The organism is Collimonas sp. OK607, from assembly GCF_900111995.1.
Taxonomy (GTDB): domain Bacteria; phylum Pseudomonadota; class Gammaproteobacteria; order Burkholderiales; family Burkholderiaceae_D; genus Collimonas.
In genome coordinates this window covers 1-57,671 of sequence record NZ_FOKF01000008.1, presented here as the reverse complement: position 1 = coordinate 57,671, position 57,671 = coordinate 1, and the positions used below count along the sequence as shown (strand labels likewise).

The following is a 57,671-nucleotide window of genomic DNA, read 5'->3' as shown; positions in this document are numbered from 1 at the left end:
CGGTTTGCGCCAGCACATCGATTGCGGCCCGCATCGAATCCGGATTGGCGTTGTAGGTATCGTCGATCACCAGTGCGCCGACGCAACCGGCAGCTTGCGCCAATTTGCGCTGCAGACGGCCGCTGACCGGTGCGAACGATTCCAGGCCGCGCTTGATCGCGGCGATGTCGACACCGATCGCCAGGGCGCAAGCGATGGCCGCGAGCGCGTTGCGCACGTTGTGTTCGCCGGCGGCGGACAGTTGCACTGCAAATTTTTGCGGGCTCCCTGCGGTCTTGGCGGACACCGTCAAATCGCTGCCGAAACCATTCGCCGCCTTGGTGTAACTGGCGCTGACATCAGCATCAGCCGTGAGGCCGAAGCTGATGCTGCCAGCCTTGTCGGCGGCATAACCACGCCATAACTCTGTATACGGATCATCGGCCGGGAACACGGCAATTCCGTTGGCCGGCAAGCCGCGGATCACACTGCCGTTTTCTTCGGCAACCGCCGCTACGCTCGCCATGAATTCCTGATGCTCGCGCTGCGCATTGTTAACCAGCGCCACGGTCGGTTCGGCAAGCGCCGTCAGCAACGCAATTTCACCGGGATGGTTCATGCCCAGCTCAATTACGGCGGCCTGATGGCTAGCCTCAAGCCGCAACAATGTCAGTGGAACGCCAATCTCGTTATTGAAATTGCCGCGCGTCGCCAGCGATTTATCAATACCAAAAGCCGCGACCAGGATCGCGGCAATCATTTCTTTTACTGTGGTCTTGCCATTGCTGCCGGTGACGGCAATCAACGGCAGCGTAAATTGCTGCCGCCAGCGTTGCCCTATCGTGCCAAGTGCAATCCGGGTGTCGTCCACCAGCAATGCCGGTACAGTCAGCGTCGCTGGTGCGCGTTCCACCACCACTGCCGCCGCGCCTTGGGCAACTACCTGATCGAGGAAATCGTGAGCGTCGAAACGCTCGCCACGCAATGCGACAAACAACGAACCTGGCGTCACCGCACGGCTATCCGTGGACAAGCCATTCACCACGACCGGGCCGCCGCCGGTCACAGGCAATCCCAGCCATGATTGCAATTGCTGCAATGAGGTGTTCATGCGTGACCGCCTTTCATCGTGGCCCGTGCTGCGAGCGCCAGCGCGGTATGGTCGGCATCTAAAAACGGCAATTTCTTTCCCTTTATTTCTTGATATGTTTCATGGCCTTTACCTGCCAGCAAGACCACATCGGCCTTGCCCGCATGCCGCACGGCCCACAAAATGGCGGCTGCGCGATCTTCCAGCGCCTGCGCCGACTGCGGTGCTTTCATCCCGGCCAGGATCTGGCTGATGATGACGCCCGGTTCCTCGTTGCGGGGATTGTCGCTGGTAACGATGACGTGGTCTGCAAGTTCTGCAATGGCGCCCATCTGCGGCCGCTTGCCAGGATCGCGATCGCCGCCGCAACCGAATACGCACCACAATTCGCCGTTGCGTTGCTGCGTAACTTGCCGCAGGGTATTCAAGGTTTTTTCCAGCGCATCAGGGGTGTGTGCATAATCGATAACTATCAGCGGCGCATCATGGCCGCCGAACTGCTGCATTCGACCCGGCACGGCAACCAACAGTTCAATCGCATGCAACGCGGCATCCCAGACAATACCTTTCGCCAGCAACACACCCAGAATGCCTAGCGCATTGCTGACATTGAATTGCCCGACCAGTTGCGTCTTGACGTGCGCCGAGCCGAACGGTGAATCTAGGTGGAATGCGGTGCCATTGGCGTTGGTGCGAATCGCCGAGGCGCGCAGCACCGCAACACCGGCCGGAGCTTCCAGCGTGTCGCAGGTATAGCCAATCACCGGAACGGCTGGTTGTTTTTGCGCCAAATGACTCACCAGACGCAAGCCCATCGCATCGTCGAGATTGATCACGGCTTGCTGCAATCCCGGCCAATCAAACAATATGCGTTTTGCTGCTTCGTAATGCTGTTCGTCACCGTGGTAATCCAGATGATCGCGGGTGAAATTGGTGAACAGGGCGATGTCGACATGCATGCCGCTCATGCGCCCTTGTTCCAGTCCGATCGAAGATGCTTCAATCGCCAGTGCTGCTACGCCTTGTTGGCGCATCTCGCTCAGCGCATGCTGTAACAACAGTGCATCTGGCGTGGTATTGCCGGTTTCTTCGAACTCACCGCGCTGGCCGTGGTTATATATTCCTGTGCCCAAGGTCCCGATAACACCGGTAGTCTGGCCCAGGTGCGACAGCGCATGACCAAGCCATTGGGTGCACGATGTCTTGCCATTGGTGCCGGTGACGGCAACAACCAGCATGTCCTTGTCGGCTTGCCCGTAATAATTACGGGCGATCTGGCCGCTCAGCTGCTTGAGGCCGCTCACCGCGCGATGGGCGATACTCCCGTCCCATGCGGCATTCCAGGTATATTTTTCACTCTCGTACAACACAGCGGATGCACCGTTTTTCAGTGCCTGTGCAATGTAGGCGCGGCCGTCCGCAGCATCGCCGGGATAGGCAAAAAATACGTCGCCCGACTTTACCTTGCGCGAGTCCGACACCAGTTCAGCGCCAGCCGGGGCAGCGCCGCTCAGCCAATGCTGGATGTCTTGCAATTGCTTTGCCGTGGATTTCATCACAAACCCTCCTGCGGACCGTCGGTCGGGATGATGATGTCGGTGACGCTGGAATCCGGCGGCACGTTCAGGGCCCGCAAGGCGTTCGCTGCAACTGTCGCAAATACCGGTGCGGCGACGTCGCCGCCGTAGTGCGAACCGACAGATGGTTCGTCAACCATGACTGCGATAATCAGGCGCGGATCGGAAGCCGGTGCGAAGCCGACGAAATCGGCAATGTATTTTTTAACATACTTACCGCCTTCAATCTTATAGGCGGTACCGGTTTTTCCGCCCACCCGATAGCCAGGGACTTGAGCTTTCGGCGCCGTGCCGCCGGGCGCAGTGACGCGCTCCAGCATGGCGCGCATGGTCAGCGCTGTCTTTTCCGAAACCACGCGCTGGCCGACCGGTGGTTCGGTGACCTTCTGGAACGACAGCGGGATCAGGTCGCCGTTGCGCGCAAAAATTGTGTAGGCATGCGCCATCTGGATCAGAGATACCGAGATACCATGGCCGTAGCTCATGGTCGCCTGCTCGATCGGCCGCCATGACTTGAAAGGACGCACGCGACCGGCAACCGCGCCAGGGAAGCCGAATTTCGGCTGTTGCCCAAGGCCGACAGTAGTAAACATCTCCCACATTTCTTCAGCCGGCATCTGCAACGCTATCTTGGCGGTGCCGATATTCGACGATTTCTGGATAATCTGAGCGACACTCATGGTCCACACCGGATGCGGATGGGAATCGCCCACCGTCGCAGTGCCGATGGTCATCTTGTCCGGCACCTGGAAAGTCGTAGTCGCCTGGACCCGATTAGTGTCGAGCGCGAGCGCAACGGTGAACGGTTTCAAGGTCGAGCCAGGCTCGAAGGTATCGGTCATCACCCGATTACGCAGCTGGGCGCCGGTCAGCACCGAGCGGTCGTTCGGGTTATAGCTGGGCAGATTTGCCAAAGCCAGTACTTCACCGGTCCGCGCATCAACCACGACAATACCGCCGGCCTTGGCCTTGGTCCGTTCCACCGCTTCCTTCAACTGGGTGAAAGCGATGTACTGGATCTTGCTGTCGATCGACAACACCAGATCCTTGCCGTCATGCGGCTCCTTGACCGCCTCGATATCCTCGACAATGCGCCCGAGCCGATCCTTGATTACGCGGCGGCTGCCAGTGGTACCTGCCAGGGTTTTCTGCTGCGACAGTTCCATGCCGTCCTGGCCGGCATCTTCCACATTGGTGAACCCGACCACGTGTGCCGCCACCTCGCCTTCCGGGTAGAAACGCTTGTACTCCTTGCGAGTTTGGATACCGTCGATGTCGAGCTTGAGGATCTTGTCGGAAATGTCTTGTTCGACCTGGCGCTTGAGATAGACGAAATTGCGGTCGGAGTCGAGCTTCTTGCTCAATTCGGCGTAGCTCATGTCGAGCAGTTTTGCCAAGGCTTGCAGCTTCTCTGGCGGCGCAGCCTGCACGTCGTCAGGAATCGCCCAGATTGCCTTGACCGGCACCGACGACGCTAGCACCTGGCCGTTGCGATCGGTAATCTTGCCGCGTGTGGCCGGCAACTCCAGGGTACGCGCATAGCGCGAAGCGCCCTGTTTTTGCAGAAAATCGGTGGAAATCCCTTGCAGCCACAGCGCCCGCACGATCAGCGCCAGGAAGGCCGCGAACATGGCGAACAGCACCACCCGCGAGCGCCATACCGGCAGCTTGACTTTCAGCATCGGACTGGCGGAAAACGGCACTCCTTTGCCGGCGGCAATCCGTCCTGTGTGTGAGCTGCGCGGGGGATTACGCGTCATTTTTCCCCCACCGTCAGATATTGGGTGCGGGCGGCGGTCAGCGGCACCATGTTCAAGTCACGCGTAGCGCTGGCTTCAATCCGGGCGTTTTTGCCCAGGGTCGATTGATCGAGCTGTAATTGCGCCCATTCGATATCCAGCTGGCGTGACTGGCTGGCGGTCCGTTCCAGTTCGATGAATAACTGACGCGCCTGATATTGTGAATTGACCAGCGCCAGTGCGCATAGCACCAAGGCCACAGCCAGGACGAAATTGAGGCGCCCGCTCATGCCTGGCCTCCGGCGGTAGCAGAGGTTCCGGCAGCGGCCAGACGCTCGCCGACCCGCATGATGGCAGAACGTGCGCGTGGATTTTCAGCGACTTCAGCGTCCGATGGCTTGACCCGCGCCACCAGTTTCAATTCCGGTTGCGGCAGATCGACGGCACGGATCGGCAGGCGACGGTCGGGCTGCGGCAGCCTGGCTTTGGAAGCCATGAACTGCTTGACGATTCGGTCTTCCAGCGAATGAAAGCTGATCACGACTAATCTCCCTTGCTGGGCCATCTGCCGAAATGCCTGATCCAGTACTATCTCGAGTTCTTCAAGCTCTTGATTGATGAAAATCCGAATAGCCTGAAAGGTACGGGTGGCCGGGTCTTTACCTTTCTCACGGGTCTTGACGGCGTTTGCCACGATCTTGGCAAGCTGTCGTGTGCCAGTGATGGGCTCGATTGTCCGGCTAGCAACAATCGCCTTTGCAATCTGAACAGCAAACCGTTCTTCCCCATAATCACGTACCACCTTTCCGATTGTTTGTTCATCTGCTATTGCCAACCATGCTGCTGCCGACATACCACGCGTCGTGTCCATGCGCATGTCGAGCGGGCCGTCAGCACGAAAACTGAAACCCCGGCTGGCATCATCCACCTGCGGTGACGAAATGCCCAGATCGAGCAGCACGCCGTCAACTTGTTGAATTCCTCTTTCCTGCAACGCCTGCGCCATCGTCGCGAAGCTGTCGTGCACAATCTCGAAACGCGGATCGGCGATCGTGCTTGCGGTAGCGATGGCTTGCGGATCCTTGTCGAAGGCGATCAAGCGACCGCGCGGGCCAAGACTCTGCAAAATCTTGCGGCTATGGCCGCCACGACCGAAAGTACCGTCGACGTAAATCCCGTCCGCGCGCGTACCGAGAATCGCCAACGCATCGACCGCCTCATCCAATAACACGGTGCGGTGCTGGAACTCGGGCACCACTGGTTCACTCATGGCCGGCCCGTCAGAACGAAAAATTACTTAACACTTCGGGCATGCCAGCCGCAACTGCTTGCGACTCGCTCTCAGCCAGCTTGGCTGCATCCCAAATCTCGAAATGGCTTCCCATGCCCAGCAACATGACCTCGCGCGTCAAGCCGACCGCCGAGCGCAGCTCCGGCGCTACCAGGATCCGGCCAGCGGAATCGAGTTCGACATCGGAGGCGTTGCCAAGGAAAATGCGCTGCCAGGCGCGCGCCGACATCGGCCATGCCGCGATTTGTTCGCGATGGCTCTCCCAGGTCGGACGTGGAAATAACAGCAGGCAGCCATGCGGGTGCTTGGTGAGCGTCAACCGCCCCTCGCACTGAACGGTAAGCGCGTCACGATGCTTGGACGGCACTGCCATCCGTCCTTTTGCATCGAGATTTAATGCTGACGCACCTTGAAACACCGCACACGCTCCTTAATTTGACCTTGGAAAATTGTCTTTGCAAGCCATCAAAATGCCCCACAAAAAAACACTTTTCCACACTTCCACCCACTTTAGAGGATGCACTATTCTAGGTCAAGCCATTTAGCAACAGGCAATTGCAAAATATCCGAGTAAAGTCAATGACTTAGCGCCGGTATCTAAAGATGTGCGGAGAATGTTCTTACATTGAATTACTAAATAAATGAAGGACTTAGCAGCAGTTGTAAATGTCAGCTCTTAGATATACACATGTGTTTGTCACGACTTTATTGAAACAAAGATTCACAATTGGAAAAGTCTTCGGATCGACAAAATGAGACAAATCACAGATAAAGCAGGGAGTAGGCGGCTTGATAGTGAGGAATAACCTGCTGCAGATGACTAAATAATATTAATTCTTACTGTAACAATAGAACACCATCCTGAATAATGCACCGAAATCGGGAGCAGTAGTGGCATCGAATCAGCCTGTACGTCAATATCTATCCTATCAGCCGGCCGCCACGTACCCGCAAACCCTTCTTGGCCAAATCCGGCGCCAGCGCACTCAGATGTGCCAGCGTGTCGCCGCTGTGCGCATGGCAAATCGCTACCGCCAACGCATCGGCCGCGTCGGTGCCCGGCAGCCCGGGTAACTGCAGCAACCGCTGCACCATATCCTGCACCTGCTGCTTTTGCGCCTTGCCATGGCCGGCGACCGCTTGCTTGATCTGCAAAGCGGTATATTCGGCGACTGGCAAATCCGCGCTCACTAACGCACAAATCGCCGCGCCACGGGCTTGCCCGAGCAACAGCGTCGATTGCGGATTAACGTTGACGAAGACTTTTTCGATCGCCGAGCAATCTGGCGTATAAGTGCGGATGACTTCGGAGACGCTGGCCAGAATCACCTTCAGGCGTTGCGGCAAATCCGCGTCCGGCGTCTTGATGGTGCCCGAGGCGACATAGCTGAGCTTGTTGCCCTGCTTGTCGATGATGCCAAAACCGGTGGTCCGCAGACCGGGGTCGATACCGAGGATTTTCATATAAAACTACGCAAGACCCCGTAGGGTGGGCACGCCTTTGTGCCCACGCGTTAATGTGATGAACGGAGTATATGCCTCCCCCGGTCGCGCCAACACGGCATGCAAATGAAGTGAGGTCACGCGTGGGCACAAAGGCGTGCCCACCCTACATTAATGACGGAAGTGACGAGTACCGGTCAGCAGCATGACTACGCCATGCTCATCGGCTGCATCGATTACTTCCTGGTCGCGCATCGAGCCGCCCGGTTGCACAACGCAAGTAGCGCCGGCATTGACCACCACATCCAGACCGTCGCGGAACGGGAAAAATGCATCCGAAGCGACTGCAGAACCGACCAGCGACAAACCGGCGTTTTGCGCCTTGATCGAGGCGATGCGGGCAGAATCCACCCGGCTCATCTGGCCGGCGCCAACACCCAGCGTCATGCCATTGCCGCAAAACACGATAGCGTTCGACTTGACGAACTTGGCGACGCGCCAGGCAAACATCAGATCCTGCAATTGCTGTTGGGTCGGCTGCTTCTTGCTGACCACTTTCAGCTCGCTCAGGGCGACATTGCGCGCATCCGGCGATTGCACCAGCAAACCACCGCCGACACGCTTGAAATCATACAGATTGATCGCATGGGCTAACGGGATTTCCAGCAAGCGCACATTCTGCTTGGCGGCAAAAACCTGCTTGGCTTGTTCAGTGAAAGATGGCGCAATGATCACTTCGACGAATTGCTTGGCAACCGCTTCGGCGGCGTTGCCGTCGAGCTCCTGGTTGAAGGCGATGATGCCGCCAAAAGCCGAGGTCGGATCGGTTTGCAAGGCTTTGCTATACGCTTCCAGCGGATTGTTGCCGATGGCGACGCCGCAAGGATTGGCGTGCTTGATGATGACACAAGCGGTTTCGTTGAAAGTCTTGACGCATTCCCACGCTGCATCAGCATCGGCAATATTGTTGTACGACAGTTCCTTACCTTGCAACTGCTTGTAATTGGCCAGCGAGCCTTCGACATGCCGGGTATCGCGGTAAAACGCGGCCGACTGGTGCGGATTCTCACCGTAACGCATTTCCTGCACTTTTTCGAAATGCAGGTTCAATGTCGCCGGATAGGCGCTGCGGGTTTCGTGTTGCTTGTCTTCACCCAGCGAAGTGAAGTAATTGGTAATCGCGCCATCATATTGGGCGGTATGCGCAAACACCTTCTTGGCCAGCGCAAATTTGGCGCCGTAACCGACTTCACCCTGATTCGCCTTCAGTTCAGCCAGCACACCGGCGTAATCGCTAGGATCGCACAGCACGATTACATCTTTATGATTCTTGGCTGACGAGCGCAGCATGGCCGGACCGCCGATATCGATATTCTCGATCGCGTCCTCCAGCGAGCACTTCTCCTTGGCGATGGTTTGCTGGAACGGGTAAAGATTGACGACCACCATGTCGATCATAGGGATCTGATGTTGCTCCAACGCCGCCATATGCTCGGGGAAGTCACGGCGCGCCAGGATGCCGCCATGTACTTTCGGATGCAAGGTCTTGACACGGCCGTCGAGCATTTCCGGGAAACCGGTGTAATCCGCCACTTCGGTCACCTTGATGCCGTTGTCAGCCAGCAGTTTGGCGGTGCCGCCCGTCGATAGGATATTCACGCCCAGCGCCGACAATTCTTTTGCGAAATCAAGTATCCCGGTTTTATCGGATACGGAAATGAGGGCTTGTTTAATCATGATGAAAACTCTGGAAGTGAATGACGGGAAGGGAAACGGATAAAGGAAAACGCATAAATACAGCACGGTGAGGAAAGTGCTGCATCCCTGGATGGGAACTGCAGCCTGCCGCCAGCTGGTTGACTCTGCTGCCTGCTGACGCGGCATCGCTCGGGATAATCGTTGTAGCTTGTCTTTGGCTGCCTTTGGCGTTCCTGCTGTTGTACTCTATATTGCAAATTTTACAAAAGACCATGCTGCTGCAATTTCTTGCGCAGGGTATTGCGATTGATGCCCAACATTTCAGCCGCATGCGACTGATTGCCATCGGCGCGCGCGATCACAGCTTCCAAAACCGGTTTTTCAACCGTGGAAATCACCATGTCGTAGACGTTCGACGGCGGTTGTTCGCCAAGATCCTTGAAATATTTTTCCAGGCTTTGCTTGACGACGTCTTGGATACTTTCTTTGCTCATTCGTTTTACTGTTCTTTTTTTTAGGACCTGCGTAATTCCGTCAGCGGCATTTCACCAGCTAGCTGAAGCAATCGTGGCAAGCCCTGTTTCTTGTTAATCTGATTCAGGCCGCCAGCATCTGCTCGGCCACCCGTATTGTAACCGCTCCCCAAACGCAAACTGCGATTCGAAGAAGCTATTTACTGCGGCCAGTTGCTGGCCGCAATCTTCCAGCAGGTTCATGCGTTGCCGAAATGCCTCTCCACCAGGCAAATCGCGCACATACCAGCCGATATGCTTGCGGGCGGTACGCACCCCCAAGTAATCCCCATAAAAACCATAGTGCGCACGCAGATGCTCATCCATCAGGTGTTGCACTTCCGTCACCAGCGGTGCCGGCAAATATTCGCCGGTCCGCAAATAATGCTCGATCTCGCGGAAAATCCATGGCCGGCCTTGCGCTGCCCGGCCCACCATGATGGCGTCGGCTTTGGTAAACGCCAGTACTTGCCGCGCTTTTTCCGGCGTCGCGATATCGCCGTTGGCGACCACCGGGATCGACACCGCGGCCTTGACTGCGGCAATGGTCTGATATTCAGCATCGCCGCTATAACCGTCGGCGCGGGTACGTCCATGCAGAGTCAGCATGGCAATGCCGCTGGCTTCTGCCAACCGTGCGATATTCAAAGCGTTTTTATTCAGGCGATCCCAACCGGTGCGAAATTTCAGCGTGACCGGTACATCGACAGCGCTAACCACCGTTTCCAGAATTTTTGCCACCAGTTGCTCATCCTGCAACAAAGCAGAGCCACACCAGCTGTTGCAGACTTTCTTGACCGGACACCCCATGTTGATATCGATGATTTGGGCACCGTGATCGACATTGTATTTTGCACATTCAGCCAGCATCTGCGGATCGGCGCCGGCGATCTGCACCGCGCGCGGCTCCATCTCGCCATCGTGATTGATGCGGCGTGATGTTTTCTCGGTCTGCCACAGACGTGGATTGGAGGCAGCCATTTCCGACACCGCATAGCCGGCGCCCAGCTCTTTGCAAAGCTGCCGGAACGGTCTGTCCGTGACGCCTGCCATAGGTGCCACAAAGACATTGTTACGAAGGAAATAAGGGCCAATATTCACGGCGTCGTCGCTAACTCAGGATGAAATCACAAGGGGAAAGGCGTCATTTTATCCCGATTGCCACCACACGCGGGTTTTTGCACATATCAAAGCTCGTCTTCGGACAAGGTATTGGAGCTGCGCAGATGCTGGGTGGCGTAATGAATCAACTCGTCCAGTCCGCGGCCGTCAGCGCCATAAGTAGCAACCCCTATCGATAAAGCGAGCCGGATCGACCAGTTCTCAATATTCACCGGATGATTCTTGAAATGGGCGAGAAACGTCTCCGCCAGATTGTCGGCATCTACCGTATCGGTGGCCGGCAACACGTACAGGAATTCGGTGGCGTTCCAGCGCCCGCCGCTATCCGACTTGCGTAGCTGTGCGCCGGTATCCTTGGCAAACGCCGCCAGGATATTGTCGGCTACCGCCCAGCCATACAGATCGTTGATCTTGTGAAAATCGTCCAGTTGGCAATACAGGATCGACAACGGTGAAGCCTCGTCGGCGGCGGCCGTGGCGGTAGCGGCTACCGCTTCTTCGTAGACATGCACGATACGGCGCCGTGTCAGCAAGCCGGTCAGCGAATCGAGCTGCGCCTGGCGGGTAAGCAAATGCGACAAATTGGATTGTTTCCAGATCACTTCGCAAACATGGCCAAAAGCCTGAAACGAAGCAAACCCGGTTTCTGAAAAATAATCCTGGCTATCCGCATAAAACACCATCATGCCGTGCATGCGCGCCTTTTCCGAGCGCAGCGGTATGGCTAGCGCGGCCTTGACAGAACAGCGCTCCGGGTGCGATTGCCATGGTGCAAACAGCGCGTTGAAATCGCTGTCGTGGCCGGCATCCCAATCCGCAACCTGGGTAAACGGCGCCGCGTAATCAAAACAATCCTTAGATAACTGCCATTGGTCAGATTCAGCCAACGCCTTGCCGACAATCGCTGCCGGCCTGATCGTCGCATCCGAGTCGTCCTGGCAAAATCCCACCCATACCAGCCGGATATGCGGGCTGGCAGGCAATATCATTTGGCACAGGCGCTTTACGCTTTCGCGGCCGCTATAGGCTTGAGGCAAGGTTTGCAACAGCTGATGCAACACGCCAACCAGCGCCAGCTGCTCGTCATTCAGTGTCGGGCCAGCCAAGGGCATGGTCGTAGCCGATTTCCCCGTGGTCCCTTCGACCAATGGCTCAGGGTCAGCGGCACGCTGAGCCCAGGAGGGAAAGAGATTGAGTTTCATGCTTGCAGTCCCGCTGTTGTTTTAATTCTTATTAGCAAGATTAGCACACGCACACTGCTTTTATCGCAACAGTTTTTACAGATGCTTAGATAGATTAATAGCGATTATTTGATCTTGCAGTTGAGCATCAACATAAGCATGAGCACAATTATTTCCACTTGGCAACAAACTTTTTGTTGATCGGCTTATTACCCGATTTATTAACCGATTTATTGCTTAGCTTATTGCGCGTTCATTGATCAATTTCATCCAGCGACAAAGTCTCCAGATGCGCCACATCTGCCCACCCATCCACCCGCAGCGGCTGCGGCCACTCAGTGTTCCAGCTCAGGCGATTGATGCTGGCATTGAAAATATCGCAACTGCGCGGCTGGTCCAGCGGCAGTTTGTGTGCAAAACGGTAAATGCAATCGAGTACGCCGCCATGCGTCACTATTGCAATTCGCCGCAGATCGCCAGATGCCGGCGAATCGGACATAGCCGTCAAAGTTGTGAAAGCGGTGATGACGCGCGCGGAGAATTCGCGCATGGTTTCCGCCACATGTTTGCCAGCGGGATAACGTACATCGATATCGCGCCCCATCAACGCCGCGTGGGCTTCAGGGAAACGTTCGGCGGCTTCCGGATAACGCAAACCTTCCAGCGCGCCGTAACAACGTTCGCGTAATCCGGTAGCGAGTTGCAATGGCATACCACGCGCCGCAGCCAATGGCGCGGCGGTTTGCTGCGCGCGCTGCAGGTCGCTACTGAAAATCGCATCCAGCGCGACGCCATCCAGACTGGCAGCGAGTGCCTGCGCTTGGCGCTGGCCAACAGGATTGAGCTGGATGTCCAGATGGCCTTGCAAACGGCGCTCCAGATTCCAGTCGGTTTCGCCGTGGCGTATCAGTAATATTTCAGTAGTCGACATAAGTTTTCTGCGGAGCCCGCCAATACTTACAAAGCGGGATTCAAAGTGTAAATGGTGACGATAGATTCTTCCGCCAGAATGTGGCCGCGCATAGCTGCCAGCACTTGCGGTCCGGTGAATTTGCCATCGACCGGCAAACGCGTAATATCCAATGCGTACAAAGTAAAAATATAACGATGCACAACCTCGTCGTTCCACGGCGGGCAAGGACCGTCATAGCCGAAATAGTCGCCGCTCATCGCTGCATCGCCGGCAAACCAGCCGGTGTAGTCATTCAAGCCATGACGCGCGCCTGCAATCGGGCTGCCATAGATGTCGGAGCCGGGCTTGCCGTGGGAGGTGACGCCGTCGCTGAAACTCCCGGCTTCGATCGAAGCGGCATGCGGTGGCAGGTCGACCAGCACCCAATGAAAGAAATCGACACGCGGCAGGTCGGCCGGCACGGTCTTGCCTTCCTGGTTGACATCGTCGCCGCGCGAGGGCACATCGGGATCGTGGCAAATCAGTACCAGCGATTTTGTGCCGGCCGGCGGTTCGCCCCAGCCCAGATGCGGATTGCGGTTGGCTGACAAGGTGATGCGGGTCTCGGGATGCACCACCGCAAAAGCGAATTCGCCGGGGATATAGGCACCGTCGTTGAAGGAATGGCTCCAGAGTTTCATGCTCAGCTCCCGTCGGTAAAGTTATCAGGCTACAGCAAAACAGACTTATGTTTTAGGCGCCGGCGGTTTCACCTGCAACCAGAAAGTCACCGGACCGTCATTGGTCAGGGACACTTTCATATCGGCGCCAAAGCGGCCGGTAGCCACCTGGGTGTGCCGGCTGGCAGCCTGCCCCGCAAAATAATCGAACAGACGGCGGCCGTCTTCCGGTGTCGCCGCCGGTGTGAACGAGGGGCGCGTGCCTGATTGCGTATCCGCCGCCAGCGTAAATTGCGGCACCAGCAGCAAGCCGCCGCCAATGTCGCTCAGGTTGCGGTTCATCTTGCCGGCGTCGTCGGCAAACACCCGATACGCCAGCAATTTGGTCAGCAGCGCATCCGCTTCTTTTTCGCGGTCTCCGCGTTCAGCGCACAGCAGTACCAGCAAGCCGCCATCGATGGCGCCGACCGTTGCGCCATCCACCACTACTCTGGCATGGCTGACTCGCTGCAACAGCCCGATCATGCGCTCAGGGTGACCCGGGCAAACTTGCGCTTGCCGACTTGTATCACGAAGGTAGCCGCTTCAACTTTCAAGCCTTTGTCGCTGACGACGGCGCCGTCGATCCGCACACCGCCCTGCTCCACCATGCGCAGTGCTTCCGAAGTGGACGGGCACAGGTTGGCTTGCTTCAGCAACTGGCCGATGCCCAGCGGTGCGCCGCTCAGGCTCAATTCCGGAATGTCGTCCGGAATGCCACCCTTGGCGCGATTGTTAAAATCGCTCAAGGCATCTTCCGCCGCTTGCTGGTTGTGGAAGCGCGCCACGATTTCTTGCGCCAGCGCAACCTTGATGTCGCGCGGATTCTGGCCACCTTCGACTTGCGCCTTGTAGCCGGCGATCTGCGCCAGCGACTTGAACGACAACAACTCGTAATAACGCCACATCATGACATCGGAAATGCTCATCACCTTGGCAAACATGGTGTTGGCCGGTTCCGTGATGCCGATGTAGTTGCCCTTGGATTTCGACATCTTCTCGACGCCGTCCAGGCCTTCCAGCAAAGGCATGGTCAGAATACATTGCGGCTCCTGGCCGTAATCCTTCTGCAGCTCGCGGCCGACCAGCAAATTGAATTTCTGATCGGTGCCGCCCAGCTCCAGATCGGATTCCAGCGCCACTGAATCGTAGCCCTGCATCAGCGGATACAACAGTTCGTGCACCGAGATCGGGGTGCCTGCCTTGAAACGCTTGGTGAAATCTTCGCGCTCCAGGATCCGCGCCACCGTATATTTAGCCGACAGCTGAATCATGCCGCGCGCGCCGAGCTTGTCCGACCATTCCGAGTTGTAGCGGATTTCGGTACGGGCCGGATCCAGCACCAGGCTGGCCTGGGCAAAGTAGGTCTTGGCGTTTTCTTCGATCTGTTCGCGGGTCAGCGGCGGCCGCGTCACGTTGCGTCCCGACGGATCGCCGATCATGGAGGTGAAATCGCCGATCAGGAAAATCACGTTGTGTCCCAGATCCTGCAGTTGCCGCATCTTGTTCAGCACCACCGTATGGCCAAGGTGCAAATCCGGTGCGGTCGGGTCCAGGCCCAATTTGATACGCAGCGGCTTGCCACTTTGTTCGGAGCGTTGCAGCTTGCGCGCAAAATCGCTCTCGATCAGCAGTTCGTCGACGCCGCGCTTGGTGATCGCCAGTGCTTCCTGGGTCCGGTCCGACAGAACCAGTGGAGTGTTTTCAACAGCAGCGGCTGCCGTCGGTGACGTGTTTTGAGAATCGTGAGCCATATAGGGAATAAGGGAATAAAAATCCAGCGAAAATGAAATCTAAAAAAATTGCGCTTGCGCCTGCACGGAACGGCCGTAACGAGAGGAAATATAGAGCAATTACAAAGGGTTACCAGAAATCAGATTATTCCTACAGCCGTCCAATATAGGCTACGTTATAATCCATGATCCTTTTAATCCCGCCGCAAGTCGTTCAATCAAACAACAACACAAGAATCGGTAGCAAACGGCAAATTTTAACGTATTGCATGTCTCTCAAAGATAAATTCATTAACTTGCGGTCCAGTATCAAGCCGTTTTTCACGCAGATACCCGCGCGGGTCTATACCGTTTTTGCTGATTCCACGCCTAAAACCCGTATTGTCACCGCTTCTGCCGTAGCGCTGACGCTGCTTGCGTTTGGCGCGGCTGGTGTTGCTCCGATATCAACGGATCCCGACGAAGTCTCGGTCAAGGCTATTTCCGCAGAACTGGAACTACCCAGCCTTGGCGAGCAAATCGCAAAACTTGAAGCTCAGCAACAGCTTTATGTTGCCGAGGACAAAATGCGCGCCGGCGACACGCTGGCGACTTTGCTGACCCGGCTTGGCGTGGACGACGATCAGGCTAGCAACTTCATCAAATCCGACAGCCGTGCACGCGCCGTGCTACGACTCAAGAATGGTACCTCGGTGCAAGCGCAGACCAGCAATGACGGCGTGCTGCAGATGTTGCGCGCGACAATTGTCGACGGCCGTGACGATACTCCCAGGAATCTGGTGATCCAGCGCGACGGCGATAAATTTACTGTCGCAGAAGAAACAGCCACCGTAGAACGACGCATCGAGATGCATACCGGCGTGATCCGCTCCTCGTTGTTCGCGGCGACCGATGCTGCCGATATCCCGGACAGCGTGGCTTCGCAAATCGTGGCCATGTTCGGCACCAACATCAATTTCTCCTCCGATCTGAAGCGCGGCGATCACTTTAATGTCGCTTACGAAACATTTTGGCAAAACGGCCAGTTCCTGCGCGCCGGACGCATCCTCGCCGGCGAATTCGTGAATGGCGGCAAACCGTTCCAGGCAGTCTGGTTTGACGATCCTACCAGCGACGGCCAAGGCGGCTACTACGGTTTCGATGGCAAGTCGCTGAAAAAAGCCTTCCTGAAATCACCTATCGCCTTTACCCGTATTTCTTCCGGCTTTTCGATGCGGATGCACCCGATCCTGGGCAAATGGAAAAAACATAGCGGCGTCGATTTCGCCGCCGCCACCGGCACGCCGATCCATGCCACGGCAGACGGCACGATCAACTTCGCCGGCGTCGAAAGCGGCTACGGCAATGTTGTCATCATCAAGCACGATGGCAAGTATTCAACTGTATACGCACACATGAGCCGGATTGCGCCGGTCTCGCGCAAAGGCAACAAGGTTAGCCAGGGCGACGTCATCGGTTATGTCGGCATGACCGGCTGGGCAACCGGCCCGCATTTGCACTATGAATTCCGGGTCGATAACCAGCCGCGTGATCCGTTGTCGGTAGCGGTGCCTACAGTAACGCCACTGACCGGCGCTGAAATGCAGCGCTTCAAGACGGTTGCAGCCGATATCACCCACCGCTTTAACTTGTTGAGCGGCAGTGAGGTCGCAACCGCGAAAAACATGGCGGCAATCGCAGCGGCCCCGGCCGCCAAACTGGCGTCAAAATAAGTTTCAGCAGATCTTTGTTTGGCTGAAACTGGAATAAATATAGAACCGTTGTCGGGTCGTTGATAGAATCAGACGATCTCACAACGGTTTTATTATGCCCACTCAAACACCCCACAGCGGCTTGTTCATAGGCTTGATGTCCGGCACCAGCCTGGACGGCGTCGACGGCGTCATAGCAGCTTTTCCCAGCGGTCCGGCGCAACATCCGGTGGCTACCCTGGCCTCGGCCTACGTGCCATTCTCAGCTTCGCTACGGGCCGAGCTGATGGCGCTGCAAACTGCCGGTCAGAATGAGATCGAGCGTGAAGCGCTGGTTGCCAATACCCTGAGTTCACACTACGCTGCGTGCGTCGAGCGCTTGCTGGCCGATGCCGGCTTGCGGCCGGACCAGATCCGCGCCATAGGCGTCCACGGTCAAACCATCCGGCATCGTCCTGAGCTTGGCTTTACTCGCCAGGCTAATAACCCGGCACTCGTGGCCGAGCTGACCGGGATAGACGTCATCGCCGATTTTCGCAGCCGCGACATTGCCGCCGGCGGCCAAGGGGCGCCGCTGGTGCCTGCGTTCCATCAAGCAGTATTCGCCGATCCGGCGCAAACCCGGGTAGCGGTGAATATCGGCGGTATTGCCAACATCAGCGTGCTGCGTGCTCAAGCAACACCAGAGCAAAACCGCGACGTCATAGGTTTTGATACCGGACCGGGCAATGTGCTGATGGATTTGTGGATCAAGCGCCATCATGGCAAGGATTACGATGAGAACGGCATGTGGGCGGCCGCCGGCCAGCCTGTGCCATCCCTGCTCGACGCCATGCGCAAGGAGGAATATTTTGCCGCCGCGCCGCCAAAAAGCACAGGGCGCGATCTGTTTCACGCCGATTGGCTGGCACGTCATCTGAGCCGCCTCCCGCAGCAGTTTTCTCCTGGCGATGTGCAAGCAACCCTGGCGCAGTTGACCGCCACTACCATTGCAGACGCCATCGCCCAGCATGCCCCGACAGCGCAAACGGTGTATGTCTGCGGTGGCGGCGCCTATAACCCGTATCTGATGCAACAACTGGCGCACGCGCTGCAACAACGACATCTGACAGCATCGGTGCAATCCACAGAAGCGCTCGGGATTGCCCCCAACCACGTTGAGGCGGTGGCTTTCGCCTGGCTGGCGCTGCGTTTCGACCAGCGATTGCCGGGCAACTTGCCGCGGGTGACGGGCGCGCGGGATTTACGGATTCTGGGGGCGCTTTATCCGGCGTAACTGAAACAGGCTGGAAGTGGAATCGACATCACAGCAAACAATACAAACATGCAATAAAAAAAGGACGCCCGAGGATTTCTCCCCGGCGTCCTTTTTTAAAGAACCGCTTGTCAGTTCAGCTTGATCAGGCCGAGAACGAAGAACCGCAGCCGCAGGTAGTCGTCGCATTCGGATTCTTGATCACGAATTGCGCGCCTTCCAGGTCATCCTTGTAGTCGATTTCAGCACCGACCAGATATTGATAGCTCATCGAATCGATCAACAACTGCACACCATTTTTGCTCATGGTGGTGTCATCTTCATTGACGATTTCATCAAAGGTGAATCCGTACTGGAAACCGGAGCAACCGCCACCCTGCACGAAAACGCGCAATTTCAGGTCTGGATTACCTTCTTCTTCGATCAGCTGCGCAACCTTGGCGGCGGCGCTGTCGGTAAACACGATCGGGGATGCGACTACATCTTGAATTTCAGCGACAGCATTCATTTTTGGCTCCTGCGGGGTACATACAATACTGCATTATAGGCGCTCGCCCGAATTCATGCAGAACTAGCCCCCAAATCCTGTTGTTGGTGTTGTTTCAGGCAGATTGCGACATGGCAAGCTTCAGCACCGGCTCAGCTACATTCTGTTCATGGGTCAGTTTGCCGCTTACCAAAGCACCACTATGCATTTCCAGCGCTTTGTAATTGACATCACCGGTTATGCGGGCTTTCGGCTGCAATTCAAGCAGTTCGGCAGAATAAACATTGCCGCTGATCTCGCCGTTGACTACCAGATGCGCGACCCGCACGTCGCCCTCTACCTTGGCGCTCTCGGAAATCACCAGGACGCTGGTTGCACCCGCTTCGGCCACCACATTGCCTTTTACATGGCCGTCAATGCGCAGGCCGCCCTTGAAGTGAACATCGCCTTCGATGCTGGTGGACGAACCAATCAGGCTATCGATAGTGCTCTTTGCTTTGCGGTTGAACATGATGTTTCCTTTTTACAAATTAGAGGTTTGCTGCGCACGCATCTGGCCTTTTTCCATCACCTTGGCTTGAATCGCCTTGACCACGGCGCCTTCCGGTAAAGTCAGTTCAGCCTCGACGCGCTGGTAATACTTGAAATCCAACTGGGAGGCCGCTTTTTCCGTAGCGGTGGCGTTGGCGCCGGGAAAAATCAGCACTGTGCTTTTGCCAGCCACCGTGGCAGTGACTAATAGTTGCACATTCCCAACAAAATTGGGGCCCTTACCGCCTTGCATGATCAGCATCCGATAACGCAATTGCGTCGGCGTCAATAATTCGGCGGTCAGGCGCTGAATGGTGATGCCTTGCTTGCCTGTCGCGTTTGGCAACAGGCCTTCGAAAAACGCCAGATCCTCTTTCAGCTTGGCATTTTCGGTTTCCAGCACCTTGATCTGCTGGCCCAGCTGTTCTTGCGCCGCCTTCTCGATATTGAGCCGGCTTTCGGCGGCATTGACGGTGCTTGAGAAACGATCCCTTTCAGCCGTCAAGGCCCCTACTTTTTCGTTCAGATCTGCCAGCTGCTGCTGTTGCTGTTTACTGGCCGCCGGGCTGTGGCCAGTGAAATCACGCCCCAGGTCGTAGATCCACATCGCGACGGCGCCGCCAAATCCCAAAACCAAGACCAGGAAAAGCGCTTTCAATGGCCATGGGTAATGGCTTTTAACCGTCATTTTCGGCGCCGAAATCGACATGCGCCGGACCCACAACTTATACTTCATCGCGACCGGCTCCGTCGTTCGAGGACAGATGCCGGGGACACTACGGCGGACCACATCATGGCATTACTGGCACGTGCAGCAAACCGGTAGTCTCTTCCAGGCCGAACATCAGGTTCATGCATTGCACCGCCTGGCCAGCCGATCCTTTGACCAGATTGTCCTGAACCACCAGCACCACCAGGGTGTCGCCGTTGTCAGGACGGTGCAAGGCGATCCGCAACATGTTCGAACCACGGGTGGAACGGGTTTCCGGATGTGAGCCGAACGGCATCACATCGACAAACGGCTCATCCTTGTAGGCATCTTCAAACAGCGCCTGCAGCGCTGCATTGTCGATATCCCTGGTCAGGCGCGCGTACATTGTCGAATGCATGCCGCGAATCATCGGCACCAGATGCGGCGTAAACAACAGGCCGATTTTTTTGTCGGTCAGCTTGCCGAGTTGCTCGACTGTTTCCGGCGAATGGCGATGGCCGGATACGCCGTAAGCCTTGAAATTGTCGCTGGCTTCCGAGTACAACATGCCGATTTCCGTCTTGCGGCCACCACCGGATACGCCCGATTTGCAATCGGCGATCAGGTGCGAGGCATCAACCACATCGGCCTTCAGCAACGGCGCCAGGCCGAGTTGCATGGTAGTTGGATAACAACCTGGATTGCCGATGATGCGCGCGTTCTTGATCGCGGCGCGGTTCAGCTCCGGCAAGCCATATACGGCTTCCTTCAGCAGTTCCGGGCAGCTGTGCTGCAGCTTGTACCACTTCTCGAACACGGCGGTATCTTGCAGGCGAAAATCGGCGGCAAGATCGATCAGCTTGACGCCGGCTTCCAGCAGCTCTGGCGCTTGCGCCATGGCGACGCCATGCGGGGTGGCGAAGAACACCACGTCGCACTCGGTCAGGCGCGCTTTCTCAGGCGCCGAAAATGCCAGCGCAACGCGGCCCCGCAATGACGGATACATGTCGGCAATCGGCATGCCGTCTTCTTTGCGCGAAGTCACCGCCTGCAACTGTGCATGCGGATGGGTTGCCAGCAAACGCAGCAACTCGACCCCGGTATAACCCGTACCACCCACAATCCCGACTTTGATCATCTTATTTCCTCGCATGGAGCTGTATTTTTTTAACCCGATTTTCAAGCAGGATTTTCGACCCGGCTTGCCAAATCCGATATGAAATTTATACGATGTTGGACCCGGTGTTTTGGGTAAATTGCCGCCAAGAGCTGGCTATTTTATCAGCCTATGAATTGCTTAGGGCTGCTTAACATTCAAATCGGAAAACCCTTGCAATTGCAGGCTCCGCAGCACTTTTCCGAATGTTGATCTTTCGCAAAGAGATGCCACAAAGGGAGCGAACAAATGACAAAAAGCCGCCAGGCGCGAACCTGGCGGCTTTTCGATATTCTGAAAGCGTAGATTAGCGCTTGGAGAATTGTTTTGCGCGACGTGCTTTGCGCAAACCGACCTTCTTACGCTCAACTTCACGTGCATCACGTGTAACGAAGCCGGCTTTCGACAGTTCCGATTTCAACGTTGCATCGTAGTCGATCAGAGCACGAGTGATACCGTGGCGAACTGCGCCAGCCTGGCCGGACTCGCCGCCGCCGCTGACATTGACTTTGATGTCGAAAGTTTCGACATGGTTAGTCAGTTCCAGTGGTTGACGAATCACCATCAAACCGGTTTCGCGCGAAAAATATTCATTCGCTGGCTTGCCGTTGACGATGATCTGGCCGGAGCCGGACTTGATGAAGACGCGAGCCACTGCACTCTTGCGACGGCCGGTTCCGTAATTGTAGTTACCGATCATGTCTATTCCTTAGAGTTCGAGTGCTTTAGGTTGCTGCGCAGTGTGCGGATGGGTGCCATCTGCGTACACTTTGAGCTTCTTGATCATGGCGTAGCCAAGCGGACCCTTAGGCAGCATGCCCTTGACCGCTTTTTCCAGCGCACGACCTGGAAAACGCTGTTGCATTTTCTGGAAATTTGTTTCGTAGATGCCGCCTGGGTAACCGGAGTGACGGAAATACGTCTTGTCGGTTGCCTTGGCGCCAGTGACGCGCAGTTTACCTGCGTTGATGACGACGATGAAATCGCCGGTATCAACGTGAGGAGTAAATTCGGGTTTGTGTTTGCCGCGCAGTCGGAGTGCCACTTCGCTGGCAACACGTCCGAGGACTTTGTCCGTCGCGTCAATCACGAACCAATCACGCTGGACTTCATGGCCCTTAGCGGAAAAAGTTTTCATGTTGACTTCCTAACTAGTTTAATTCGCTCAAATGGTGGTTCCATCGCTATCGAAAACCGGCTTTAAAACCAGATCTTTGTCTTGCATTAGCGACAGACTCTGCCTTGTTATCTTTTCCTGAGCAAACGGAAAAGCCGTAAATTATAGCCTTTTCAAGGACTTGGCGTCAAACCGATTGAATAAAATAGCCATTTACGCTAGAAATTGTTGTAAATGCGGCTGTAAATGCGACGGCAAATCCGCCCGGCTACCGTAGCTGCGGATAAAAGAAAACCCGAACTGCGCTTGGCATCGGGTTTAAATCCACTCCAGTGGAGGGGTGGAGGAGACACTGCATCGGTTGCCGGGAATCAACAAGCCCGTAGTCGTTAGATTGATCTTAGCAAACGGAATTGTGCGTCGCAAGGTGAAAACCCGGGGTATTTACCAAAAATGTGAGCCAGGTTTTCTTTTTGCCAAGGAAACCAAGCGAAACCACAGCCGCCAAGAGCAGTTAGAATATTGCGACACAATCACTTCTCACGAGATCCTATGGAATGCACAGTTCGCTGGACCGGCTTGTCCGGCATGACGTTTTTAGCCGAAACCGGCTCCGGCCATATATTAACGATGGATGGAGCGCCGGACGGCGGCGGCCGTGACCTGGCCCCGCGGCCGATGGAAGTGGTGCTGGCCGGCACCGGCGGCTGCACCGCTTATGACGTGGTGCTTATCTTGCGCAAAAGCCACCAGGACATCCGTGGCTGCGACGTTACGCTGAAATCGGAGCGGGCCGAGAAAGAGCCCAAGGTATTTACCAAGATTCATTTCCACTTCACGGTGCGCGGCCGCAATCTGAAACCTAACCTGGTAGAACGTGCGATCAAACTGTCGCATGAGAAATACTGTTCGGCTTCGATCATGCTGGAAAAGACCGCCGAGATCACCCATTCGTTTGAAATCGTCGACGACCTGGCGGAGCCGACAGCCAGCGCATGACGTTGGGTAGGGTGGGCAGGGTTTTCTGCCCACGCTGAGACGCAACCATCCGCGTGGGCACTCGTGCCCACCCTACAAAATCAGATGTAGTAGGCGACGGTCGTCATCACCTTGGACATCGCCTGCATGACCTTTTGCGCCGGCAGCGGCATATCGGCCGCTCCTAATGTGCGCGCCGCTTCGCCATGGGCGATTTCATCGTCGCGCATCTGCTCGACGATGGCGCGCGACTTGGCGTCTTGCAAGGGCAGTTTTTCCAGATGGCTGCTCAGATGTTTTTCCACCTGGCGCTCGGTTTCCGACACAAAGCTCAGACTGCGTACATCACCCAGCCGCGCCGCCAGCGTTCCCAGCGCGTAGGAACCTGCGTACCACAACGGGTTCAGCAAGCTGACATGTGAGCCCAGCTCGCGCAGTCGTTCTGCAGTCCAGGCCAGATGGTCTTCCTCTTCCCTGCCCGCTTCGGCAAACTGTTGCTTGATCGGCTCGCCGTGAGCAAAACGTCCCTGGGCGTCATACAGTGCCTGGGCGCAGACTTCACCGACATGATTGATGCGCATCAGACCGGCGCTGTGGCGCTGCTCGTCGGCGTCCAGCACACCGTCAGGCGCCTGCAAGGCCGGATTCGGCCGCGAAGCCGAAGCTTGCCCGGTAATCACGCGCAAGGCGTTGTCGAAATCGGCGATGGCTCTGTCTATGAATGGCATGCTGGGATCGTTTATCAAATTAAGTGGCTGAATTTTATCAGGCCAGCATCATTTGTTGCGCTTTGGCCGGAATACAGCGGTATCCGCATAAAAAGCCTGGTCCTGACCACCGCTCCAGCCCGGCACGCCCAGCACCGGCAACGGCGTCAAACGGCCGATCAGGGCATCTTGTTGCGCCAGATCGGTGGCGATACTTTGATCGATCCAGTCACGCTTGGCGTCATCGGCCAGTGCAAAATAAGATTCGGGCACGCTTAGCACCAAAGTATGGGCGGTAATCGCCTTGTAGGGCTGCACCAGCTTTTCCAGCAAGGCGTGGCCAAACAGCCAGACCTCGACCTCCCCGGCAAACATGTGGCCCCGTTCGACAAACACTTGCTGCCACTGATGTTGGCGCAGAGCGGCAATCAGCGCTTGCCCCGCTACATTGTCCGGCACCAGCAACAAGGCGGCATTTTCATCAAAAATGGTGGCGGCATCGCGCGCCGCGCCGCGTGGCTTGCTGCTGCCGGAGAGCGTCCCGGCTTTGGCAAGTTCGGCCGATTGCAGCGCGTTCAGGCGCGCCTTGATCGCCGGGAATGACAACCAGATCAGCGCGTTCAGGAAATCGTGGAGATTGTCACGCGTGGGCACTTTGCCGCTGTTGCCGATAAATGCTTCGTAAGCAGTCGCTGCCGGCAGTTCGGCTTGCGCGACAAAGCTGATCGGCAAACCCTGATAATTGCGGATGCCACGCTCTTGGGCCGCCGTATTCAAGGCCAGCCGCCAATCATCGGCTACGCTCAAGCGCTGGCCAAGAACGCGAAACGGTTTGAGCCAGGGTTGAGACCAATCGATGAGGGCGGCAGGAGTATACATTTGCCGCGCATTTTACCTCGCGCAGGCCATTCAGCCCAATGCTCTCCGTTGCAGCAAATTGTCGAGGTCGATCTCAGCAAAAGCATCGGCACAGCACACCACCTCGCCGATGACGATAATGCTGGGGCTGCCGAGGCCGCTGTCATGTAGCGCCCGCGGCAGCTGATCCAGGTTGGTCAGCAACTGCGCTTGCGTCGCCAGCGTCGCGGACTGGATCACTGCGACAGGCATCGAGCCGGCCATGCCAGCTTCCAGCAGGCTACGCTGCAACTGGCCACAACGCGCCACACCCATGTATATCACCAACGTCATCCCGGCCGCCACCAGCGCCTTCCAGTTCGGCTGGGTGGTCTCGTTCTTGCCGTGGCCAGTCACGAAAATCACGCCCTGGCTATAGTCACGATGGGTAGCTGGGATGCCAATGCTTGCCGCTGCCGCCATGCCGCTGGTAATCCCAGGCACCACTTCGACCGTCACGCCTTGCTGCAACAAGTGAGCACGCTCTTCTCCGCCGCGGCCGAACAGATAGGGATCGCCACCTTTGAGACGAACCACGCAATGGCCTGCCTGCGCCTCCACCACCATCAGACGTTCGATGAACTCTTGCGAGGTCGACTGGCAACCGCCGCGCTTGCCGACATGGATCACGCGGGCAGTGGCCTGCGCATGCACCAATACTTCGGGATTGACCAGATCATCCACCAGCAACACATCGGCCCGGGCGATCGCCTTGACAGCCTTCAGCGTCAGCAAATCTGAATCGCCCGGCCCCGCGCCGACCAGCATCACTTTACCGGTTTGTTTTGCAGTTTGTTTCATATGGACTCCTGTCTGGGCATCACGCCGCTTGCGCGACCGGATGGGCTTGCTTGCGATACAGGAACTCCAGCACCGAGGTCCGGTATTCGGCATACAAAGGATCCTGCGCCAGCGCCACACGTTCGCGTGGCCGGGCCAGCCTTACCTGCACAATGTCGCCGATGGTCGCGGCCGGACCGTTGGTCATCATCACGATGCGGTCCGACAACAGCACCGCTTCGTCGACATCGTGGGTCACCATCACCACCGTCGATCCGGTCTTGGCGACGATCTTCAGCAATTCATCCTGCAGGTGGGCGCGGGTCAACGCGTCCAGTGCGCCGAACGGCTCGTCCATCAGCAATACTTTCGGCTCCATCGCCAAGGCGCGAGCAATGCCAACCCGTTGTTTCATGCCGCCGGAAATTTCATGCGGACGTTTTTGTCCCGCCGCCGTCAACCCCACCATCGCCAACGCCGCTGTAGTGCGTTCCTTCAAGGCGCTTTTGTTTTCGGTAGCGGCAAATACGCGTTCCACGCCGAGATAGATATTTTCGTGACAGGTCAGCCAAGGCAGCAGCGAATGATTTTGAAACACTACCGCACGCTCCGGTGACGGCCCGGCAATTTCGCGGCCGGCGCAAATCAACACACCGTCGCTCGGCAATAGCAGGCCGGCGAGCAAATTCAACAGGGTCGATTTACCGCAACCGGAATGGCCGATCAAGGTTACGAACTCACCCTTGCGTACAGTCAGGTTGATATCGCGCAGTGCATGAAACTGGCCCTTGCTTGTGTTGAACACCATTTCGGCTTGATGGATATCGATGAATCTCGCGTCACGTTGTTCCATAATTCCCCCTTCATTGCGCTGTTATTCGCGTTGCAATTTGCAATCGATTAACTTGAAACCTGTTCGTAAGTGAACGCCTTCGCCAGCGCCACCAGCAATTGCTCCAGCAGCAAGCCAACCACGCCGATCACCACAATCGCGATGATGATATGCGGCACGTTAAGGTTGTTCCATTCGTCCCAAACCCAGAAGCCGATACCGACACCGCCGGTCAGCATTTCAGCGGCGACGATCACCAGCCAGGCAGTGCCGATAGCCAGCCGCACCCCGGTCAGCATGTACGGCAATACCGATGGAAAGAGAATCTTGGTGATGATTTTCCATTCCGACAGATTGAGCACGCGCGCCACGTTCATGTAATCCTGCGGCACTCTCTGCACGCCAACCGCGGTGTTGATGATCATGGGCCAGATCGAGCAAATGAAGATGGACCAGATCGCTGCCGGATTGGCCGATTTGAACACCAGCAAGCCGATCGGCAGCCACGCTAGCGGCGATACCGGTTTCAGCAAACTGATGATGGGACCGAACATGCTGGACAGGAATTTGAAGCGGCCAATCATGAAACCCAATGGAATCCCGACCAGCGCCGCCAGGCCAAAACCAACCGCCACGCGTTGCAGCGAAGCCAGGATATTCCAGCCGATACCCTGATCGTTGGGACTGGTCCGGTAGAACGGATCGGCAAACAGTTTCAGCGCCTCCTGCAAGGTCACCATCGGCGTCGGGAACTGGCTGTTGTTCATCGCAATGATCTGCCAGATCAGCACCAGGAACGCCAGGCCGAGCAGCGGCGCAATGATTTGCATCAGCCAGGACGGCATGCTGCTGCGACGATTGGTCATTTTCAGGACTGGTCGAGGAGTGACGACAGCCGCTTCGGCCACGGCCTCTAGCGTAGCACTCTCCATCGTTGCTGCCTGACGATTTGCATTTGCAGCTGTATCCATGATTGCACTCATATAGGCTCCGAAATAAACCGCGCTTCTGCTTGGTCTGAATTGACGGTCTGGCTTTATCTACGCACGGATCTTGAAAGACGCGGCGTAGGCCGTCGGATTCTTGCCGTCCCACACCGTGCCATCCATCAGTTTCGAGGTCCGCAACACATCTTTCGGCACAGGCGTCTTTGTCATCGCCGCAGCATCTTTGTAGAGATCGATCTGGCTGACGGATTTGGCCACCGCCAGGTAATCCGGATCGGTTTTCAGCAAACCCCAGCGCCGGTGCTGCGTCATGAACCACATGCCATCCGACAGATAAGGGAAATTCACCAAGCCGTCGTTGTAGAACTTCATGTAGTTCGGATCGTCCCAGGTCTTGCCCAGGCCGTTCTGATAGCGCCCCATGATGCGTTGGTCGATCACGTCCTTGCTGGTGTTCACATAGGATTTATCGGCGATCGCTTCGGCCATCTTGTTCTTGTTGGCGAGCGAGGCGTCGATCCACTTCCCCGCTTCCAGCACAGCCGCAATCAAGGCACGGCAGGTGTTCGGATTCCTGGCGGCAAAATCGGCGGTGGTGCCGAGCACTTTTTCCGGATGATCTTTCCAGATCTCCTGGGTAGTAATCGCGGTAATGCCGACACCGTCGACGATCGCCCGATGACCCCACGGCTCACCGACGCAAAAACCATCCATGTTGCCGACCCGCATATTGGCCACCATTTGCGGCGGCGGTACCGTAATCACCTTGGCATCCTTGAGCGGATTGACGCCGTTGGCGGCCAGCCAGTAATACAGCCACATGGCATGCGTACCGGTCGGGAAAGTCTGGGCAAACGTATATTCGCGCTTGTCGCTGGCCATCAGTTTGGCGAGCGAAGCGCCATCCACTGCGCCCTTGTCAGCCAGCTTTTTCGACAACGTAATGGCCTGGCCGTTATTGTTGAGCCCCATCAGGATCGCCATGTCTTTTTTCTGGCCGCCGATGCCCATCTGCACGCCGTAGATCAAACCCGACAGCACATGCGCGGCATCCAGCTCACCGTTGGCCAGTTTGTCGCGCACACCGGCCCATGAGGCTTCCTTGCTGAGGACGATCTTGATGCCGTATTTTTTATCGAAGCCGAGCAACGATGCCATCACTACCGATGCGCAATCCGTCAAGGGAATGAAGCCGATCTTAACCTCGGTTTTTTCCGGTTTGTCCGAGCCTGCAGCCCACACACCCGTGCTAGATAATCCCAACATGCTGGCTCCTGCCGCGAGAGTTGCGGTTTGTAGTATTTGACGGCGCTTACCGTCGACAAGCGTTTTCGGCATGTCGCCCGGCAGTGCATTTTTTGATTCCATCGCATGGCTCCACAGTGTTCCGGCAACAAAAAAGGCGTCGTCCCGCGATGAACAAGTCATGCGGAAAGACACCTTTGTCTTATGTGGAAAAGACCGCCGTTAGCCGATTCCAACAGCGCCAGCATTGGCGCCTGGAATTAACTATGCAAACCACGTGCCAGGAAATTTTGTCGGGGAAAATGGTTATCCGCGCCGGTTTTTCGCTCAAAAAAGCGCACCTGTTTTGTGCATTGCACCAAACAAGCTCGCAGCAATGGGGCGTTTCGGCTTGTTTCTGCTTGACGGCCTGGTCAGTTTTGAAAGATTCGGGCCGGGTCAGCCCAACAAATCGGCAGCATCGATGATGCGCTGCGCGACTTCGGATAATTTGAGGTTCTTATCCATCGCCAGCCGCCGCAGCTTTTGATAAGCCTCCTGCTCGCTCAGTTTATGATGTTCCATCAGCAAGCCTTTGGCCCGTTCCAGCACCTTGCGCTCGGCCAGCTTAAGCTTGGTGTCGGACAACTCCGCCAGCAGCTTCTGCTCTTGCCGGAAGCGCGCCAATGCCACCTCCAGCACCGGCTTGATGCGCGCGGTCTGCAATCCCGCCACGATGTAGGCAGAAACGCCGGCCGCCATCGCCGCATCCATGCTGGAGGTTTTGGCATCCTCGGTGAACAGGACGATGGGGCGGCGCGCATCGCGGGTCGCCACCACCACATGCTCCAGCACGTCGCGGGCGTCGGACTCGGCGTCGACGATGATCATGTCCGGTTGCAGTTGAGCAATTCTTTCGGGTAGATAGAGATCGGCGGGAAGCGAGGCGATGATGTTATAGCCGGCTTCCAGCAAGCCGATGCGCAAGTCCTTGCCGCGCGCAGCTTGCGCCGCGAACGCAGGATCGTCGTCGCCCTCGATGGCGACCGGATTGACAACAACTATTCGTAGACTTTGCATGCTTGAAACCCGCGTCCGGAGACGAATCAGTGAGCTACGGTTAGACAGGATGGAAAGATGATCGATCCATCGCTATCGAGCATGCAAGCAAAAATCGCACCATGACGATGCGAAAGGGTGATAACAGTGCGCTTAAGTAAGCGCTATGCAAACGTTATGTAAGCGTTTATGCAACTCGCCTATGTAACTCTTTGCGCCCTACGCCATTTGCCAATCTATCGTCTCGCCGCCGTTCAACGGCACCAGCGTGGTATCTCCCAGCGGCAGTTCAGCCGGCAGGGCCCAAGTTTGGCGTTTCAAGGTGATGGTGCCTTGATTGCGCGGCAGATTGTAGAAAGCCGGACCGTTAAAGCTGGCGAATGCCTCCAGCTGATCCAGCGCGCCGGCCTGATCGAAGGCTTGCGCATACAACTCCATCGCGTGCAGCGCGGTATAGCAACCGGCACAGCCGCAGGCATGTTCTTTCAAACCCTTTGGATGCGGCGCCGAATCGGTACCGAGGAAGAAGCGCGTGCTGCCGGAAATCACCGCCCGCACCAGAGCCTGACGATGCTCTTCGCGCTTCAAGACCGGCAGGCAGTAGTAATGCGGCCGGATCCCGCCCTTGAAGATCTCGTTGCGGTTGTAAAGCAGGTGATGTGCGGTAACGGTGGCCGCCACCGGCCCTTCGGCGCTCTCGACGTATTGTGCGGCGTCCTTGGTGGTGATGTGTTCGAACACCACTTTCAGTTCCGGCATGTCGCGTCGCAGCGGTTGCATCACACGATCGATGAAAACGGCTTCGCGATCGAAAATGTCGATCGCCGGATCGGTCACTTCGCCATGCACCAGGAACGGCATGCCGAGCTGCTGCATGGTTTCCAGCGTCTTGTAGCACTTGGTGAGGTCGGTCACACCGGCGTCGGAATTGGTGGTAGCGCCGGCCGGATACAGTTTTACCGCGTGGATGAAACCACTATCCTTGGCGCGGCGGATTTCGTCAGGCGGCGTATTGTTGGTCAGGTACAACGTCATCAGCGGCTCAAACGCCAAACCGGACGGCAAGGCCGCCAGGATGCGGTCGCGGTAAGCTGCAGCTTGCGCGGTGGTCGTCACCGGCGGTTTCAGGTTCGGCATCACGATGGCGCGGCCGAACTGGCGTGCGCTATGCGGCAGCACGCTGGCAAGCGCAACGCCGTCACGCAGGTGTAAGTGCCAGTCGTCGGGGCGGGTGATGGTCAAAGAGTCGGTCAGGATATCAGTCATGTCAGGATTGAGTTTCAGGCTAAACAAATGAGGGTTGGTGCGGCGGGAGTTCTGATGACGCCATTTTACCGCAGTCAGTAGGGTGGACACTCTGCCTACGCGTTACCGCGATATCAGGAGTGCGGGCCCATGCGGTACCCAAGCAGGCATGTACATGGTGTGAGTTCACGCGTGGGCACAAAGGCGTGCCCACCCTACGCGCGATTAACACACGCAAATAAAAAGCCGCCTGGATATTCTCCGAAGCGGCTTCTTGCCCTGCAAAAACACATCGATCAGTGGATGATTTTCGCCAGGAAATCGCGAGCGCGATCGGAGCGCGGTGCGCCGAAGAACTCGTCTTTGGTGCAATCTTCCACCACCAGGCCCTTGTCCATGAAGACCACGCGATTGGCAACCTTCTTGGCAAAGCCCATTTCATGCGTCACCACCATCATGGTCATGCCTTCTTGCGCCAGGCCGACCATTACGTCCAGCACTTCATTGATCATTTCAGGATCGAGCGCCGAAGTCGGTTCGTCGAACAGCATCGCGATCGGATCCATCGACAACGCACGGGCAATCGCCACACGTTGCTGCTGGCCGCCCGACAATTGACCCGGGAACTTGTCTTTCTGTGCGATCAGGCCGACGCGATCCAGATACTTCAAGCCTTTTTCGTTCGCTTCATCTTGACTCCGGCCCAATACCTTGACTTGGCCAATGGTCAGGTTTTCGCGGATCGACATGTGCGGAAACAGCTCAAAGTTCTGGAACACCATGCCGATGCGCGCGCGCAGTTTCGACAGGTTGGTCTTTGGATCGCCAACCGAGATGCCGTCGACGGTGATATCACCCTTCTGGAATGGCTCCAGGCCGTTGACCGTCTTGATCAACGTCGATTTGCCGGACCCCGACGGGCCGCACACCACCACCACGTCACCCTTGGCGACTTGCGTGGTGCAATCGGTCAGGACTTGAAACTGACCGTACCATTTGCTGACGTTATTAAGCTTAATCATGAGTATTTCTCCTAATTCCTGAATTCTGTTTTACAGGGCAAGCGCTGCCTGGATATCTTCGATATCGCAGGCAACGCACTGTCCTTTATCGAATAATCGCAACCTTGTTCTGCAGCTTCTTGACCAGCGTCGACAAACCGAAGCTCATCACGAAGTACACCACTGCGACAAACATATACATTTCCACCAGACGGCCGTCACGCTGCGCGATCTTCGATGCCACGGTAACGAAGTCTGGCACCGATCCCAACACATACACCAGCGAGACGTCCTGGAACAGCACGATGGTTTGCGTCAGCAAGATCGGGATCATGTTGCGGAACGCTTGCGGCAGCACCACATTGCCCATCATTTGCCAGTAGTTCATGCCCAGCGCGTAGCCGGCAGAAACCTGGCCGCGTGGAATCGACTGGATCCCGGAGCGCATGATTTCGCAATAGTAAGCTGCTTCAAACAAAATGAAGGTGATCAATGCCGATGAGAACGCGCCGACCTGGACCGGCTGTTGCGCACCGATGATCCAGGCGCCGATATACGGCACCAGGAAGTAGAACCAGAAAATCACCAGCACCAGCGGCACCGAGCGGATCAGGTTGACATAGCTGGTGGCGATCAGGGAAATCGTCTTGTTATGCGACAAGCGCATCATCGCCAGCACGGTACCAAACAAAATGCCGCCGATCATTGCCACCACAGTCAGCGTCAGCGTGAACTTCATGCCGGTGGTAAACAGGTAGAACCAGGAACGCTGGATTACGTCAAAATCGAAATTCGAAAACATGATTAATGCCCCCCTGTATTCGCACTACCGGCGGCAATAAATCCTGGAATCGCGATCGCTTTTTCCAGCCAGCGCGCCAGCAACAAGGCAATCCCCGAAATGATCACGTAGATCACCGTGGCGCCCGTCAGGGATTCGAAGGTCTGAAACGTAAATTCACGCATCGAGTAAGTGGCGGCGGTCAGTTCGACCAGGCCAATCGTCAGTGCGACCGAGCTGTTCTTGATGATTGCTGCAAATTCGTTGGTCAGCGACGGTACGATGATCCGGAACGACATGGGCAACAATACGTAGCGATATGTTTGTGGCAACGTCAGACCAAGTGCAGTACCCGCCAGCTTTTGGCCACGGGGCAGCGCATTAATGCCAGCGGAGACTTGTACAGCGATCCGCGACGACGTAAAAAATCCCAACGCCAGGAAGGCGGTGATGAATGATGCGTTCGGCAGGCTCTTGAGCCAGCCACCGATGCTCGCAGGGACGATTTCCGGCATCACGAAATACCATAGAAACATTTGTACGATCAGCGGGATATTACGAAATAATTCAACGTAGCCATTGGCCACGCGCACTGCCCATTTGTTCGGCATGGTACGAATCGTACCAATCACCGTGCCAATCACCAGCGCCATGATCCAGGCCGATGCGGACAGCGCAAGCGTCCACTTCAGACCGGTCAGCAAGGTGTCCATGTAAGTACTGACACCGTCAGGAGACTCTTGCCAGAAGATGCCCCAGTTCCAGTTGTAATGCATATTAAGTCCCCTCAAATACTCTCTGTCTCATTGCCGCTGCCTGCACCCGGCGCACGCATTGTGCGCCGCAGCAATTTAATTCCAGAAACAAAACGGGAGGCTTGCGCCCCCCATCCTGTTCTTTATATTGCCAATCTTATTTTTTCTTCGAAGATTGTTTTTGTGCTTCAGGCACGACAGCGTAGGCAGCCGGATCACCCGAGTCAGTCGGATGAGCGAATGCGGCCTTCAATTGCGGGCTCATTGGCACGTTCAGGTTGATACCCTTAGGTGGAATTGGTTTCAAGAACCATTTTGCATAGATATCATTGATCTGACCGGATTTGTACACATTGTCCAGTGCAGTGTCGACTGCCTTTTTGAATGGCAGGTCGCCCTGGCGTTCAATGATGCCGTACGGCTCGACCGACAAAGCTTCGGCTGTGATCGTGTAGTCGGCAGGCGCTCTGGAGCTGGCCGCCAGCGACGCCAGCAGGATATCGTCCATTGCAAATGCTACTGCACGGCCGGTTTCAACCATCAGGAAAGCTTCAGCGTGGTCTTTGGCAGCCAGGATGTTCATGCCCAGGTTACGTTCGCCATTGAGAACAGTGATTTGCTTCAGGTTGGAGGTACCGGAAGTCGACACGATGGTCTTGCCCTTCAGGTCGTCCAGCGACTTGATGTTGGAAGATTTTTTAGCCAGCAGGCGGTTCGCTGTCACGTACATGGTCGGCGCAAAGGAAACAACCTTTTGACGCTCGGCATTGTTGGTGGCGGAATCGCAAGACAGGTCGATAGTGCCGTTAGCGATCAGCGGAATACGGGTAGCCGAAGTCACTGGCACCATCTTGACGTTCAATGCTGTCATGCCGAGTTGTTTCTGAATGGCGGTTGCAGCTTTCAGGCACAAATCGATCGAGTAGCCTTGATAGGATTGCTTGTCATCAAGGTAGGAAAATGGAATGGAAGAATCGCGCACACCCAGGGTAATAGTGCCGGTATCTTTGATTTTCTTGAGTGTTCCAGTCAGTTCTTGCGCTTGTACGGAGCCAACCATTACTCCCAAGCCAACCAATGCGACAACTAATTTCGATGACATCATAACAACTCCCGTAAAAAAAATTATTCGTGTAGTTTAACAAACTCGCTGCCTGCGCAGCAGACTTAAACTCATGCTTATTTATTATTATCACCTCTTCCACCAAAATCCTTGTCTCCACCTTTGCATAAATCGACAATTACATTCGAAATTTTTTACTTCTAGTTGCCAACCTGATCCGACGGGAAGCGCAATGACTCTCTGAAAAGATAGCCCATCGGCATGTTTAACGTAAGGTTATTTTTTGCCGGAATCGGGCTCAGGAACCATTTGGTGTACAGCTTGTAGATTTCGCCATCGTGGATAATGCGCCCCATTTCACGGTCTACCACTGCTTTGTATGCGGCATCGTCTTTAGGCAGCATGATTGCGTAAGGCTCCGTTGTCAAAGGATCTCCGACCACGACATACGCTGCCGGATCCTTGGCGGTGGCCTTCAATCCGTAAAGCAGCACGTCATCCATCACGAATGCATCTGCCGTCTTGTCTACCACCATCTTGAACGATTCGTTATGATCGCGTCCTTCTACGATGGTCATATTCAGCGAACGGACCTGGCCACGGTCTACCAGCGATTTGACGCTGGTGGTGCCCTTGGTTGTCGCCACTTTTTTATCGCGCAGATCAGGCCAGTTCTTGATCTTGTCGTCCGCCCGGACCAGCATGCGCGAAGACGCCATGAAATGCGCAATAGTAAAATTGACCTGCTTGCGGCGCTCCGCGTTGTTAGTGGTCGAACCACATTCCAGGTCGATTTTTCCGCTTGTAACCATTTCAATGCGGTTCGAAGAAGTCACTGGAACGTAGGCGATATTCAATTGCTGCAGTTTCAAATTCTGCTTCACTGCATCTGCTATCTTGAGACACAGGTCGATGGCATAACCGACCGGTTTTTTATCTTGATCCACGAAAGAAAATGGAAATGACGCTTCCCGATAGCCAATCGTGATGGTCTTGCTATCGCGTATTTTTGCCAGTACATCTTCCGCGTGGGCAGTTGTCACGCCGACGCTCAGCATCAATGCCAGCGCCAGGCCGAAGCCCATATTGCGCCGCGCAGCATTCCAGCTACCCTTAAATTCCCTAGATACCACTTTATTCTCCCGAGTGTTGCGCTGTCGATATGATTTTTTACAATGAATATCCTTAATGCAATATTCAAGCCAGCCATTTGATTACCTGCGGTGACTGCTTTCGCGCCACTCTTTTGCAAACAAATCCCCGATTAAGTCCGGGGCCAGACGACTTACGCGCAACCGGCTTACGGTTGCGCGTGAGCAAAACATTTCGACTATAACGCAACATCAATCAAGGATACAAACCGCGCATCTCACGCGCCTGCAACACACGGGTACAAGCGACGATAAATGCCGCAGTACGCAGCGATACTTTCTTCTCTTCGGCCAGTTGCCAGACTGCGGTAAACGCTTCGCGCATGATGCGGGTAAGGCGCAGGTTGATTTCATCTTCGGTCCAGAAAAAGCTGGAGAAATCCTGTACCCATTCGAAATAACTGACTGTCACGCCGCCGGCATTGGCAATCACGTCCGGCACTACCAATACACCCTTCTCATGCAGGATGTCATCTGCTGCCGGGCTGGTCGGGCCGTTCGCACCTTCGAGAATGATCTTGGCGCGGATGGTCGGTGCGTTCTCCACGGTGATTTGCTGCTCCAGTGCCGCAGGCACCAAAATATCGCAATCCACGGCCCAAAACTGCGCACGGTCGCTGACTTCTTCGCCGCCGCTGAAACCGGCGACGCTGCCTGTGGCATTGACGTGGGCTTGCAACGCCGCCACATCCAGGCCGCTGGAGCGCATCACGGTAGAGATATGATCTTGTACCGCCACCACTTTGGCGCCCGCTTCCGAGAACAAGCGCGCAGCAATGCCGCCGACATTACCGAAGCCCTGCACGGCAACCTTGGCGCCGTGGATGTTCAAGCCACGCTTGACTGCAGCTTCGCAACCCACCACGAACACGCCGCGGCCGGTAGCTTCGCGCCGTCCGAGGCTGCCGCCCAATGAAATCGGCTTGCCGGTGACAACGCCCGATGAAGTGCTGCCCTGATTCATGGAGTAGGTATCCATCATCCAGGCCATGATTTGTTCGTTGGTGTTAACGTCCGGCGCCGGGATGTCTTTGTTAGGGCCGATGATGATGCCGATCTCGCTGGTGTAGCGGCGCGTCATGCGCTGCAATTCACCTTGCGACAGAGTCTTCGGATCAACCCGGATACCGCCTTTGGCGCCGCCGTACGGTACGTTGACAGCGGCGTTCTTGACCGTCATCCAGGCCGACAGTGCCATCACTTCGGACAGCGTTACGTCCTGGTGGAAGCGCACGCCGCCCTTGCCCGGGCCGCGCGATGTGTTGTGCTGGACGCGGTAACCTTCGAAGTGGGCAATGGTGCCGTCGTCACGTTCGATAGGGACGTCGACGATCAGCATCCGCTTCGGACGTTTCATGGTTTCAACCCAGCGGGCCAAATTACCAAGATAAGGTGTTACGCGATCGATTTGTTCGAGATAGTCGCCCCATGGGCCAATGCCATGTTGCGTGAGATAGGATGGAACTTCGTGCTTGATAGTCATATTTTTGCGCGCTCCTGGAAGTTGCAGACCGGCCCCCATGAAAGACTGCAGCGGGGCAAAATCGATCTAGTGGCGAATCGTAGGACAACGGCATAGGGCAAAGCCAATGCTTTGTGCGCATGTAACTATGCGTTTTTTGCATTGATATTAAAAATGCAATTTTATTGTAACAGATACGACTTTCCCGCAAACATCGGAAAATGCCGGGTAGCTGCTCGACTCAGCTGGTCGGCTCAGAATTTAAGCGAGGGCTTGCGGAGTTTTGCGTTTTGCATTTTTTGCGGCCTCTTTGGCCGCTTCTTTGATCGCATCTTCCTGCTGTTGCAACAGGTAGGCCCACAATCGTGCCACCACCGGTTTGCCCGGCCGTTGCGCAGTAGGACGCTCGCGATACAAACGGATTTCCATGGTGGCTTCCCACTCAGGCGCGCCCTGGTCGACACTCGCCAGTTGCTTCAGCTTGACTTCGCGGGTCACGGCGGACTCCGGCAAAAACGCCACTCCATGCCCTTCCAGCGCCATCATTTTCAAACCTTCCGCCATATCCGTTTCATAGCGTTTCTCAAGATAAAGCGGCTTCTTGGAGTCGGCCAGAATCAATTCCACCATGCGCCCGAGATAGGCGTTGCTGGTATAGGACAGGAACGGCAGAGGCGCGCCGGCGCTGCCGGGGAAGACATAATCGGGCACGCCGGCTTTGTTGCAATGGGCGTAGGCGCGCAGTACTTCGCTGCCTAGCGTGATTAGATCGTAGCGGCCGGTATCGAGCTGTACCGGCTGGCGCGGATGGTGGTAGCACAACAGCAGATCGCAGCCGCCATCTACCATGGCCATCACGGCATCGTGCACATTCAAGGCCAGCAAGCGCGTGTTGAGCGGCCCGAAACCCTCCTCCAGCACGCGGATCCAGCGCGGCACATAGGTCAGCGACAAGGTATGCGGCACGGCGAAATCGACGGTGCTCAAGCCGGTCGGACGCTTGCCGCGCATCAGCGCACGGGCGTTGTTGATCTGGCCCAGCATCTCCAGCGCCTGCTCGTAAAAGACTTCGCCGGCGGCGGTCAGGCGCGTCGGATAGGACGTGCGGTCGATCAGATCTGCTCCCAGCCAAGCCTCCAGCGACTGGATGCGGCGCGAAAAAGCCGGCTGCGTGACATGACGCAATTCTGCAGAGCGGCTGAAACTATGCGTTTCCGCCAACGAAATAAAATCTTCTAACCATTTGCTTTCCATGCCGCTATCGTAACGCGAGTCGGCAATCGCGGCATAGGAAATTGCTGCGCACCCGGCGAACAATCTGCATCGGCGTTGTACGGTTACACCATCCGCACGACGTTTTCGGGGTAGCCGTCGTCGACACCAGGCGACGGGCTCGCCGCCTCTTCAGGGTGCGCTTGCTGACGCAGCCACATCTGCGCATAAGCGCCGTCTGCCGCCAGCAGTTGGGCATGCGTGCCGCGTTCGATGATATGACCGTGATCGAGTACCAGGATTTGCGCGGCGTCGGCAATGGTCGACAAACGATGCGCAATCACCAGCGTGGTCCGATCCTTGGCGATTTCTTTCAGTTGCGCCTGGATCGCCTGTTCGGATTTCGAATCGAGCGCGGAGGTGGCTTCATCGAAGATCAGCACGGCAGGATTTTTCAGCAAAGTGCGAGCAATTGCCACCCGTTGTTTTTCCCCGCCCGATAATTTCAAGCCACGTTCACCAACCATCGAGTTATAACCATCAGGCAGAGATTCGATGAAATCATGGATATGCGCCGCCTTGGCGACCGCAATGATTTCTGCCTTGGTGGCGCCCGGCTTGCCGTAGGCGATGTTGTACTCGATGCTGTCGTTGAACAGCACCGTATCCTGCGGCACGATACCGATCGCCTGACGCAGCGAGGCTTGGGTGACATCGCGCAAATCCTGTCCGTCGATCGTGATGCGGCCGCTGTTGATATCGTAAAAACGGAACAGCAGGCGCGATAAGGTGGACTTGCCGGAACCGCTGTGGCCGACTACCGCCGTGGTGGTGCCGGCAGCTATCGTGAAATCGACGTCAAACAAAATCTGGCGCTTGCTTTCGTAGCTGAAATCCACATGCGAAAACCGCACCTGTGCGCCACCGGTCAATAGCGGCCGCGCCTCCGCGGCATCAGCGATCTCGCGATTTTCATCCAGCAGATGGAACAGCCGCTCCATGTCGGCCAGGCTCTGTTTTATCTCACGGTAGATAACGCCAAGGAAATTCAGCGGTATGTAGAGCTGGATCATGAAGGAATTGACCAGCACCAGATCGCCCAGCGTCATCTTGCCATCAATTACACCCTGCGTAGCGCGCCATAGGATCAACGTCACGGCGATGGCAATGATCAGCGATTGTCCGGTATTGAGCAAAGACAGCGAGGTCTGCGATTTCACCGCCGCGGTTTCGTAGCGCATCAAACCATCGTCGTAACGCCGCGCTTCGTATTCCTCGTTGCCGAAATATTTGACGGTTTCGTAGTTGATCAGGGAATCGATGGCCTTGGTATTGGCACTGGAATCGAGCGCGTTCATGGTGCGCCGGAAGTGGGTGCGCCACTCGGTGACGGTGACAGTAAAAGTAATATAGCTGACCAACGCCACCACGGTAATCCCGGCGAACCAGATATCGTAATGCAGCACCAGATACCCGAGCACCAGCGAGATTTCGATCAAGGTCGGCAAGATGCTGAACAGGGCGTACGACACCAGCGACGAGATGCCGCGCGTACCGCGTTCGATATCGCGCGTCATGCCGCCGGTCTGGCGATTCAGGTGAAAGCGCAGCGACAGCGAATGCAGATGGCGGAATACCTGCAAGGCGATGGTGCGCACCGCGCGCTGGGTGACACGGGCGAAGACGAATTCGCGTAATTCGGTAAACAAGGTGGTGCTCAGGCGCAGAGCACCGTAGGCGACCAATATCCCCAGCGGCAGCACCAGCATCGCCTGCGGATGGCTGACTGTGATGGTCATGCTGTCCACCAGTTTCTTCAACACCAGCGGTACACCGACATTGGCCAGCTTGGCGCCCAGCATGAACAGCAGCGCCAGCGAGACCCGCCACTTATACGTCCAGAGATAAGGCAACAAGGTCTTGAGCGTGGCCCAGTCGCTGCGCTTGGGCTGGGCGCCGCCGGTGGTTGCGGCGTCTGGCGGCGGAGTGGAAGAATGGTGGCGCATGAGATGACAATCTTAAGGAATAGTTTAAGCTACGAACTATACGGACAATTCCGAATAGTCTTAGGTATAGCGCTAATTGTAGCCTTCAGGGAAAATAACAGATGACTGATCAAAACAACAACCAATTACCCCCCGACACCATGCCGCAACTGCGCGTGATGCCGATGCCAGCTGACGCCAATGTCCACGGCGATGTCTTCGGCGGCTGGATCATGGCGCAAGTTGATATTGCCGGCTCGCTGCCGGCCACGCGCCGCGCCAATGGCCGGGTGGCGACGATTGCAGTGAATTCCTTCCTGTTCAAGCACCCGGTATTTGTCGGTGACCTGCTGTCGTTTTACGCTGAGATCGTCAAAGTCGGCAATACCTCGATCACCGTCAATGTCGAGGTGTATGCCGAGCGCAACCGGTTGCAGACGGAAATTGTGAAGGTCACTGAAGCGACGCTGACTTATGTCGCTACCGATGAGCAGCGCAAGCCGCGTCAGTTGCCGCCGCTATCGACCTGATTCGCCGCCATATTTTCTTAGAACCTGTTCCCGATCTTACTGCGCGCCCGTGATCTGGCACTAAACGGTGCTCAAAATCCTCACGTACTTAACGTACACTCCGGTTTTTCCGCGCCGTTTAGCACCAGCTGACGGACAGGTCAGCGTAGTTTGCTGAGGCTACAGATCGTAAACAGGTTCTTATTTGTTGGCGCCAAGCTCGCTGGAAATACCGGCAGCTGCAGCTTGCACCACGGTGATCAGCGTTTGCATCCGTTTCAACGGCATATAAGGCAAGGTGCTGGAGACGCTGATGGCGGCGACAATCACGTGGCTGGCGTCATAAATCGGCGCGGCCACGCAACGTATCGACGGCTCGTTGTCTTCCAGATCGAAGGCGTAGCCGCCTTTGACATATCCACGCATCTGATCGCGAAACTCGGTCCAGCTGCGCTTTGGCAATAAGCCGGAAGCATAGTTGCCGGTTGCGGTGCTGCGCTTCTGGTACAAGGTTTTCCATTCATCTTCACCCATGTCCAGCATTAACGCCTTGCCGACGCCGGTAGTGGCGATAGGCATCCTGTGCCCTACGCGCGAGCGCATTTCCAAGCCCTTCTTGCCGGGGATCTTATCCAGATAGAGTACGTCGTCGTCATCCTGCAAGGCCAGATGGATGGTGTCGCCTGATTGCTCCGCCAGTTGTTCCAGATACGGCCGCGCTACCACGCTCAGGGACACTTCGTCGCGTGCCTGGAAACCCAATTCGATCAGTTTCGGCCCCAGCACATAACCGGCGTTCGGCGTGAAGCGCAAATAACGCTCTTGCACCAGGCAGTTCGCCAGCCTGTGCGTAGTGCTGCGGGTTGTGCCGAGCATTTGCGAGATCTGTTTTAAATCGCGCGCGCCGCCGGCCACCGCCTGTATTACCGCCAGTCCGCGCGTAAGAGTTTGGGTGCCTGTCGGGGCACCGGCAGCCGGATTGTCCGGGCTGTCACGCAACTCTGTTGATTCCTGCAATTTGCTCATTATCAAAATCCGTCAAAAAATATTCGCAATCCCATATATTGGGACATAATATCATATATTGACAAGCAATTGCCGTCGGAATAAAGTACGCCACACACCGCGGTTGTCAGATCTTGCCGCGCAATTTTTGAAGTTAATCAAACCCATGCCGCCTGCCCAGCATCAAACGCAGTTAATGAGTCAACTGACGACGCAACCAAAGACGCAGCTAATCGCGCTCGATTGGGGAACCTCGTCGCTACGCGCCTACCGGCTCGGAGCACATGGCGAGACGCTGGAGTTACGCGCCCTGCCCTGCGGCGTAATGCAATTACCCGCAACCGATGGCGACGACAAAACCGGTTTCGAAAACGCTTTCGAGCAAGCTTGCGGCGATTGGCTGCGGACAGCGCCGGATACGCCAGTCATTGCTGCGGGCATGGTGGGCAGCCGTCAGGGATGGCAGGAAGTTCCGTATCTGGAGGTGCCGATTGCGGTCGACCACATCGGTGCCGGCTTAAGTACATTGCGTAGCCGCGATGGCCAGCTGATCCACATCGTGCCGGGCCTGATCCAGAATTCAATGCTGCCGAACGTCATGCGTGGCGAAGAAACCCAGGTGATAGGCGTATTGAATACCCTAGGCGCTGTATCGGGTGCCCCAGGGCAGGATGTCTTGGTCGGCTTGCCCGGCACCCATTCCAAATGGGTACAGATACATCGCTCAAAAACACAAAACCAGGTCGCGCATTTCGATACGTTCATGACCGGCGAAGTCTATGCCGCGCTATGCGGACACACCATTCTCGGGCGCGGCATGCAGGCCGCTGGCAATGAAAGTGACACCGGCGCAGCACAGCGCGCATTCGAGCGCGGCGCCCTGGTGGCGCAAACCGCCGCCGGCCAGGCTGGCGTGTTGTCGACCATCTTCAGCACGCGCACACTCGGGCTGACCGGCGTGCTGGACGGCGCCGGCCAGAGCGAATACCTGTCCGGACTGCTGATCGGCCATGAGATCGCCGCGTTGCAAACCATGTTGCGCGATCAAGGACGGCAGGCGGCGCAGGTGATGCTGGTCGGCGAAGCCAGCTTGTGCGAACGCTACGCGCAGGTGTTGCGTACTTACGGCTTCGGGAAAATCGAAGTGGTGGCCCAGGCTACGCAGCGCGGCCTGTGGCAGCTGGCGCTGATGGCCGGCTTGCTGAAACATACTTAATCCAACATACGTAATCGAACATGCTTAATCGAAATAGAAGCAACTGGACCATCGGGAATTCATCATGTTAAAAAGCGCAATGAAACAATGCGGACTGATCGCCATTCTGCGCGGCGTCCAGCCGCACGAAGTGGCGGCGATCGGTTTGAAACTGTACGAAGCCGGCTTCCGGATCATTGAAGTACCGTTAAACTCGCCGCAACCTTTCGACAGCATCCGTACCCTGCGTAACCGTTTGCCTGCAGACTGCGTTATCGGCGCCGGCACTGTCTTGACGACGGATCAGGTGGCAGCAGTCAAACAGGCCGGCGGCGAGATCATCGTGATGCCGCACAGCGACCCGGTGGTGATCGCTGCAGCCAAGCAAGCCGGACTGGTGTGCGCGCCCGGGGTTGCCACGGTGACGGAAGCATTTGCCGCTCTGGCTGCCGGCGCCGACGTCTTGAAAATGTTCCCGGCCGAGCAATTGGGACCGAACGTAGTCAAGGCATGGCGCGCGGTGATTCCGCGCGAAGTGGCATTGCTGCCGGTAGGCGGCATCACGCCGGAAAATCTGGCAACATTCATCAGCGCGGGGGCGTCTGGATTCGGCCTGGGATCTGCGCTGTACAAGCCGGGCTTGAGCGCCGACGAAGTCGGCCAGAATGCCAACAAGTTTGTCGCTGCATGGTGTGCGACGCAAGAGTCATCGGAAACACCGAAAAAAAATTGACCAGGAGACGAGATTTATGAAGATCACCAAACTGACCACTTACATCGTACCGCCGCGTTGGTGTTTCCTTAAAATAGAAACCGACGAAGGCGTGGTCGGTTGGGGCGAACCGGTAGTTGAAGGCCGCGTGCATAGCGTTGCTGCCGCCGTTGAAGAATTGTCCGACTACCTGATCGGCAAGGATCCGCGCCATATCGAAGACCATTGGACGGTGCTGTATCGCGGCGGCTTTTATCGCGGCGGCGCCATCCACATGAGCGCATTGGCCGGCATCGACCAGGCGTTGTGGGATATCAAGGGCAAGGCGTTGGGTGTGTCGGTCAGCCAGTTGCTGGGCGGGCCGGTGCGCGACAGCATCCGCGTGTATTCCTGGATCGGCGGCGATCGCCCTGCCGATACGGCAGCGGCAGCCAAGGAAGCCGTAGCGCGCGGCTTCACCGCAGTGAAGATGAACGGCACCGAAGAATTGCAATTCGTAGATTCGTATGAAAAAGTGGAAGCGACGCTGGCCAACGTTGCCGCGGTGCGTGAGGCAGTCGGCCCGCATATCGGCATCGGCGTCGATTTTCACGGCCGGGTGCACAAGCCGATGGCAAAGGTCCTGATCAAGGAACTGGATCCGTACAAGCTGATGTTCATCGAAGAGCCGGTGCTCAGTGAAAACTACGAAGCACTGAAAGAGCTGGCGCCGCTGACCAGCATCCCGATCGCACTGGGCGAACGATTGTATTCCCGCTGGGATTTCAAACGCATCCTGAGCGAAGGTTATGTCGATATCATCCAGCCAGATGTTTCCCACGCAGGCGGTATCACTGAAACCCGAAAAATCGCCACGATGGCTGAAGCCTACGACGTGGCGGTGGCATTGCACTGCCCGCTCGGTCCGATTGCGCTCGCCGCCTGCCTGCAGGTTGACGCAGTGTCGTACAACGCGTTCATCCAGGAGCAAAGCCTGGGCATTCACTACAACGAGAGCAACGACTTGCTCGACTATGTGAAAAACCCTGAAGTATTCGCCTACGACAAAGGCTACGTGACCATCCCGCAAGGACCGGGGCTTGGCATCGAAATCAACGAGGAATATGTCAAGGAACGGGCAGCTGTCGGCCACCGCTGGCGTAATCCGATCTGGCGCCATAAGGATGGCAGCTTCGCCGAATGGTAGTACGCGGACTAAAAGCACGCCTGACGTAGCCACGGCGTCGCACCAAAAACAAACCCCGGATGTGCTTGTGGCACATCCGGGGTTTTCACGTAGGGTGGGCACGCTTTTGTGCCCACGCGTGACCGCGATAACCGGAGTACAAATCCTCGCGGCGCGGAAATAGGCGCATGTGCGTGGTGTGAGTTCACGCGTGGGCACAAAAGCGTGCCCACCCTACGGATAAAGTATTAAGCTGCCTGCTTTTGCTCGGCCGGCTTTTCATCGCGCAATTCACGGCGCAAAATCTTGCCGACATTCGTCTTCGGCAGATCGTTGCGGAACTCGATATATTTCGGCCGCTTGTAACCCGTCAACTGCTCACGGCAGTAAGCCATCAGCTGCTCGGCCGTCAGCGACGGATCTTTGCGCACCACGAAAATCTTCACCACTTCACCGGCATGTTCGTCCGGCACGCCGACGCAAGCACATTCCAGCACGCCTGGATGCTGCACCACCACGCCTTCGACTTCATTCGGATACACATTGAAGCCGGACACCAGGATCATGTCCTTCTTGCGGTCGACAATCTTGGTATAGCCGCGCTCATCCATGATGCCGATATCGCCGGATTTGAAAAAGCCGTCAGCCGTCATGACCTTGGCGGTTTCGTCGTCACGGTTCCAGTAACCGCGCATGACTTGCGGACCGCGAATGGCGATTTCGCCGGCCTGCCCCAGAGGTACCGGATTACCGGCATCGTCCAGGATCGCGATTTCAGTCGACGGCAAAGGCAAGCCGATGGTGCCGCTGTATTCGGTGATTGTGCATGGATTGGCGCAAGCGATAGGCGATGTTTCCGACAAGCCGTAACCTTCGATAATCGGGCAGCCGGTAACTTCTTTCCATTTGTCCGCAACCGCTTTTTGCACTGCCATGCCGCCACCGACGCATACGCGATATCCGGAGAAATCCAGCTTGGCAAAATCGGGATGATGCAACAAGGCGTTGTACAGCGTATTGACCGCCGGGAAAGTATTGATCTGATATTTCGACATTTCCTTGATCAAGCCGGCGATGTCGCGCGGATTCGGGATCAGCAGATTCAAGGCGCCCTCGCGCATGCCGAGCATGCCGCAGACCGTCAATGCGAAGATGTGGTACAGCGGCAAGGCACAGACAAAAGCCAGTTGCTCGACTTTCGGGCCTTTCGCCAAACCAGGAGAGAGCCAGGCTTCGGCCTGCAGCACGTTGGCGACAACATTGCGATGCGTCAGTGTTGCGCCCTTGGAGACGCCAGTCGTGCCGCCGGTATACTGCAGGAAAGCGACGTCGTCTGGCATCAGACCAACCGGTTTCAATTGCAGCGACGACGCTTGCGACAATACGCTGTTGAATGGTACAGAACCTGGCAGCGAATAACCTGGCACCATTTTCTTGACATGGCGCACCACCAGATTGACCAGCAAGCCTTTGACACCCATCAGGTCACCCATGCTGGCAACCACCACATGCTTGATTTTGGTCCGCGCGACAACTTGCTGCAACGTAGTGGCGAAGTTTTCCAGAATGAAGATGGCTTCCGCGCCGGAATCATTCAGCTGATGCTCGAGCTCACGCGGCGTATATAAAGGATTGACGTTCACCACGGTGTAGCCGGCACGCAAAATGGCGGCAATCGCCACCGGATATTGCAGCACGTTAGGCATCATGATGGCGACGCGTGCGCCCTTTTCCAGGCCCTTGCTTTGCAACCAGGCGCCTACCTTGCGCGACAACTGGTCGACCTCGGCATAAGTCAGGTATTTACCCATGCAGGCATAGGCGTTGCGCGTTGCGTATTTCTGAAACGCTTCTTCCAGCAACTGCACCAGGGATTGATATTGCGTGAAGTCAATCTCGGTGGCCACACCTTCAGGATACGATTTGAGCCAAAATTTATCCATGTTCTGCCTTTAGTCTCTGCTTGTTATAAATGCATTGTTTTGGCTTGTTTCACTGGAAGAAAACACGCCTGTAGGGGATATTACCGAATCCGCCAAAAAAAAGCACGGTTGTATTTTTTTATTCTATCGCGATGCTATCGGGCAAAGCGTCGGCATGCAAGCGTTTTGATGCATATTTGAGCAAATCTTCGACACTCAGCCTCATGTTGTTGTGCAGCAAAATCTCTGCCCGCAGATGCTTGACGCCATCCTCGTCCAGGCTCCATTTCACATGGGCTACCGCCACTGCCGGATGCTCAAACAAGACTTCCTCGATCTGCCGGGGAAACACACGCTGGCCGCCTCGTACCAACATATTACTCTTGCGGTCGATGATAGAAACAAAACCGTCATCGTCGATGCTGGCGACGTCGCCGGTGGCCAGCCAGCCATCATGCAGACGTTCTTTGGTTATTTTTCTGGCAATCAGATTCAATGCTGTCGCATTGGCAACCTGCGTCACATCATGGCCGGCAGCGCCTGCATGGCCATGATCGTAACCGGCGAATAACTGCGGCCCGCGCACCCATAGCTCACCCAAGGTATCGCTGGGTAGTTCGGCGTCGGTATCCAGATCGACCACTTTCACTTCCGTATCGGGCAGCGGCACGCCTACTGCGCCCGGATGGCGGTGCGCGGTCAATGGCATGGCCAGCACCGCCGGCGATGCTTCGGTCAGGCCATAGGCTTCGACCAGGCGGCCGCGCGTCAGCTTTTCAAATTCTTCGCGAATTTCCTGGGCCAGCGGCGAACCGCTGACGGCGCAGACCCGGATCGAGGCCAGGCCGTAGCGCCGCACGCCAGGCGTGTGCGCCAGCTCGCGCACCATGCGCGGCGTAGTCGGGAAGTAAGTCGGCCGCATTTTCTTGACGGTCTTTAGCAGAGGCTCCAGCTCGGATCCCGGCAACAGGATCAGGGTCGCCCCGAGGTACACGCCGAGATGCAACAAGCCGGTCAGGCCGTAGGCAGTGGATAACGGCTGCTGTGCAAGGAAACGTTCATCGCCTGGCCTCGATTCCGGCAGCCAATGACGCAGTTGCAAGGCATTTGCCGCCAGATTGCGATGCGAAAGCGCCACCGGCAGCGGCGTACCGGTGGCGCCGTAAGTATAGACCACCACCGCGATAGCTTCGATATCTTGCACAAGCTCCATCGGCGCAACCGTGCCGCGCCCCAGCACTTGCTTGAACTTCAGGTAACGCCGTTCATGCCTGCGATGTTGTTTGTCCTGACGGAACCAAGGCAGCCAATGTCCTTCCTGCACATGATGCAAGACAGCGAATTTCAACTTCTCGCGCAAGCCCATGTGATCGATCATCGAAGCAAATATCACACGCCGCAAGCCAGCTGCACGGCTGTCGCTTTGCAACGCGTCACGCAAATCGTCATACCTGTCGGTGGTCGTCACCAGCATCACTGCAGTGGCATCTGCGATCCGCGTCAACAGCACTTCTTTAGGCGTGGCGGCATCGCTGAGCACCGCAACCGCGCCAGCTTTCAAGACACCGAAATAGGCGATTACCAAAGACGGTATGTTCGGCAAGGCCAGCAAGACCCGGTCTCCGGGCTTGATACGCATGTCGAGCAAGCCATGGGCAAAACGATTGGCTTGCCGATCCAGTTCGCGCCAGTCGATCTTTCCGCCGCGATATGACAGTGCGGTGGTTTTGGCAAAGCGCCTGGCGGTAGCCTCCAGCAAGCGTGGCAAAGGTACTGTCGGCATCTTGATACGGTAAGGCGTGCGGGCATCGTAGAATTTCAGCCATGGACGCTCGGCTTCGAGTTGCTTGCGGGCTGCGCGCCGTTCGGCTTTTTGCTGCGCCCGGCGCTCCGCCAGTTCCGACGGATCAGATTGCATCTGCAAGAATCGTTGTATCGCGCGATTCACGGCATCGGGCCGTTCCACCATGACCTGATGAGCAGAAACCGGCACCACCACTTCTTCCGCTCCCGGAATCAAACGCGCCACTTCCTTGTACGCCGCTTCGTCGAACAGGATATCGCGGTGCCCGAGGATCACCAGCGTAGGCACCTTGATCACACGTAGATATTCGGTGCCGTCCCACGACAGCAAGGCATTTTTATTTTGCAGGTACACCACGTGCGACGGCGGATAAATCCGGGCCGCGGTGATGCCGACATACGGCATCAATCTGCGCATCAAGTCAAACAGCGGCGGCGGCATGCGCAGCAAGATACGGCCGGCCAGACGCAGGCGGAAGCGCGCTGCCGAGGCAATCATGATCAGTGCCGAAACGCGCTCCGGAAACTGCTTGAGGAAATAGGAAGACAGCGCACCGCCGAATGAATGGCAAACCAGGATGAAACGTGGCGGCAGGTCCAGCTGGTCCAGGGCCGCGGTGATATCTGCGACCAGCTCGGGTATATCGTAGCTGGCCCCTTCGGCCGCTGTCGGTGCGTCGCTATAGCCGTGTCCGCGCAGATCGAGCGCAATCACCCGGTAGTCGAGCTGGAATTGCTCCAGCTGGTATTCCCAGTAGGCGGCTCGGCCGCCAAAGCCGTGGATGAACACCATGGTCGGTTGCTGGCTCCTGGGGCCTCGATCAAATTCCGGACCCGCATCCAGCACGCTCATTTCCAGCGCAGTGTCATAGATCCCATTGCCACTAGACGCCAGGCGATTGGGCAATTTCAACGTATTGCGATGCAGGTCGGCGTTAAATGTCATCTTGTTATTGTAACCAAGATAAACTTACGTTGGCCGGGTTTTCGCCAGCTGTTCCAGCTGGCGATGCCTCTCGTCTTTACTGAGAGCGGCCAGCCTTGCGACAGCCGCATAAAATTTCGGGAAGGTGTGCTGTTGCGCCAGTAAAGCCTTGAAACCCGGCACCAGCTCGTAGTAAGTCGCCACCAACGCCAGATGGGCGTTCGACAACGGTTCGGAAAACCAGCGGTCGTATCCGGTGTAGCCACCCCACTTTGTTTTGAGTACTTGATAATCGGCTTGCAAGGCCAGGAAAATTGCTGCCTTCTGCTGCAATTTTTGCGCATCGCTGAGATCACTCGCATAGTTGCCTGAGAGGCGTTGCCGGTACTGCATCAGCAGCGCCACGAACTCTTCTTTACGTCCTTCAAACTGGACGTAGGCGTCGCGGGTTTTTTGATTGCCTACCGCCTGCAGCCACCGCTCGACACCGGCCTGTTCGACAGTGGTGGCGAACGATTCGTTGAATTGCGTATCGTCTTTCGCGTAGACAGTCTGATGCGCCAATTCATGGAAAATCAGGCGCGCCAGCTCGCCGTCGGGATAGCGGATAAAGGTCGACAACAGCGGATCGTTAAACCAGCCGAGCGTGGAATAGGCAGGTACGCCGCTGACCTGAACATCGTAGCCTTGCTGGCGCAAGCCGGCGGCGAATTTCTGTGCGGCGCCCTGATTGAAATAACCCCGATAATTGACGCAGCCGGCAATCGGGAAACACCACTGCTTGGGCACCAGCGACAGGGCCGGCGCCGCCACCACATTCCACAGCGCGAACGGCCGCTTCAGATCAGCGTATTCCGTGTAACTGCGATTGTCAGGCAGGCCTAGCTCGCTCACTGCGAAACGGCGCATTTGCCTGGTGCGTTGCAGCTTGGCCTTGAGACCGACATCGATGCCCGGGTCGGTCAGCCAATCGTCAATCGGACGGGCCCGATCCAACAAGGTGAACTCGCCATTTGCAGCCTGCCCGTAATAGGCCAGCTGCGCACATCCGGCTACCAGCACGGCTAACAATACAACCGTGGGCAGCCGGATATTCATGCAGCGGAACTATCCCCGTGCGGTGCTTTTTCAACTTCCACCAGGACGTCGTAAAATGTCGGCGCCCTGCCCATGTCGGTCAGCCGCTGGTTGGTGACTTCGTTGGCGTTCTTGCCGTCACTGGCCATTTTTTTCCACCAGATCGATAAACCCACCACTAGTCCGATCCTGGCCTTATCGGTGACCCTCAGTTTGGCGTTGAAACTGCCGCGATCGTTATAGATACGCACGGTATCGCCGCTTACCAAGGCCCTTTTCCCGGCATCCGCCGGGTGCATGTCCAGATGCGGTTCGCCTTCGGTATCGCGCAGGCTTTTAACGTTGACGAAACTGGAGTTGAGGAAGTTGCGCGCCGGCGGCGAAATCATCGCCAGCGGATATTTCCTGGCCAGTTCGGGATTGCTGGCCAGCGACTCATACGGTGCGATATAAGTCGGCAGAGGATCGAGGCCGTCTTGCCGCATTTGCGCACTGTAGAACTCGCATTTTCCGGACGGTGTCGGGAAGCCGCCGCTGGCGAATGGCGCATCCGGCACATTCAGTTTTTGCCAGCCTTTTTGTTTCAGCGAATCCCAGTCGAAATGGACCGCGCGCACGTTTTTTGAGTCAAACGCTTGCGCGGCAATTTCATCGTCGCTCTCGCGGAAACAGGCATCGTCGAAACCCATCCGCGCTGCCAGCAGGCGGAAGATTTCGGTATTCGGCTTAGCTTCGCCGAGCGGTGCTATCGCGGCATTATTCGCCAGCATGTACAGATGGCCGTAGGCCGAGTGCGCGTCTACGTGTTCCAGCTGCGTGGTTGCCGGCAGCACGATGTCGGCGTAGTCGGCGGTGTCGGTTTGAAAATGCTCCAGCACCACGGTGAATAAATCTTCACGTGCGAAACCTCGGGCGACGACGCTGGACTCCGGCGCTACCGCTACCGGATTCGAGTTATACACGATCAAGGCTTCGATTTTCGGACCGAATTCCGGCGATGTTTCACGCAACAAATCGTCGCCAATGGTGCTCATGTTGATGGTACGCGGCGCCAGCCCTTGTTTGGTCAAAAAATCGGGACGCTGCAAAGCGTGGTTATTCTTTGGAAAACTATCCGATGACGACAACTGCACGCCGCCCGCAGCATGGCGCCAGGCGCCGACCAACGCCGGCAGGCAAGTGATATTGCGTACCGCCATGCCGCCGCCATGCACGCGCTGCAAGCCATAATTCACGCGAATCGCCGCCGCTTCGCCACGCAACGCCGCACCGCCGTAACTACGCGCCAGCTCCAGTACTTCCTCGGCGCTGATACCGCAAACCTCCGCGGTCTTTTCAGGTGTCCATATTGATACTTGATGTTTCAGCTGTTCGAAACCGAGCGTGTATTGGGCGATGTAGTCGTGGTCCAGCAGGTCTTCTGCGATCAGTACATGCATCATGCCAAGCGCCAAGGCGGAATCGGTCCCCGGCAGCAAGGCGATATGCTGATGGCATTTGTCTGCGCTCAGGGAGCGGTAAGGATCAATCGCGATCAGCTTGGCGCCGCGCCGCTTGGCTTCCTGTGCTCGCATCCAGAAATGCAGGTTGGATGCAATCGGATTGCCGCCCCAGATCAGGATCAGCCTGGCGTTCTGGAATTGTTCGAGATCGGTGCCGATCCTGGCGCCGATCGTATATTTATAACCGGCGCCACCGGCCGCGGCGCAAATGGTGCGATCCAGCAGCGAAGCGCCAATGCGGTTGAAAAAACGCATCGACATCGACTCGCCCTGCACCAGACCCATGGTGCCGGCGTAGCTGTAGGGCAGGATAGCTTGCGGATTACGGGCGGCAATCTCGCCCAGCCGTCCGGCAATCGTGGCGATCGCCTCGTCCCAGCTGATCTGTACGAATTTCCCCTCGCCCTTTTTGCCGACTCGCTTGAGCGGATGCAGCAAGCGGTCCTTGTGATAAGTCCGTTCGGTATAACGCGAGACCTTGGTGCACAGCACGCCGGCGGTAGTTGGATGATCGGGATCGCCACGAACTTCGGTGGCGACGCCGTCGGTGACAGTCACCAACAGCGCGCAGGTATCGGGGCAATCGTGCGGGCAGGCCGCACGAACGGTAGTAGTAGTCATAATGTCATCAGAACCAAGGCGCTTCAATACGCTACTTTAGCAAAATCCGCTCAAACAAGATGCATTTGATCGCTTCTGTTTACTTTCTGATTTGCAATTGCATCTCAGGATCCATCAAGCGCAACATGAAAGCCTCGCATTGAGCGACTTGTTCCAGCGCCACGAATTCGTTCGGCCGGTGTGCCTGTTCAATGCTGCCGGGGCCGCAGACCACGGTTGGAATGCCGGCACGCTGGAACAAGCCCGCTTCGGTCCCGTAGGAAACCGCGCCATTCGGCTTGTTGCGCGCCAATGCCGAGGCCAACTGAACCACGGCGTCGCTCTCCTGCATGCTGAGGCCGGGAGCCGATGCCAGCCATTCGAAATCGATTGCCGCATCCGGCTCCACCTTCTGCATTTCTGGTAGCAGCGTGGCGGCGAAGCTCTGGATTTCCTGGTACAAGTTCTCGACGTCAATGCCCGGCATGGTGCGCGCCTCGAACTCGAATTTGCAATCCTTGGGCACGATATTCGATGCCAGCCCGCCGTGTATCACCCCCGTCTGCATGGTGGTGTAGGGAACCGTAAATCCGTAATCGCGTGTCTCCAGCTGGGCAAAGCGATCCGCCATCTGGCGGATATAGACGATGATGCGCGCCGCGTACTCGATCGAATTGACACCCATGGTGGTGTAGCTGGAATGCGCTTCGCGGCCGCGGATGCAGCAACGGAAACGATGCGTGCCTTTATGCGCGATGATCGGTTGCATGGAAGTCGGTTCACCGACAATGCAGCCCGCCGGCTTCAATCCCAGTTCCTGCAAATCCTTGATCAATCCCTGTACGCCGATACAGCCGACTTCTTCGTCATACGACAAGGCAAAGTGCAGCGGTGCATCCATCCCCGCCGCCAGGAATTGCGGCGCCAGCGCCAGCGCGGTGGCGATGTAGCTCTTCATGTCGGCCGAACCGCGGCCATACAACAAGCCATCCTTGACGGTTGCCTTGAACGGATCGGTATCCCAGGCCTGTCCTTCGACCGGCACCACGTCGGTGTGGCCGGACAAAATCAGGCCGGGTTTAGGACCGTCACCCAGCGTTGCAAACAGATTGGCCTTCTTGCCGCTGGCGTCGTAGGTCAGACGCGATGTAACGCCAAGGCCGGCCAGGTAATCGCGGGTCCATTCGATCAATCCCAGGTTGGAATCGCGCGATACGGTCTGGAAGGCAATCAAGCGTTCGATCATGGCCAAGACTTCGGCCGAAGGTATTAATCCGGTATTGTTCAAAGTATTTGCGGTGTTCGAAGTGCTCATGTCGTGTCCTTTATGCCGTGCCATCGTTCAGATTGCAGGCGGAAAAATGTTTGGCGCTGATTTCTTTTAATGCCGGCTTCTCTACTTTACAGCGCGGCACTGCATGTGGACAGCGCGGATGGAAATGGCAACCCGACGGCGGATGCAGCGGCGATGGAATTTCTCCTTTTACCGCAAAAAATTCCAGGTGCCGGACCTCGAGCTCGGGCGCCGATGCCAGCAATGTCTGAGTATACTGGTGATTGCGTGTGCAAACACCGTCTCCTCGCAAACCGGGAAACAGGTTGGCGATCCTGGCCGCACTGTCATGCTCTCCTGTGAATGAACATCGACGGACCGTGTAGGCGTAATATACACATTCTGGACGTTACGCCATTCATCAATTTTGCGGGCAAGAGGCGTGCCACATATCAGGAGCACAATATGAATTTGATCGACCCGATCATTGCCTTCCAGGCAGAACTGCAGACAATCCGACGTGATTTGCATGCGCATCCCGAACTCAACTACGAAGAACAGCGGACCTCCGATGTGGTGGCCCGCAAGCTGACCGAATGGCAGATTCCTATTGCGCGCGGCATGGGCGTCACCGGCGTGGTTGGCATTGTAAAAAATGGTAATAGCGACCGTGCGATCGGCTTGCGAGCCGATATGGATGCCTTGCCGATGCAAGAGTTGAATACTTTCCCGCATGCTTCCCAACATCAGGGCAAGATGCACGCTTGTGGACATGACGGCCACACTGCGATGCTGCTTGGTGCGGCGCATCATCTGGCCCAGCATCGCAATTTCGACGGCACTGTGTACCTGATTTTCCAGCCGGCCGAAGAAGGTGGCGGCGGTGCGCAACGCATGATCGATGATGGTTTGTTTGAAAAATATCCGATGGAAGCGGTGTTCGGCATGCATAACTGGCCGGGCATGCCGACTGGCAGCTTTGGCGTCACGCCCGGGCCGATGATGGCTTCCAGTAATGAGTTCGAAGTGATCGTCAAAGGCAAAGGTTCGCATGCTGCGCAACCGCACAAGAGCATAGATCCGGTCATGGTCGCGGTACAGATAGCGCAAAGCTGGCAGACCATCGTCTCGCGCAATATCAATCCGAACGATCCGGCTGTTCTCTCCGTGACGCAAATTCATAGCGGCAGCGCTACCAATGTGATTCCGGATGAGGCAACGTTGATTGGCACCGTGCGTACGTTTTCGCTTGCTGTGCTGGATACGATCGAGGCGCGTATGCGGGAAGTGGCGCAACATACCGCTGCGGCGTTCGGCGCGGAAGTCGAGTTCCGTTTCCATCGCAATTATCCGCCGCTGGTGAATCACGTCAAAGAGACCGCGTTTGTGGTTGACGTATTGCAGGCAATGGTCGGCAGTGACAATGTCAATCCACTGGTGGAGCCGACCATGGGTGCAGAAGATTTCGCGTTCATGTTGAAGAGCAAGCCCGGCTGCTACGTGTTCATCGGTAACGGCGAGGGCTCTCACAGGGACGGTGGCCATGGCCTCGGCCCGTGCAACCTGCACAATGCCAGTTATGATTTCAACGATGATCTGCTGCCGATCGGCGCCAGCTATTGGGTTAATCTTGCTGAAGCTTATCTGAAAAAAATGTAGTTGCAGTACCTCCCCGGTATTGATACCGGGGAGGTCCTCTGGATCACTTATTGATCCGTCCTCTCCCTCACATTCATCAAACTCATGAATCAAATTGGAATTGCTTACGACCAGCCGATGCAATTGGGCGAGTGCCCGCTGTGGCACGCCGAAGAGGCCGCACTGTACTGGGTCGACATTTCGGCGATGCAGGTGCATCGCCTGAGGCCTGCCGACGGCCGCCACTCCATGTGGCAACTGAATGCCGAACCTGGCTGCATCGGCCGTCATTCCAGCGGCGGCCTGATCGTCGCCATGCGTACCGGCGTGGCGCATTTGAACACTGATAGCGGTGAACTCTCGCATATTGCCGATGCGCCGTACGACACTGCCACCGCGCGATTTAATGATGGCCGTTGCGATGCTGCCGGCCGCCTCTGGGCTGGCACGATTTACGAACCGCGCGATCATGCGGGGGCCCAGCTATATGCAATCGAAAAAGGTAGTGTGCGAGCTGCGGGCAATCCTGTGACGGTGTCCAACGGCCTCGGTTTCAGTGGTGATAACCGTACGCTTTACCATAGCGACACCACTGCGCACAGGATCTGCAGTTACGAGTTTGAATTGGCAACAGGGAAAATTGGCGAAGGCCGAGTATTGAAGCAGTTCGCCATGGATAAAAGCGCCGTTGATTATGGCGGCCGCCCGGACGGCGCGGCGGTCGATAGCGATGATGCCTATTGGTGCGCAATGTATGAGGGTGGCAGGTTATTGCGCTTGTCGCCCGCCGGTGAAATTCTGCAAGAGGTGATTTTACCTGCACGTTGCCCGACGATGATTGCATTTGGCGACGAAGACTTACGAACCTTGTACATCACCACTGTGCGTGAAAAGCGCAGCGCTGCCGAGCTTGAAAAATATCCTTTGTCTGGCTGCATCTTGTCGCTTCGCGTTGATGTGCCGGGCAGGATTGAGCCCGCTTACATTGCTTGATTTCGAGGCCGGAATTACCCGTCATTACCCGTTTTACGACATGAATTACCTGTAGTTCGGCAACAATTCCGGTTTTCGACTATTCTTTAGGGCTGTAGCCGCGCGCCGTGGCAAGCCCGTTCGAAATGCATCGATGGCAATCGATCGGCTGACGCGACTGTCCATATGAGTATGGCGACGACTTGTTTGTCATTCGCTTTTTATTTTCTTACGCTCGAAAGTCTTTTATGCAAAAAAAACAAACCGGACTCAAGATTCTAGCCGCTGCCTGCCTGCTGGCCGGCGTGCACTCAAGCAGCTTTGCCGTTGACTCCGCATCCTTCGAACTCGGCACCGGCAACAAGAGCCAGCTGGCCCGAGCTGCTGTGCAATGGGATTGGAACACGGCTTTGTGGCAAGGAAGCAGCACGCAACTTGGCGGCTATTGGGATTTGAGCCTGGCTGAATTTCGTCAGAACCAGTACCAGAATGTTCCTGGGCAGAAGAAAAACCTGACGGATATCGGCTTTACACCAGTGTTCCGCTTCCAGAGCAATGATAAAAAGGGTCTGTACGGTGAAGCCGGCATTGGCGTGCATCTGATGTCGCATCTGTATGACAACAATAGCCGTCGTTTTTCCACCGCTTTTGAGTTTGGCGATCATCTGGGAGCCGGTTATGTGTTCGGCAATGGCCTTGATGTCGGCATCAAGTTGCAGCACTTCTCCAACGGCGGCATCAAGAAACCGAATAGCGGCGCAAATTTTGCTGTATTGCGGGTAGCTTATCCATTCTAAGCCGGGTCCCTGCTTATGCAGGGAAGCAGGTTAAACAAGCAAAAAGCCAGTCGCGTAAGCTGACTGGCTTTTTTATGTCTGTGCAAATCGGGTATGAACTCCGTAGGGTGGGCACGCCTTTGTGCCCACGCGGAATTCACTCGGTACGCATGTGCATGTCGGTATCGCATAAGTTTGCACTCCGGCTATCACGGTAACGCGTGGGCATTCGTGCCCACCCTACGTTCTTTCTCGATTTTGCACAAACCGTCCGCCCAAAGCAAAAACCCTCTGAACGTTTGTTCAGAGGGTTTTTTAATAAAAGCCTGACGATGACCTACTTTCACACTGGTTGCAGCACTATCATCGGCGCAAAGTCGTTTCACGGTCCTGTTCGGGATGGGAAGGGGTGGTACCAACTCGCTATGGTCATCAGGCATAACTTGTAACCGCTGTTCGTTCTCCAGGTGGAGCAACGCACAACGCAATCTAGAAGAAGTAGTTTTTTAACCCGACCTCACCAGGGTGGGTGAGGTCGGTTGGGTATGAATGTCCAAACGGTGTGTTGAGCACCTTGGCAAACAAATAAGCTCATCATATAACCTGCTAAGGTT

53 protein-coding genes, 1 rRNA gene and 1 pseudogene (1 of these 55 running past the window's edge) are annotated in these 57,671 nt (G+C 56.4%); 10 read left to right on the top strand and 45 right to left on the bottom strand.

Annotation, left to right across the window (positions count from 1 at the left end; genetic code table 11):
* From murF to tyrS, 15 genes are all read right to left on the bottom strand, one after another.
* Positions 1-1,090 carry the 5' portion of a UDP-N-acetylmuramoyl-tripeptide--D-alanyl-D-alanine ligase gene (gene murF / locus BM029_RS07840; protein ID WP_092434414.1) on the bottom strand. Its footprint begins 314 nt before the window's first position, so only the first 1,090 of its 1,404 coding nucleotides appear in the window; its start codon is at positions 1,088-1,090; its stop codon lies off the left edge, out of view.
* Positions 1,087-2,625, bottom strand: coding sequence for a UDP-N-acetylmuramoyl-L-alanyl-D-glutamate--2,6-diaminopimelate ligase (locus BM029_RS07835; protein ID WP_092434411.1), 1,539 nt, complete (start codon positions 2,623-2,625; stop codon positions 1,087-1,089). The genes murF and BM029_RS07835 overlap by 4 nt, the downstream gene beginning before the upstream one ends.
* Positions 2,625-4,406, bottom strand: coding sequence for a peptidoglycan D,D-transpeptidase FtsI family protein (locus BM029_RS07830; RefSeq protein ID WP_092434408.1), 1,782 nt, complete (start codon positions 4,404-4,406; stop codon positions 2,625-2,627). The genes BM029_RS07835 and BM029_RS07830 overlap by 1 nt, the downstream gene beginning before the upstream one ends.
* On the bottom strand, positions 4,403-4,675 hold the full coding sequence (gene ftsL / locus BM029_RS07825; protein WP_092434405.1) for a cell division protein FtsL: 273 nt from the start codon (positions 4,673-4,675) through the stop codon (positions 4,403-4,405). The genes BM029_RS07830 and ftsL overlap by 4 nt, the downstream gene beginning before the upstream one ends.
* On the bottom strand, positions 4,672-5,655 hold the full coding sequence (rsmH, locus tag BM029_RS07820) for a 16S rRNA (cytosine(1402)-N(4))-methyltransferase RsmH (RefSeq protein ID WP_092434402.1): 984 nt from the start codon (positions 5,653-5,655) through the stop codon (positions 4,672-4,674). Before rsmH ends, ftsL begins: the two co-directional genes overlap by 4 nt.
* Positions 5,656-5,665: 10 nt before the next feature.
* Positions 5,666-6,094, bottom strand: coding sequence for a division/cell wall cluster transcriptional repressor MraZ (gene mraZ, locus BM029_RS07815; RefSeq protein WP_061534628.1), 429 nt, complete (start codon positions 6,092-6,094; stop codon positions 5,666-5,668).
* Positions 6,095-6,597: 503 nt separating this feature from the next.
* The gene (gene ruvC, locus BM029_RS07810; protein WP_092434399.1) at positions 6,598-7,140 is read right to left on the bottom strand and encodes a crossover junction endodeoxyribonuclease RuvC; all 543 of its coding nucleotides are present in this window, start codon (positions 7,138-7,140) and stop codon (positions 6,598-6,600) included.
* 150 nt (positions 7,141-7,290) lie between these two features.
* The gene (gene purH / locus BM029_RS07805; RefSeq protein WP_092434620.1) at positions 7,291-8,856 is read right to left on the bottom strand and encodes a bifunctional phosphoribosylaminoimidazolecarboxamide formyltransferase/IMP cyclohydrolase; all 1,566 of its coding nucleotides are present in this window, start codon (positions 8,854-8,856) and stop codon (positions 7,291-7,293) included.
* A gap of 221 nt (positions 8,857-9,077) precedes the next feature.
* Positions 9,078-9,311 (bottom strand): Fis family transcriptional regulator, encoded by a 234-nt coding sequence (locus BM029_RS07800; RefSeq protein ID WP_092434396.1) that lies wholly within the window; start codon positions 9,309-9,311, stop codon positions 9,078-9,080.
* Between the two features lie 93 nt (positions 9,312-9,404).
* A complete protein-coding gene (gene dusB, locus BM029_RS07795) occupies positions 9,405-10,430 on the bottom strand; it encodes a tRNA dihydrouridine synthase DusB (RefSeq protein WP_092434392.1) in 1,026 nt (341 codons plus the stop codon).
* An 86-nt stretch (positions 10,431-10,516) separates the two neighbouring features.
* Complete coding sequence (locus BM029_RS07790; RefSeq protein ID WP_092434389.1) at positions 10,517-11,653, bottom strand: GGDEF domain-containing protein; 1,137 nt, start codon at positions 11,651-11,653, stop codon at positions 10,517-10,519.
* A 232-nt stretch (positions 11,654-11,885) separates the two neighbouring features.
* Complete coding sequence (locus tag BM029_RS07785) at positions 11,886-12,563, bottom strand: histidine phosphatase family protein (protein WP_092434384.1); 678 nt, start codon at positions 12,561-12,563, stop codon at positions 11,886-11,888.
* A gap of 26 nt (positions 12,564-12,589) precedes the next feature.
* On the bottom strand, positions 12,590-13,225 hold the full coding sequence (locus BM029_RS07780) for a YbhB/YbcL family Raf kinase inhibitor-like protein (RefSeq protein WP_092434381.1): 636 nt from the start codon (positions 13,223-13,225) through the stop codon (positions 12,590-12,592).
* A 45-nt stretch (positions 13,226-13,270) separates the two neighbouring features.
* Positions 13,271-13,729: a D-aminoacyl-tRNA deacylase gene (dtd, locus tag BM029_RS07775; RefSeq protein WP_092434378.1), complete on the bottom strand. Its 459-nt coding sequence runs from the start codon at positions 13,727-13,729 to the stop codon at positions 13,271-13,273.
* On the bottom strand, positions 13,726-14,997 hold the full coding sequence (tyrS, locus tag BM029_RS07770; protein ID WP_092434375.1) for a tyrosine--tRNA ligase: 1,272 nt from the start codon (positions 14,995-14,997) through the stop codon (positions 13,726-13,728). Before tyrS ends, dtd begins: the two co-directional genes overlap by 4 nt.
* A gap of 248 nt (positions 14,998-15,245) precedes the next feature.
* Between tyrS and BM029_RS07765 the strand changes: the two genes are divergently transcribed.
* A complete protein-coding gene (locus BM029_RS07765) occupies positions 15,246-16,688 on the top strand; it encodes a M23 family metallopeptidase (RefSeq protein WP_244544957.1) in 1,443 nt (480 codons plus the stop codon).
* Between the two features lie 94 nt (positions 16,689-16,782).
* Positions 16,783-17,943 (top strand): anhydro-N-acetylmuramic acid kinase, encoded by a 1,161-nt coding sequence (locus BM029_RS07760; protein WP_092434372.1) that lies wholly within the window; start codon positions 16,783-16,785, stop codon positions 17,941-17,943.
* Positions 17,944-18,067: 124 nt separating this feature from the next.
* Here BM029_RS07760 and erpA read toward each other — a convergent pair whose 3' ends face one another.
* From erpA to rplM, 6 genes are all read right to left on the bottom strand, one after another.
* Entirely contained in the window at positions 18,068-18,430 is a 363-nt protein-coding gene (gene erpA / locus BM029_RS07755) for an iron-sulfur cluster insertion protein ErpA (RefSeq protein ID WP_014007938.1), read from the bottom strand.
* 94 nt (positions 18,431-18,524) lie between these two features.
* Positions 18,525-18,920, bottom strand: a complete 396-nt coding sequence (locus BM029_RS07750; RefSeq protein WP_092434369.1) for a bactofilin family protein — start codon at positions 18,918-18,920, stop codon at positions 18,525-18,527.
* A gap of 12 nt (positions 18,921-18,932) precedes the next feature.
* Positions 18,933-19,676, bottom strand: a complete 744-nt coding sequence (locus tag BM029_RS07745) for a DUF6776 family protein (protein ID WP_170851019.1) — start codon at positions 19,674-19,676, stop codon at positions 18,933-18,935.
* A gap of 55 nt (positions 19,677-19,731) precedes the next feature.
* Positions 19,732-20,769 carry an N-acetyl-gamma-glutamyl-phosphate reductase gene (gene argC, locus BM029_RS07740; RefSeq protein WP_092434366.1) on the bottom strand — a complete coding sequence of 346 codons (1,038 nt, stop codon included), beginning with the start codon at positions 20,767-20,769 and terminating at the stop codon, positions 19,732-19,734.
* 325 nt (positions 20,770-21,094) lie between these two features.
* Positions 21,095-21,487: a 30S ribosomal protein S9 gene (gene rpsI / locus BM029_RS07735; protein WP_038493344.1), complete on the bottom strand. Its 393-nt coding sequence runs from the start codon at positions 21,485-21,487 to the stop codon at positions 21,095-21,097.
* A 9-nt stretch (positions 21,488-21,496) separates the two neighbouring features.
* Positions 21,497-21,925: a 50S ribosomal protein L13 gene (gene rplM / locus BM029_RS07730; RefSeq protein ID WP_061944550.1), complete on the bottom strand. Its 429-nt coding sequence runs from the start codon at positions 21,923-21,925 to the stop codon at positions 21,497-21,499.
* Positions 21,926-22,456: 531 nt separating this feature from the next.
* Here rplM and BM029_RS07725 point away from each other — a divergent pair.
* On the top strand, positions 22,457-22,903 hold the full coding sequence (locus BM029_RS07725) for an OsmC family protein (protein WP_092434363.1): 447 nt from the start codon (positions 22,457-22,459) through the stop codon (positions 22,901-22,903).
* An 80-nt stretch (positions 22,904-22,983) separates the two neighbouring features.
* On the opposite strand, the gene coq7 is transcribed toward BM029_RS07725, so the two are convergent.
* The 16 genes from coq7 to BM029_RS07645 form a co-directional block, all read right to left on the bottom strand.
* A complete protein-coding gene (coq7, locus tag BM029_RS07720; protein ID WP_092434360.1) occupies positions 22,984-23,610 on the bottom strand; it encodes a 2-polyprenyl-3-methyl-6-methoxy-1,4-benzoquinone monooxygenase in 627 nt (208 codons plus the stop codon).
* A gap of 48 nt (positions 23,611-23,658) precedes the next feature.
* A complete protein-coding gene (locus tag BM029_RS07715; RefSeq protein WP_092434357.1) occupies positions 23,659-24,468 on the bottom strand; it encodes a DUF3025 domain-containing protein in 810 nt (269 codons plus the stop codon).
* Positions 24,469-24,498: 30 nt separating this feature from the next.
* Positions 24,499-25,287 (bottom strand): uroporphyrinogen-III C-methyltransferase, encoded by a 789-nt coding sequence (cobA, locus tag BM029_RS07710; RefSeq protein ID WP_092434354.1) that lies wholly within the window; start codon positions 25,285-25,287, stop codon positions 24,499-24,501.
* A 19-nt stretch (positions 25,288-25,306) separates the two neighbouring features.
* Complete coding sequence (locus BM029_RS07705) at positions 25,307-26,119, bottom strand: ABC transporter ATP-binding protein (protein WP_092434351.1); 813 nt, start codon at positions 26,117-26,119, stop codon at positions 25,307-25,309.
* Positions 26,120-26,166: 47 nt separating this feature from the next.
* Positions 26,167-26,964 (bottom strand): nitrate ABC transporter permease, encoded by a 798-nt coding sequence (gene ntrB / locus BM029_RS07700; RefSeq protein WP_371329101.1) that lies wholly within the window; start codon positions 26,962-26,964, stop codon positions 26,167-26,169.
* Between the two features lie 174 nt (positions 26,965-27,138).
* Positions 27,139-28,311 carry a CmpA/NrtA family ABC transporter substrate-binding protein gene (locus tag BM029_RS07695; protein WP_170851018.1) on the bottom strand — a complete coding sequence of 391 codons (1,173 nt, stop codon included), beginning with the start codon at positions 28,309-28,311 and terminating at the stop codon, positions 27,139-27,141.
* Between the two features lie 417 nt (positions 28,312-28,728).
* Entirely contained in the window at positions 28,729-29,349 is a 621-nt protein-coding gene (locus BM029_RS07690) for an ANTAR domain-containing response regulator (RefSeq protein WP_092434342.1), read from the bottom strand.
* Positions 29,350-29,547: 198 nt separating this feature from the next.
* On the bottom strand, positions 29,548-30,582 hold the full coding sequence (gene pyrC / locus BM029_RS07685; protein ID WP_092434615.1) for a dihydroorotase: 1,035 nt from the start codon (positions 30,580-30,582) through the stop codon (positions 29,548-29,550).
* A 287-nt stretch (positions 30,583-30,869) separates the two neighbouring features.
* Complete coding sequence (locus BM029_RS07680) at positions 30,870-31,595, bottom strand: amino acid ABC transporter ATP-binding protein (protein ID WP_014007953.1); 726 nt, start codon at positions 31,593-31,595, stop codon at positions 30,870-30,872.
* An 85-nt stretch (positions 31,596-31,680) separates the two neighbouring features.
* The gene (locus BM029_RS07675) at positions 31,681-32,376 is read right to left on the bottom strand and encodes an amino acid ABC transporter permease (RefSeq protein WP_092415110.1); all 696 of its coding nucleotides are present in this window, start codon (positions 32,374-32,376) and stop codon (positions 31,681-31,683) included.
* A 2-nt stretch (positions 32,377-32,378) separates the two neighbouring features.
* Positions 32,379-33,131, bottom strand: a complete 753-nt coding sequence (locus BM029_RS07670; protein WP_092434339.1) for an amino acid ABC transporter permease — start codon at positions 33,129-33,131, stop codon at positions 32,379-32,381.
* A gap of 136 nt (positions 33,132-33,267) precedes the next feature.
* A complete protein-coding gene (locus BM029_RS07665; RefSeq protein WP_092434336.1) occupies positions 33,268-34,215 on the bottom strand; it encodes an amino acid ABC transporter substrate-binding protein in 948 nt (315 codons plus the stop codon).
* Between the two features lie 158 nt (positions 34,216-34,373).
* On the bottom strand, positions 34,374-35,306 hold the full coding sequence (locus BM029_RS07660) for an amino acid ABC transporter substrate-binding protein (protein ID WP_244544956.1): 933 nt from the start codon (positions 35,304-35,306) through the stop codon (positions 34,374-34,376).
* Positions 35,307-35,520: 214 nt separating this feature from the next.
* The gene (locus BM029_RS07655) at positions 35,521-36,807 is read right to left on the bottom strand and encodes a Glu/Leu/Phe/Val family dehydrogenase (protein ID WP_092415448.1); all 1,287 of its coding nucleotides are present in this window, start codon (positions 36,805-36,807) and stop codon (positions 35,521-35,523) included.
* A 240-nt stretch (positions 36,808-37,047) separates the two neighbouring features.
* A complete protein-coding gene (locus BM029_RS07650) occupies positions 37,048-38,040 on the bottom strand; it encodes a LysR family transcriptional regulator (protein WP_092434612.1) in 993 nt (330 codons plus the stop codon).
* A gap of 83 nt (positions 38,041-38,123) precedes the next feature.
* The gene (locus tag BM029_RS07645; RefSeq protein ID WP_092434331.1) at positions 38,124-40,004 is read right to left on the bottom strand and encodes an ABCB family ABC transporter ATP-binding protein/permease; all 1,881 of its coding nucleotides are present in this window, start codon (positions 40,002-40,004) and stop codon (positions 38,124-38,126) included.
* Positions 40,005-40,105: 101 nt separating this feature from the next.
* On the opposite strand from BM029_RS07645, the gene BM029_RS07640 reads away from it, so the two are divergent.
* Positions 40,106-40,513, top strand: coding sequence for an acyl-CoA thioesterase (locus tag BM029_RS07640; RefSeq protein WP_092434328.1), 408 nt, complete (start codon positions 40,106-40,108; stop codon positions 40,511-40,513).
* Positions 40,514-40,693: 180 nt separating this feature from the next.
* Here the strand turns inward: BM029_RS07640 and BM029_RS07635 are convergent, their stop codons facing one another.
* Entirely contained in the window at positions 40,694-41,518 is an 825-nt protein-coding gene (locus BM029_RS07635; RefSeq protein WP_092434325.1) for an IclR family transcriptional regulator, read from the bottom strand.
* Positions 41,519-41,693: 175 nt separating this feature from the next.
* Between BM029_RS07635 and BM029_RS07630 the strand changes: the two genes are divergently transcribed.
* The 3 genes from BM029_RS07630 to dgoD all read left to right on the top strand — a co-directional run bounded on the left by BM029_RS07630 (position 41,694) and on the right by dgoD (position 44,590).
* Positions 41,694-42,713, top strand: coding sequence for a 2-dehydro-3-deoxygalactonokinase (locus BM029_RS07630; protein ID WP_092434609.1), 1,020 nt, complete (start codon positions 41,694-41,696; stop codon positions 42,711-42,713).
* A 64-nt stretch (positions 42,714-42,777) separates the two neighbouring features.
* Positions 42,778-43,425, top strand: a complete 648-nt coding sequence (locus BM029_RS07625; RefSeq protein WP_092434322.1) for a 2-dehydro-3-deoxy-6-phosphogalactonate aldolase — start codon at positions 42,778-42,780, stop codon at positions 43,423-43,425.
* Positions 43,426-43,441: 16 nt separating this feature from the next.
* Positions 43,442-44,590, top strand: a complete 1,149-nt coding sequence (dgoD, locus tag BM029_RS07620; RefSeq protein WP_092434319.1) for a galactonate dehydratase — start codon at positions 43,442-43,444, stop codon at positions 44,588-44,590.
* A 227-nt stretch (positions 44,591-44,817) separates the two neighbouring features.
* On the opposite strand, the gene BM029_RS07615 is transcribed toward dgoD, so the two are convergent.
* From BM029_RS07615 to BM029_RS07590, 6 genes and pseudogenes are all read right to left on the bottom strand, one after another.
* The gene (locus BM029_RS07615) at positions 44,818-46,512 is read right to left on the bottom strand and encodes a long-chain fatty acid--CoA ligase (RefSeq protein WP_092434316.1); all 1,695 of its coding nucleotides are present in this window, start codon (positions 46,510-46,512) and stop codon (positions 44,818-44,820) included.
* Between the two features lie 118 nt (positions 46,513-46,630).
* A complete protein-coding gene (locus BM029_RS07610) occupies positions 46,631-49,240 on the bottom strand; it encodes an alpha/beta fold hydrolase (protein WP_092434313.1) in 2,610 nt (869 codons plus the stop codon).
* A 24-nt stretch (positions 49,241-49,264) separates the two neighbouring features.
* Positions 49,265-50,317: an aminopeptidase gene (locus tag BM029_RS07605; RefSeq protein WP_092434310.1), complete on the bottom strand. Its 1,053-nt coding sequence runs from the start codon at positions 50,315-50,317 to the stop codon at positions 49,265-49,267.
* A complete protein-coding gene (locus BM029_RS07600; protein WP_092434307.1) occupies positions 50,314-52,419 on the bottom strand; it encodes a molybdopterin-containing oxidoreductase family protein in 2,106 nt (701 codons plus the stop codon). Before BM029_RS07600 ends, BM029_RS07605 begins: the two co-directional genes overlap by 4 nt.
* A 79-nt stretch (positions 52,420-52,498) precedes the next feature.
* The gene (argE, locus tag BM029_RS07595) at positions 52,499-53,713 is read right to left on the bottom strand and encodes an acetylornithine deacetylase (RefSeq protein WP_092434304.1); all 1,215 of its coding nucleotides are present in this window, start codon (positions 53,711-53,713) and stop codon (positions 52,499-52,501) included.
* A gap of 10 nt (positions 53,714-53,723) precedes the next feature.
* Positions 53,724-53,957: pseudogene (locus tag BM029_RS07590) on the bottom strand (oligopeptide/dipeptide ABC transporter ATP-binding protein); the annotation flags it as partial.
* 179 nt (positions 53,958-54,136) lie between these two features.
* On the opposite strand from BM029_RS07590, the gene BM029_RS07585 reads away from it, so the two are divergent.
* The 3 genes from BM029_RS07585 (at position 54,137) to BM029_RS07575 (ending at position 57,078) form a co-directional block, all read left to right on the top strand.
* Complete coding sequence (locus BM029_RS07585) at positions 54,137-55,330, top strand: M20 aminoacylase family protein (protein WP_092434301.1); 1,194 nt, start codon at positions 54,137-54,139, stop codon at positions 55,328-55,330.
* A gap of 84 nt (positions 55,331-55,414) precedes the next feature.
* Positions 55,415-56,302, top strand: a complete 888-nt coding sequence (locus BM029_RS07580; protein ID WP_139217207.1) for an SMP-30/gluconolactonase/LRE family protein — start codon at positions 55,415-55,417, stop codon at positions 56,300-56,302.
* A 227-nt stretch (positions 56,303-56,529) separates the two neighbouring features.
* Positions 56,530-57,078 (top strand): acyloxyacyl hydrolase, encoded by a 549-nt coding sequence (locus BM029_RS07575; RefSeq protein WP_092434298.1) that lies wholly within the window; start codon positions 56,530-56,532, stop codon positions 57,076-57,078.
* 303 nt (positions 57,079-57,381) lie between these two features.
* On the opposite strand, the gene rrf is transcribed toward BM029_RS07575, so the two are convergent.
* Positions 57,382-57,494: ribosomal RNA gene (gene rrf, locus BM029_RS07570) — 5S ribosomal RNA — on the bottom strand.
* Positions 57,495-57,671: the final 177 nt, after the last annotated feature.

Bases quoted from the DNA above. Each gene is read 5' to 3' on its own strand.
- BM029_RS07835 (WP_092434411.1), bottom strand. From the start codon at position 2,625: ATGAAATCCACGGCAAAGCAATTGCAAGACATCCAGCATTGGCTGAGC.
- BM029_RS07830 (WP_092434408.1), bottom strand. From the start codon at position 4,406: ATGACGCGTAATCCCCCGCGCAGCTCACACACAGGACGGATTGCCGCC.
- ftsL (WP_092434405.1), bottom strand. From the start codon at position 4,675: ATGAGCGGGCGCCTCAATTTCGTCCTGGCTGTGGCCTTGGTGCTATGC.
- rsmH (WP_092434402.1), bottom strand. From the start codon at position 5,655: ATGAGTGAACCAGTGGTGCCCGAGTTCCAGCACCGCACCGTGTTATTG.
- ruvC (WP_092434399.1), bottom strand. From the start codon at position 7,140: ATGAAAATCCTCGGTATCGACCCCGGTCTGCGGACCACCGGTTTTGGC.
- purH (WP_092434620.1), bottom strand. From the start codon at position 8,856: ATGATTAAACAAGCCCTCATTTCCGTATCCGATAAAACCGGGATACTT.
- BM029_RS07800 (WP_092434396.1), bottom strand. From the start codon at position 9,311: ATGAGCAAAGAAAGTATCCAAGACGTCGTCAAGCAAAGCCTGGAAAAA.
- BM029_RS07790 (WP_092434389.1), bottom strand. From the start codon at position 11,653: ATGAAACTCAATCTCTTTCCCTCCTGGGCTCAGCGTGCCGCTGACCCT.
- BM029_RS07785 (WP_092434384.1), bottom strand. From the start codon at position 12,563: ATGTCGACTACTGAAATATTACTGATACGCCACGGCGAAACCGACTGG.
- BM029_RS07780 (WP_092434381.1), bottom strand. From the start codon at position 13,225: ATGAAACTCTGGAGCCATTCCTTCAACGACGGTGCCTATATCCCCGGC.
- dtd (WP_092434378.1), bottom strand. From the start codon at position 13,729: ATGATCGGGCTGTTGCAGCGAGTCAGCCATGCCAGAGTAGTGGTGGAT.
- tyrS (WP_092434375.1), bottom strand. From the start codon at position 14,997: ATGGCTCACGATTCTCAAAACACGTCACCGACGGCAGCCGCTGCTGTT.
- BM029_RS07765 (WP_244544957.1), top strand. From the start codon at position 15,246: ATGTCTCTCAAAGATAAATTCATTAACTTGCGGTCCAGTATCAAGCCG.
- BM029_RS07760 (WP_092434372.1), top strand. From the start codon at position 16,783: ATGCCCACTCAAACACCCCACAGCGGCTTGTTCATAGGCTTGATGTCC.
- erpA (WP_014007938.1), bottom strand. From the start codon at position 18,430: ATGAATGCTGTCGCTGAAATTCAAGATGTAGTCGCATCCCCGATCGTG.
- BM029_RS07750 (WP_092434369.1), bottom strand. From the start codon at position 18,920: ATGTTCAACCGCAAAGCAAAGAGCACTATCGATAGCCTGATTGGTTCG.
- BM029_RS07745 (WP_170851019.1), bottom strand. From the start codon at position 19,676: ATGAAGTATAAGTTGTGGGTCCGGCGCATGTCGATTTCGGCGCCGAAA.
- argC (WP_092434366.1), bottom strand. From the start codon at position 20,769: ATGATCAAAGTCGGGATTGTGGGTGGTACGGGTTATACCGGGGTCGAG.
- rpsI (WP_038493344.1), bottom strand. From the start codon at position 21,487: ATGATCGGTAACTACAATTACGGAACCGGCCGTCGCAAGAGTGCAGTG.
- rplM (WP_061944550.1), bottom strand. From the start codon at position 21,925: ATGAAAACTTTTTCCGCTAAGGGCCATGAAGTCCAGCGTGATTGGTTC.
- BM029_RS07725 (WP_092434363.1), top strand. From the start codon at position 22,457: ATGGAATGCACAGTTCGCTGGACCGGCTTGTCCGGCATGACGTTTTTA.
- coq7 (WP_092434360.1), bottom strand. From the start codon at position 23,610: ATGCCATTCATAGACAGAGCCATCGCCGATTTCGACAACGCCTTGCGC.
- BM029_RS07715 (WP_092434357.1), bottom strand. From the start codon at position 24,468: ATGTATACTCCTGCCGCCCTCATCGATTGGTCTCAACCCTGGCTCAAA.
- cobA (WP_092434354.1), bottom strand. From the start codon at position 25,287: ATGAAACAAACTGCAAAACAAACCGGTAAAGTGATGCTGGTCGGCGCG.
- BM029_RS07705 (WP_092434351.1), bottom strand. From the start codon at position 26,119: ATGGAACAACGTGACGCGAGATTCATCGATATCCATCAAGCCGAAATG.
- ntrB (WP_371329101.1), bottom strand. From the start codon at position 26,964: ATGACCAATCGTCGCAGCAGCATGCCGTCCTGGCTGATGCAAATCATT.
- BM029_RS07695 (WP_170851018.1), bottom strand. From the start codon at position 28,311: ATGTTGGGATTATCTAGCACGGGTGTGTGGGCTGCAGGCTCGGACAAA.
- BM029_RS07690 (WP_092434342.1), bottom strand. From the start codon at position 29,349: ATGCAAAGTCTACGAATAGTTGTTGTCAATCCGGTCGCCATCGAGGGC.
- BM029_RS07680 (WP_014007953.1), bottom strand. From the start codon at position 31,595: ATGATTAAGCTTAATAACGTCAGCAAATGGTACGGTCAGTTTCAAGTC.
- BM029_RS07675 (WP_092415110.1), bottom strand. From the start codon at position 32,376: ATGTTTTCGAATTTCGATTTTGACGTAATCCAGCGTTCCTGGTTCTAC.
- BM029_RS07670 (WP_092434339.1), bottom strand. From the start codon at position 33,131: ATGCATTACAACTGGAACTGGGGCATCTTCTGGCAAGAGTCTCCTGAC.
- BM029_RS07665 (WP_092434336.1), bottom strand. From the start codon at position 34,215: ATGATGTCATCGAAATTAGTTGTCGCATTGGTTGGCTTGGGAGTAATG.
- BM029_RS07655 (WP_092415448.1), bottom strand. From the start codon at position 36,807: ATGACTATCAAGCACGAAGTTCCATCCTATCTCACGCAACATGGCATT.
- BM029_RS07650 (WP_092434612.1), bottom strand. From the start codon at position 38,040: ATGGAAAGCAAATGGTTAGAAGATTTTATTTCGTTGGCGGAAACGCAT.
- BM029_RS07645 (WP_092434331.1), bottom strand. From the start codon at position 40,004: ATGCGCCACCATTCTTCCACTCCGCCGCCAGACGCCGCAACCACCGGC.
- BM029_RS07640 (WP_092434328.1), top strand. From the start codon at position 40,106: ATGACTGATCAAAACAACAACCAATTACCCCCCGACACCATGCCGCAA.
- BM029_RS07635 (WP_092434325.1), bottom strand. From the start codon at position 41,518: ATGAGCAAATTGCAGGAATCAACAGAGTTGCGTGACAGCCCGGACAAT.
- BM029_RS07630 (WP_092434609.1), top strand. From the start codon at position 41,694: ATGAGTCAACTGACGACGCAACCAAAGACGCAGCTAATCGCGCTCGAT.
- BM029_RS07625 (WP_092434322.1), top strand. From the start codon at position 42,778: ATGTTAAAAAGCGCAATGAAACAATGCGGACTGATCGCCATTCTGCGC.
- dgoD (WP_092434319.1), top strand. From the start codon at position 43,442: ATGAAGATCACCAAACTGACCACTTACATCGTACCGCCGCGTTGGTGT.
- BM029_RS07615 (WP_092434316.1), bottom strand. From the start codon at position 46,512: ATGGATAAATTTTGGCTCAAATCGTATCCTGAAGGTGTGGCCACCGAG.
- BM029_RS07610 (WP_092434313.1), bottom strand. From the start codon at position 49,240: ATGACATTTAACGCCGACCTGCATCGCAATACGTTGAAATTGCCCAAT.
- BM029_RS07605 (WP_092434310.1), bottom strand. From the start codon at position 50,317: ATGAATATCCGGCTGCCCACGGTTGTATTGTTAGCCGTGCTGGTAGCC.
- BM029_RS07600 (WP_092434307.1), bottom strand. From the start codon at position 52,419: ATGACTACTACTACCGTTCGTGCGGCCTGCCCGCACGATTGCCCCGAT.
- argE (WP_092434304.1), bottom strand. From the start codon at position 53,713: ATGAGCACTTCGAACACCGCAAATACTTTGAACAATACCGGATTAATA.
- BM029_RS07585 (WP_092434301.1), top strand. From the start codon at position 54,137: ATGAATTTGATCGACCCGATCATTGCCTTCCAGGCAGAACTGCAGACA.
- BM029_RS07580 (WP_139217207.1), top strand. From the start codon at position 55,415: ATGAATCAAATTGGAATTGCTTACGACCAGCCGATGCAATTGGGCGAG.
- BM029_RS07575 (WP_092434298.1), top strand. From the start codon at position 56,530: ATGCAAAAAAAACAAACCGGACTCAAGATTCTAGCCGCTGCCTGCCTG.